This window comes from Psychrilyobacter piezotolerans, from assembly GCF_003391055.1.
Taxonomy (GTDB): domain Bacteria; phylum Fusobacteriota; class Fusobacteriia; order Fusobacteriales; family Fusobacteriaceae; genus Psychrilyobacter; species Psychrilyobacter piezotolerans.
On the sequence record NZ_QUAJ01000021.1, the window covers coordinates 1 to 57,671 of the forward strand.

The following is a 57,671-nucleotide window of genomic DNA, read 5'->3' on the forward strand; positions in this document are numbered from 1 at the left end:
GTGCTCGCCTGCGGCGAGCACCCTCTCTAAAATTGATAAAAAAACTTTTATATCACTTACTTTTCAAAAGTTCCCTTAACTATGGGAGCCTTATTCTCTACCACCACCCTTCCTAAAGCCAGTACACCATCTATATCTAAATTTTCATCCAGGATAACCAGATCTGCATCAAAGCCTTCCTCTATAAACCCTTTTCCCTTTAATTTAAATATCGTTGCAGGGTTAGAAGTAATAACCTTTATTATATTTTCTAATTTTAAGTTCTCCTCTTCCATCCCTTCTTTTACAGCCTCATAGAGGGTTTCACATTTTCCTAATTTAACTCCCTTAAAATTCCCCTCTGTATCATATTCAGGCAGACTTCCCTGTCCGTCAGATGTATAGGTAATTTGAGAAATATCGATCCCTGCTTCTAAACACAATTTAGTGGCTTTTCCGCATTTCACCTCTCCATCGGCTAAAAATTCAGGCGTTGTAGAAGTCGTAAAATCTAAATACCCTCCTCTTTTACCGTATTTCAATGCTGCCTCAAATAAATAAGGGTTTCTATTCATATGGGTAGGCACAAATTGTTTAATGGGAAGTGCACCTTTATCTACAGCCTCTAAAAGCAGGTCTGTAACCTTTCGGCTGTCTCCCATATGTACTCCTATGATTCCGGCCTTTCCAGACAGAATCCCGCCTAATCTTGTATCGGAGGCCACTCTCAATAGTTCATCTGCCGTAGGATGGGAAGACCTGTGGTCTGCCACTGCCAACTCTCCGCAGCCAATTACTTCCTCTATCAGAATAATATCATCTGTAACCTTCCCTGTAAGAGTTCTCACAGGTATTTCATAGGATCCTGTAAGTACAAAGGCAGATACTCCCTCTTCCTTGAGCCCCTTTGCCTTGGCTATTAAATTTGTCATGGTTCTTGTGGTACCATCTGTTCCCAGCACACCTATTACCGTAGTAACCCCGGCAGTTGTCATATCTGTTAACTGGATCTCAGGAGTTCTGGATCTAAAACTACCCTCTCCTCCCCCTCCGCAGATATGGACATGGGAATCAATAAACCCAGGGACTATTTTTTTCCCCTTCAGATCTATGATGGTCGCCAGACTTTCATCTATATCTATAGAATCTCCTATCTTTGCTATCCTGCTGTCTGCAATTAAGATATCCTTTTTACCAATATACTCCGGAGTATACACCTCTGCATTTTTTAATAATTTTATCATTTTCTCCCCCCTTGTCGCCTATGGCGATACGTACGGGCAATTCATGAATTGCCCCTCCGTAATTTTAAAATATTTTATTAAAAAAGCGAATAAGTCCCAAGACTTAATCGCTTTTTTTTTATTTACATCATTGAACCTAAAGCTAATAGTGCCATAGTCATTACTATAAATGCAATAAATAGAGGCATTACAAATTTTAACCACTTTGTATATGATACTCTTCCTATTGCTAATCCACCCATTACTACTGCTGATGTAGGAGTAAGTAAGTTTAATACCCCTGATGCAGACTGGTATCCGGTAACTACTACATTCTTTGCTAAGCCTGAAAATTCTCCTAAGGGAGCCATGATAGGCATAGATAATGTCGCCAGTCCCGAAGTTGAAGGAATTAAGAATGACATAGGCAGGTAGAATAAGTATGAGATGATAGCAAAGGCTGTAGATCCTACCCCAGTCAATGCCTGCTCTCCCCAGAATAACACAGTATTAGTCATTCCACCGGCATTCATTACTATAGTGATTCCTCTAGAAATTCCTACAATAAGTGCTACTCCCAACAGGTCTCTGGCACCATTTACGAATACAGATACGATCTCCTTTTCTTCCATTCCATATATTTTTCCAACCAATACAGCTGAAACCATAAATAACACAGTCATCTCTCCAAACCACCAGTCACCAAGGGGAACCATTCCACCTAAGATACCTCCAATTACCGGAAGATTGATAAAGAAGTTGTTCATATCTTCAAATATTGTGATATTAAACTTATATGCCCATGGAATTACTCCTAAGATCATTATGATGAAAGTTCCACCAAATATCCAAAGGATTAATGCTCTTTTAGAAGTTAATTCTGGAGTTTCCTGCTCATCTCCTCCTAAAAAATGATGTTCATTTTCTTTTTTCAGATCGTAGACCAATGATTTTGTCGGATCATTCTTTACTTTTTCAGCATATCTCATAACATAAAATATAGCAAATCCAAGTAAAACTACCATCATCAGAAGTCTTAATCCCAGTCCGTCTCCAATAGAGATCTCAGCGAATCCAGAGGCGATTCCCGTAGCAAATGGATTTACTGTAGAACATAGTACACCTGTACCTGCTCCTAACATTATTACCCCTACTGCTGTCAAGGCATCATATCCCGCTCCGATAAATACAGGGATCAACAGGGGATAAAAAGCTATTGTTTCCTCTGCCATTCCAAATGATGTTCCACCTGCTGCAAATATTGTCATAAGGATAGGTATCATTATCTTTTCTCTGCCCTTGAGTTTTTTTATAACCTGTCCGATTCCTGCATCGATAGCACCTGTTTTCATTACTATACCTAAAAATCCACCGATTACCAATACAAACAATGCAATATCCTTAGCTTCATAAAAACCATTGATAGGAGCATTTATTACTTCCCATAGTGCCTGGGGAGTTGACTCCACCACCTTATATGTTCCAGGAATTGGTTGTTTTGTCCCCGCTACATAATCGTATTGTCCTGCTGGAACTATCCATGTAAATACTGCCACTACAACTATTATACTAAATAATATAGTATAGGCTGTTGGCATTTGAAATTTCTTTTTTGCCATCTCTTCTCCTCCTAAATATTAATTTTTTCACAAACGTTAAATAATCCTACACTTAGTATAAAATATGTGCATTCTAAAGTCAATATTTTTCTTTGTTTTTCCTTAGAATTTAAGTTTTTTCTAATTAAAGGCAAAAAAAATAGTAAATTAAGATCAAATACTGTACAATAAATAATTGATGTTTGGCGCTTATAAAGCCAGCAATAATATTAAGGTTTTTAATGCGTGCACCATCGCGAAAGTTTAATATATAATCAAAATAAAAAAAGAGATTGAAGGAGAAAATATGAAAGTAAATATGACAGAGGGAAGTATATCACGTTCCCTCCTAAAGATGGCTCTCCCGGTTATGGGAACATCTTTTTTACAGATGGCCTACAACTTAATAGATATGATTTGGATAGGGAAGATGGGAAGTAGCGCTGTCGCTGCTGTAGGAAGTGCAGGATTTTTCCTCTGGCTTAGTTTTGCATTTGTCAGCATCTCCCAGGTAGGAGCCCAGGTTAAGATAGCCCAATCTATCGGCGGTAAAAAACTAAAAGCAGCCCAGAGTTATACTGTGAACGCTATCCAATTAAATGTAGTTTTAGCTATTCTTTACGGACTCCTTCTGATCTTATTCAAAGATTCCCTCATTGGATTTTTCAGACTGGGTGACCTGACAGTTATCCATATGGCTGAAAAATACTTAGCTATTATAGGTCTTGGAATGGTATTTAATTTTACCAATCCTGTCTTTACAGCAATTTTTACAGGTTATGGAGATACTAAAACACCTTTTTATATGAATGCCATAGGTTTGTTGATCAATATGATCCTGGATCCCATCCTTATATTTGGGATGATGGGCTTCCCTGCTATGGGAGTAAGTGGAGCTGCAATCGCTACCATTATAGCCCAGGGGTCGGTGACATTATCATTTTTTATCTATATTAAAAGATCCCAAACCCGGGTTTCATTAAAAGGAATATTAGAAGTGCCAAAAATAAAAATTATCAAAGAAATTGCCGCTTTAGGAATCCCTGTAGGATTACAGAGTGGTTTATTTACCGGACTTTCCATGATAATAGCCAGAATCATAGCCTTTTGGGGTCCCATGGCAATAGCAGTTCAAAAAGTAGGCTCCCAGGTAGAGTCCCTCTCTTGGATGACTGCCATAGGTTTTCAGGTAGCTCTATCTGCCTTTATCGGGCAGAACTATGGTGCAGGTCAGCCAAAGAGAATATTAAAGGGATATAAGATCTCTATGATTATTATGGGTGTGGTAGGAATTTTAACAAGTTTTCTTTTCTATCTGGGGGCTGAAAGGATATTTAAGATCTTTATAGAGGAGGAGGAAAGTGTCAAAAATGGAGTTGAATATTTAAAAATTCTGTCCTATTCCCAGCTATTTATGTGTATTGAGATCCTGACTGCTGGAGCTTTTAATGGTTTAGGAAAAACCAAACCGCCATTTTATATCACAACTTTTTTTAATATTGTTAGAATACCCCTGGCATTATTTCTTTCCCAGGATGGTTTATTGGGATTAAATGGTGTTTGGTGGGCTATAACTATCACTACCTTATTTAAAGGAATTTTTATGGTAGGATGGTTTATCAGAACAACTAAAAATTGGAATTTTTTTACCGATAAAACCGATAAAGAAGAACTAACAGATAAACAAAAAACAGATCCTATGAACATTTAGTTCATAGGATCTGTTTTTTTATCTACCTTCAAACACTGGTCTGAATCTTTCAAATACCTCTTTAACAGAGATTATATCTTTTATCTTCCATACATCTTTACCGGCGAAATAAACCCCATTTTCTAAATCTCCCTCATGTCCTGCAACTAATTTTTCATTTACACAGAATGAATAGTCACACTTTTTTAAACATTGGACACATTTTGTAGGTTTTTCCTGGGTTCCAGCCTTTAATCTGTCTACAAAGGGACTCACTATAGCATTGGCAGGCAGTCCGGCACACGAAGCAATCTCTATTACTTCACCTTTTTTTGCATTTACATACATCTCTTTAAATTCATCACTAACTTCACACTCTGTAGTAGCTACAAATCTTGTCCCCATCTGTACTCCTACAGCTCCCAGGTCCAGCATTCTTTTGGCATCTTCAGGCTCTATTACTCCACCGGCTCCAAAGACAGGTATTTTTACTGCTTCTACTATATCTTTTACTATATCCCAAGAATCCAGATCAGTTCCCAGATGTCCGCCTGCATTCCCGCCTTCTACAACAATAGCAGTAGCTCCCAATCTTTCCGATAGTTTAGCACCCTTGACAGATGATACAATTGGAAATATCGGTATATTCCTCTCTTTTCCAATTTTAAATATACCTTTAGAGAATCCAGCACCACAGACAATCAATTCTGCTCCTGCATCGATAGATGCATTTACTGCTTCTTCAAAATTACTTACAGCAACCATTACATTTACTCCAATAGCTCCTGCTCTTTCCCCCATATATTCTTTTGCCTTTATAATTTCACTTTTTAATTCCTCAATTCCAATAGCCGAACCAGCAATCAGACCTATTCCGCCCTCTCTTGCCACAGCTCCTGCCAATCTAGACATCGATGCTCTGATTGCCATCCCACCTTGTATAATTGGTACTTCTATTTCTAAATTTCCTATTTTCATAATAAATCCTCCTAAAAATTGCTTACTATATAATAACACTTGTTATTGTATATTGCAATGTTTTCTAAAAATACATTTCAAAACAATTAAATTCAAGATATATCAAGGGGTTTAAGTGTATTTTTTTTCTATACATTTACATTTTTTTCTATTCATAGTGTTATTTTAATCTTTAATCAATTTTTAAACAGTGTTATTTTAATCTTTATTGGTTTTTAATAGTTTTCCAATATGCAGTTTCACTTGCGTCTTTTGAACCATCTTCTATTTCACTCTCTTTTATCTCACTTTTAGGTACATACTCCTTAACATGTAAAAACTTTACATGTGCATCGGTTGTTAAAAGCCTTATTGCATATTTTGCTATCTCCTCTCCTTGAATTCCTGACTGAGAATTACCCTTAAAAACATATAGCGTTATAATACCACTCATGTTTCCAGTAGATGTCATATTACTCGTAAAATCTTGATCAACGGATCCACTGGATATTTTTGCATATTCAAATGTATTTGGGAGTTTTAAAATATCGGTAACTTCTCCATTTCTGGAAATTTCTATAAATTTTTCATCTAATTTAAATTTAACAGCATATCTTTTCCCTGTCTCCTGTGACCTCTTGGCTGCTACCCTGAAAAAATCTCCCACTTCATTCTGCACCCTCAACATAGCCCTGGATTCAGCTTGTTTTTTTATGGAAATGCCTCCAATTCCTACTAAGATCCCAATGAGACCCACCACTATCAATAATTCGATTAACGTAAATCCTCTTCTTCTCATCTTTTCCTCCTCATTCCTTAAGAGTGTGACTTCTACTTTGTATTTACCATTTTACCATTCTTTTCCTTTAATCCAAAAAAAAATGGAGAAAATCTCCATTTTCACTGATTATACTAATTCTTTGGCTGCATCTATTGCTTTATCATAATCAGGATGACTTGTAATTTCCTGTACATATTCTACATGTCTTACAATTCCATCTTTATCTATGACTACGATCCCCCTGGATAAAAGTCTTAATTCCTCCAAAACAAATCCATATTTCATTCCAAAATCTAAATCTTTATGATCTGAAAGAGTTATTGCTGAATCTACACCTTTGTTTGCACAAAATTTCCCCAAAGCAAATGGCAGATCTACCGAGATAGTAATCACATGAATATTCCCATATTCATAAGCTTCTGTATTAAATCTGATTGTCTGCAGTTCACATACCGGTGTATCTACCGAGGGCATAACTGAGATTACAACTACCTTTCCCTTTAATTCTTCTAAGCTAAATGGTGATAAGTCTGTTTTTAAAGCTGTAAAATTTGGTGCTTTTTCCCCTACTTTGATCTCTTTACCTATTAATGTTAATGGTTTTCCTCCAAATGTAATATTATTACTCAAATCCAAACACCTCCCTATTGATATACTAAACTTTACGACAGTTTTAGGCAAAAGTCAATATTTTAAAATGTTTATATTTTTATAACTGTTACAATCAACTGTATATCTCAATTTCTTCCAGGTCAGGATTGAATTTATGCCCTGCTGCGATGACTCTGTTTACCTCTAATTTAGGTAAAAGGTTTCTGTATTCACTGTCGTGCATTATAAAAAATATTTCTTTTTCCAGGTATTTTTTTATAGCATCTTTAAAGATTTCTTTTATTTTTTCATCCTCATATTCCACCTGAATACTATCTAAATTTAAATTGATCTTTTTTACTATCTCAAATTCATTCATAAGAGGTTCGAATATCTCCATAAATTCCTGAATAATTGGATTATTTTCCAAATCATCAGCCAGGTAGCCCCTTGCCCATTTGGGAAATAAGGAAAGTTCCACAGCTTTCAACTTTATATCTGAAACCACATTTAATTTTGAAACCTCATGAAAAATAAGAAGTTCATAGATATAGGAGTGATTTGAACTGAGTAAGAGTTCCATATCCTCATCTATATCTATCTTTTCCCCATCTAAAAATCCATCCAGATCCAAACTGGTTATATATTTTTTTTCAGTATCTATCTTATATTCAAAATCTCCATCTTCACTCTCTATGATAAATTCACCAGACCAATTGATTTTATTTTTTTTCTCATCCAAACGAGTCCATTCGTGAAATGAGCCCTCTACCAATCTTGCAAACTCTATCTCATTGAATTTTATTAAATCATCTTTTTTTATATCTATCTTTATCTTTTTTAATTTTATTTCCATCCCTGCCTCCTAAATTTAAATCTTTTTTACTCAAAAAATATTTCTAAATGTTCCTCCGGACTGGATTTGTCTGAATACGATCCTATGACAAAGACTAACCCTCCCACTGCTATTGTAGGTACTATCTGGTGCATTCCAAAAAACTTTATTTTTAAAATAGTCATACTGACGTACACTAAAAGACTTATTCCCATGCTGAGGAGAGCCCCAGTAGAGTTGGCTTTTTTCCAGTACAATCCCAGCAATATAGGCCACATAAAGACCGCTTCCAGCCCTCCTAAGGCAAATAAATTTAGCCAGACTATAAATTCTGGGGGGTGAAAAGCTAGTGCAAATACCATAACACCCATAATTAAAGTTGTCCAAAGGGATATCCTGCTCAATTTTTTTTCATCTATTTCCACAGCTATATAATTTATATAGATGTCTTTTACTATGGTAGAACTGGTCTGGATCAAAAGGGAGTCCACAGTAGACATAATTGCAGCTAATGGTCCTCCTATGAAGACCCCCAATAATACTGGAGATAAATTTCTAATAGCTAAGATTGGAATTACCTTATCCCCTAACTGTTCTTTGGGTATGATAGCTATCCCCATAACTCCAATCAGATGCATCATTATCATTAAAAATCCAACTACAAAGGTACCTATAACCATGGCTCTATGGAGTGACCTGCTGTCTCTAAACCCCATACACCTTATGGTAGTCTGAGGTAATCCCAGAAGACCTACTCCCACCAAGACCCAAAATGACATGATAAATGGTTTCGTTATGGCTCCTCCACTGCTGGGAGTCAGCAGGTTTGGGTCTATCTCATAGATAGTCTTCATTATATTTCTCATCCCGCCGCCGGCTTCTTTTAAAACCCAAAATAGAATTATACTGGTCACCAGCATTATAACACCCTGAATAGCATCTGTTATAGCCACAGTTTTAAACCCGCCGAATACAGTATAAAATATTATTGCAAATCCAAAAATAACTAAACCTACAGTGTAGTCCAGACCTGTCAAAACTTCAAATAATCTGGCACCTCCAATTACTTGGACAACCATATAGGCCATAAAAAATAATAAAATAGCTGTAGAAGACATTATTACTACCCATTTATTCTGGTACCTGGCTCTCAGAAAATCATTTATTGTTATTCCATCAATTTTTCTGGAGATAATAGCCAATTTTTTCCCCAAGATCCCCAGAGTTAAAAATGCAGTGGGTATTTGGATAGAGGCTAAAAGTACCCATCCTAAACCTAGTTTATATGCTACCCCTGGTCCTCCTAAAAATGAACTGGCCCCAGTATAGGTTGCAATAACAGTCATGGCTAAAACGAATCCCCCCATACTTCTGTTGCCGATAAAATATTCATTGGTAAAATTTTTACTTTTTTTCCTTCTTGGACTGTTATAGTACGCAATATATAAAGTCACCCCCAGGTATATCAGTAGGGGTAATATTAATTTTATTTTTTCCATCCTTCTCTCCCTGCATTTTTTTCATATGTTTTTAAATCTACTTCTTTAAAGAATAACCTGATAGAAATCCATAATAAGGTAGTTATCACCAAAAACCCTAAGATACAAGAATAAAAAAACCATTCCGGTAAACCTAAGATATATTTATAATCTTTTGGATCCACATCTCCTAACCCGTATGCAAAACTATACCACCATACGAAGTATATGAGGTATAAGATGGTCGTTATTATCGCTTCTTTTTTAAGTTGTTTATTAATCTTCTTCATCCTCTTTACCCTTTCCTAATTTTTTTAATAATTCAGTTAAAATCAATTTTTCTGTGTCTGTCAATACATCAAAGGTATTTTTTAGATTTTCAACATGAGTTCCTAAGATATAGTTCAATAGATTCAGACCTTTAGAAGTAATACTAATTAGTACCTGTCTTTTGTCTATTTCAGACCTTTCTTTTTTTATGTAGCCCTCCTTTAATAGATTATTTACAACCACTGTCATGGTTCCGCCACTGGAAAACGTCTTTTCAATGATCTCTTTAATATTAAATTTTCCCTTATGATAGAGTAAATTTAATACTGAAAATTGTGTTTCTGTTAAACCTTCCTCCTTAATTTTTGGATATATCCTGCTATTTACAGAGGAGTTACACCTAGATAAAGTCACCAATAACTTCAAATTTCTCATCTCTTTCTCATTATAATTTTTCATAAAAAAATTATACTACTAATTAGTATAAAACGCAATATTTTTAGACAAAAAAGGCACCCATAAGGATGCCTTTTTTCTGCTTTTATTTTCTTAATTTTTTCCCAGTTTTTTTACTTTTTTCACTAATTCTGGTAATTTTTTTAAGCTGGCCTTTATTCTTAAATGCTCTTTGACACTCACCGGTGGATTTCCAGAAAGAACCTGATTAGGAGCTATGTTTCCTGTTACTCCTGACTTAGCTCCTAAAACAACATTATCACCTATCTTAAGGTGTCCTGCTACTCCAACCTGCCCTGCCAGGGTACAGTTATCTCCAACCTCGGTACTTCCTGCAATCCCTACCTGGGAGATGATAAAGCAATTTTTCCCGATTATTCCATTGTGTCCTAACTGTACCAGGTTATCAATTTTAGTATACTCTTTTATAATTGTATCCCCGATAGCTCCCCTGTCTATAGTAGTATTGGCTCCAATCTCTACGTCATTTTCCAAGATTACCCTTCCTATTTGTTCTATCTTTATATTATTTCCATCTACCTTGGTATACCCAAATCCATCGGATCCAATCACAGCACCAGGCTGCAAGATACAATTTTTTCCTAAGATACAGAATTCTCTAATCACTGCATTGGGATAGATGACAGATCCGTCTCCTATCTCTACATCCTGACCTATATAAACATTTGGATGTATTGTTACATCACTACCTATCTTTGCTCCGTGACCTATATAGACATTGGGAGCTATTTTTACTCCCTCACCTATTACTGCACTATCCTCTATTGCTTTTATAGGGAACATCACTTCTTTTTTAAAGAATTTTAACAATATAGGCATCAATTCTCTGGGGTTTTTTTCAACGACTATATATGTTTTATCAGGCAGATATTCCTCTAATTCAGGAACTACCAGTACCGTTGCATCTGTCTCACCTAATTTCATTAAAAATTTATCCTCTGCTGCAAACGTCACCTCTCCCTTCCTGGCTTGAAAAAAGGGAGCAAGTCCAGTAATTTCCTGAACTTTATCCCCCTTAATTTCTCCACCAAGAAGAGCTGATAATTTTTCTAAATTATACATAAACTCCTCCTAATATCATTATAATTTTATTTTTTTTGAACTTTCTAAGACTTTTAATACATCTGCTGTTATATCTTGCCCGCCATATAATACAGCTCCCTCTTCAATAACCATTTCATATTTATTTTTCTTAGCTACCTGCTTAACTGCTGATTTTATCTCATTTTGTATAGTTCCCATCTCTTCATATTCTAATCTTCCTAATTTTTGCTGCAGTGCTTGACGCTCTTTTCCAAATTCCATCTGTTGTTTTTGGAATTTATCTTTTTCTGCCACTGTTACCTTATCACCTTTTGCATTTAATTCTTTCGCTATTTTTTCTAAATTTTTAGCTTTAACTGCTAATTGTCCCTCTAATTTTGTTTTTTCAGTTTCTAATTTTGTTTTAGCGGTTTGTGTTTTTGAGTACCCTTGAAATACTTTTTGTGTATTCACCGTAGCTATCTTAGCTGCAAAAATCGATACCGACATACTTATTGCCATTACTAATGTTAATACTTTTTTCATTACACTCACTCCCATTTAGTTATATTATATTTAAAACATCTGTCCCATGTTGAAGAAGAACTGCATTCCACTTTCCTCAGAATCTCCTACTGGGAATCCAAAATCAAGTCTGATTGGTCCGATTGGTGTTTTTATTCTAAGTCCTACACCTGCCGATTGCTTCATATCATCCGGAAAATTCCCCTCAGATCGATCTACAAATTTATCTTTACTGTCCCCATGATACCAAGATCTACCAAGGTCATAGAAGAAAACCAGTCCTAACATTTCATTTATTTCCGTTCTATTTTCGATGTTAAAAATTAATTGATCCTGCCCTCTAAACGAGCCGTATTGATACCCTCTCATAGAGTTGGCTCCACCAGAAGCATACAATTGCTGGTATTTCAATGAGTCTGTACCTATTCCTGCAACCATTCTATAGGCCATGGTATTCCCCTTGAATAACCCTTGATGATATTTTCTAAGTTCCAAGGTAGCCTTGGAAAAAAGTTCATCTTTGGTATTTATTCCTGGATCATCCTCATATGCACTCCCTGCATTAATTCCAAAATAATGACCTAGTTCTACACTAAATTTAGCATAGTTACCAGATGTAGGATCTAAATAATTATTTCTGGTATCATATATAACTGATGGTGTCACACTTGCATAGTTATAATCCTGTGTACGCTTAGCATCTTCATTTTTTTCTTGGACTCTCTCTAATTTAAGCCCCAGTTCAAATCTTAAATATCTGCTGAGACCTTTACCAATGGAGATTGTACCCCCGTGAATAGTACTGGCATAGTGATCGTAGGTTTCATTGTCTTCATCCTCTTGTCTGTATAAATTCCATCCCCACGATACAAAATCTGTACCTTTTATCCATGAATCTCTAAATGACAGGCTTACACTTGTATAATCTTTGGAAGATTTTTCAAAGGTAAATCCAAGATCTTGTCCCCGTCCCTTATAGTTACTGTCCTTTATACTGACACTTCCTACAAGTCCTACTGCTGAACCATAAGATATTGCCCCTTGAAGCATGGCTGTTCTGTCCTCATCTATAAGGAGCACCACTTTTACACCATCCGGGTCTCCAGGAATATTTTTATATTCCGGCTGGATATTTTTAAAAGCACCACTTCTCATTAAGTTTCTTACCGTTTGATCATAGTCTTTTTGGTTAAATACCTGTCCCTCTTTTATCTCTAATTCTCTTTCGATTATAAAATTTTCTGTTTTTAAAAGAGTATCATTGGATTGTCTACGAGCACCTTTTTGCTTAGTTACCATCTTCTTATACTCAACGTTACGAATAATTCCCTCAGCAAGAGTTATTACCAGTTCCATATTGTTATTAATATCTATATTTATAACTTTTGCAAGAGTATAACCATCTTCATGATATTTTTTTATGATCCTGTCTTTATCATCCCTCAATGTATTTATATTATATATTTTTCCAGGTTCAGTTTGAATTAATGCAATTAATTCATCGGTTGAATACTTGGTATTCCCTTCAATTTTCACTCCTGTTATTACCTGGTTTTCTTCTAGATTGTATTGGACCGATACTCCTTCACCATACTTATATACCTCTGGATTTACATCCCTGAAATAACCGGTATTAATAAGTTTTCTCTGTCCCTCTAAAATTTTTGCCTTAGAAAAAAATGAACCCACTTTTACTGGTATTTGCTCTAAAATTTCCTCTCTGGAAATATGTAAATTTCCAAATATATCTATTGTACTTATAATTAAAGATTTATCCACCTTTACCCTCTCAGACATAGGTAAAATATTTTCTTTTTTTAATAGATTGGCCGCATCTTTATCCTCTTTAATCTCAATGATAAGTTTTATCTTATTATTTTCTAATTTAGGATATATAGTTACGTCATCTATATAGGATAATTTTTTTATACTTTGATAATCCCTTACCATGTCGTTCGTAGAGTATTTGTCTCCCACTTTGGAATTTAAATTTCCTTTTATAACTTCCATTGGTACTTCCCGGTTTCCTCTAATATCTATATCAGATATTTCGTAATCCAGGGAAAAACTCACCAATGAGATCAAAAGTGTCAATAAAATTATTAATTGTTTTCTCATTCTTCTCCTCCAAGTAAAAATATGTTAAGTATTATCTGCTCTAAATTTTTATATTTTTTTCTCCAACTTAAATCAATATGATAGTTAATAAGGGTATCACCTGTTCTTGCTCTACCCTCTGGAATTTTACCAACTCCACCACCCCACGATAAGTTTTTTGTTATTCTATGATCTAAAGCGAAATCGTACTCAGTGACATTGTCATAATATTTAGATGCTCCCCATCTAGCTTCAGCCTTCCAATACAATTTATCTTTGTATATTGGATTCTCAGCTTCTACCGATGCTCCTAATCCCAAAGATCCTGTATCCTTATAAGTTCCACCTTCATATTCATATGCTACTAAATCAGATGAAATTTGAAATTTTTCTATCTTCAATACATTGGCAATTTCTGCAGATATAGGTGAAAAAAGTTTAGCACTTATTTCCCTGTCCAATACATCTTTTACCACTACACCTGTATTTTTTTCATCACTTACATTATGAAAAGTCAGTAAGGATCCAATCTCATCTGGACTTAATCCTGAACCTGTACTCATTTGGATCTGTAAATCCGGATATTCACCGTTTATATTTATATATACATCTTCATTTGCTATGGTAGAGTTTGCATTTAGTACTACTATCGGGTGAAAACTTACAGACTCCGCTTCGGTTTTTACAAATTTTGCTGTGGCAGTACTCAGATAAAATAAATTATTGTTTAATACAACGGACCCGTCATCGATACTGACTATCCCATTATAACTTATCTCTTTATTTTTTAATTTTAAATTTCCATCTATATTCAAATCTCCATATATATTTTCAACAATAGAAGTATAAGTCAATTTTGAAATTTTTAATTTAATTGGATTTTTAGTTTTTAAATTTATATCTATGTCGATACTGGGCCCCTCATCTTCAACAGTTTTAATCTCAAAGTCACTACCTAACTCTTTGGATTTTTTGATAACTTTCTTCTCTTTAATCTGGGAAGCTATACTGGAAACTTCTGTGTCCTCTACATCCGGGATCCCCAAAATTTCACCACTGTTAATTATAAAATCACCAGTGACTTTGTTTTTAGCAAAAACTGCATCTGAGCTCAGTACCAGGTTGATTTTATCCTGATAGGAATAATCCATATTGTCTAAAATCAAATTAAGTCTGTAATCTAAATTAGACAGCTGACTTTCTTCCCTTTCTATCCCCTTAAATTCAGGTATTTTTAAATAACCTTCCATTTTAATGTCACCATTATTTATCTTACCCTGAAAATAATCGATCTTCACAAGTTTTTTATCTAAAACTACCTGGGTATTAACTTTATCTATAAAAATTCCATATTTCGGCATTTCAGCTGACAAATCTTTGATTTTAAATTCACCATAATTATTTTTGGAATTTATCTCTACATCTATAGTAGCTATTCCCTTAATTTGGTTTATATATTCAGAAAAAGAAAAAATATTCAGAAAAGAAAGATCTATTTCGTTGGATTTGATATTTAAACTATAGTCAAAATCTGTAAAATCAACCTTCCCCTGGGAGGTAAGTTTATTGTCATGATAACTTAAACTCAACTCTTTTAATGTCAGCTCTTTTAAATCACCACGGATGTCGACCTTTAAGTTTTCAAACTTATTTCCATCAATAAGGATGGTCTCACTGTCTATCTTAAAATCGTATTTTAGATCATTAAATGCACCATCTATATTGATCTCAGTGTTTAACTTTCCATTTATATCTTGGATATTTGAATATTCTCTTAATTTTTCAATATCTAAAATATCTTTAAGTTTAAAGGAAAGTTTGTTTTGGCTAAGGTCTATCCATCCTCTTCCGCCTAAAAGTTTATCTCCACTATCAGAATAAATTATAACATCATTAATATCCATATGACCGCTTTTACCTACCTTATCTAAGTCCCCCCCTTTATAAGTAGATATCATCTTTATATTTGGCAGTTTCCTTCCCCGCAGATAGACATTATCTGCAAAAGTTTTAAAAACCCCGTTAATATTATCCGGTGTTCCCCACAGGACAACTTCTCCTGTAAGGCGATATTTTAAATTTACATCCCCATAATATTCCGCCAAATTATTTTCAAGTAAATTTACCTTTAGTCTGAATTCTTTAGAAGGAACATCATAATATCCGCTGATATTATTTTCACCGACTTTGAATCCGTCAAAATAAATATTTTGATCATAAAAACGGATTCCTCCCTTTAAATATATCTTTGGTAAATCTTCATATTGAATCCAGGCATTTGTCGAATAAAAATTAATTTTATAATTTCCCAAGTCACCCTGTAGGCTTCCATCGACCTCCTCTAGATCCATCCTGATCCCATACTTTTCCAGTAATTTCACCTTATTTTCTTTTATTCCCCTTATCTTATAGTCAAAGTCTAAGGTTTGATTAATTATATTATAGTCCCCTGCAATTGTCAAAAGATTATTTCTCACTTCTAAGACCTTAAAAACTCCATCTTTATAATTTAATCCCACCTTAAAGTCTTTAAATTCCACGTCATTATAGGACAGTTCTCCTAAATAACCATCGAAGTCTACACCGAGTTCATCATTGTTAACCACCCTTAGTCTTCCTCGAATATCCTTATAGGAAACCCCATACCTGCCGTTTTTACTGTCTAAATTAGAAATCAGGGTAAAAAATTTCTTTTTCCCTATAAAAGTACCGTCAAAATCTACCCCTGTTTCTAAGTCATCAATAGAGATAAAGTTTTCAACCTTCAAATTTTTTCCTATATAATCAAAATTATAGGAGAGATTATCTATATCTAAATAACCATTAGCGGACAGCTGTAACTCATTATAAAATAAATTTATCTTGTTAAAATAGATCCTGTTGCCATTATTGGTAAAGTTCAAAACTAAAGATCTCAGAGATTTTTTTTCCTTTATCTCTACTTCTCCCTGCCCTAAAATCAAATTTTTATTGGCATAGTCATAGATTACTTTAACATTATTTTTAGTAGAATAATATTCATCCCTATATTTTATCTCTACATCTTTAGTTCCTATACTAGAGATCCCAAATGTTTTTTTACCGAGATCGACATTCCCGCCTATTTTTAATATATCTGAAGAGAGGGTATAGTCAATTTTTTCAGCATTTAAATCATATTTGAAATCACCGCTTAATTCTTTTAATTTTAAAGGACTTTTCCTGTTTAAAATATTAAAATTCAGATCTAAAATATCATTTTCATAAGAACCATTTAGCAGGGTATACCCCTCCAGTCCGTCATAATCCAGAAAGAATCTAAGATCTTTTAATTTCACCTGATCTTTGAATAAAACTATACTCCCTTTTAGATCTTTTACCTCAGTTCCTTTAATATCCAGGGTATCTAATCTCAGATAGTTATCCAAAGTCAGGTTAAATTCCTCATCAAAACTAAATTTTAATCTCAGATATGAAATGTTGAAATCTCCTAAGTCATCTAATTTTTTCTTCAGGGTATCACCCAGTAAGGTAACTTTTTTTATATCTTCTTTATTCAGGTCCCTGGCTGTTACGTCCATCTCTAAACCATCTGGACGATATTCCAGAGAGAAGTTAACATCTTTTTCTCCCATCTTTCCATCTAACTTTAATTTTATCCTACTCCCTAAAAACTCCACTCCCCCATGGATATCTGTAGCCACTCCCTCATATGCACTGGTATGAAAGGTGGCCGCAGACAGATAAGCATCTCCCCATAATCCGTCACTATCTATAGTCAGGTCCAGGTCTGCTTTTCCTCCTAAGTAAGTTGTGTATTCATCTACATAGGCGTATTGCATAAGGTCCTGGTCGATACTCCCGTTTTTTAATTTAATGGTCATAGAATAGTCTTTTTCATAGTTGGTAAAGGAATAATCTACCATTTCATCCCCTGCAGTGTTATAAAACCTCAGATCGATCCCATGGGTATCATCAAAGCTGACATATCCCTCTACATTTTCCACGAACATATTTATAGGGTTTTCATAATAATTATCCTGAAACAGCAGCCTGGCATTGGTCACTGTGATAATATCTATAGGTACTCCTGTTCCTGCTTTCCCACCTGTCCCAGAGCTTCCACCAGCGAAAATATCCACTATATTTATACCTCTATTTTTATCTACTGCGATATATAAGTAGGGATCCTCAGCACTGATCTCTGTAATTTTACCCCTTAGGAGGTCTTTTATAGAATACCGCAGGATGAGCTTAGGAGCGTAAAGTATGGTGATCCCCTTATCATCTTTTAAGACTGCATCATCTACTACAATCAGACCAAATGTGGAAAGATCAGAGGTTGTATGGGAGATATCAGCTAAAAAATATTTTAAAGACATATCTACTATTCGGTCAAAGTTGTCCTTAACGGTAATATATAATGGAACAGTCATTAACATTAAAACCAGTACCGAGGAAGCAATGAAACTTTTTCGGTATTTTATGATAAGTCTTTTCACAGCTTCCCCCCTTGTCTCCTTCGGTGAAATTAATAATTAAATCCAAAATTTTATTTAATTTTCAATTATAATTTCTCAATTTTCAATTGTGCTTATAGTGGTCTTTTTAGTGGTATACCTGCTCTTCTTGGATATTTCTTGTCGGTCTCTGCCATCTTTTTTATCTCAAATATATATCTGGCATCTTCACAAAATGGTAATTTTAATTCGTCCACCTTCACAATTTTACTGTTTAATATTTCAAATGCATTTTTAGAGTATTCCAGCTCCTCCTGATAGTCCATTTTTTGGGCTAAAAATGTAGCTCCTACCTTTAGAAAAGGAACCATATATTCCAGGATCACATTAAACTTGGATACTCCCCTGCATAATCCCAAATCATAGGTTTCCCTCTTGTCTTCTAATTTTATGTAATCTTCAGCTCTCATATTTACTACTTCTACATTGGATAAATTCAATTTTTCTGCTACCATTTCCAAAAACTTTGTTTTTTTACTCACAGAATCCATCAGAGTAAAATTTATATGGGGGTTGGCAATAGCTAATACCATCCCGGGAAATCCTGCTCCTGTACCTATATCCATGGCTTTTTTCACACCACAAGGGATTTTATTCTGTAACAGTAAGGAATCTAAAAAATGTTTTTCATACATGGTCTTTTCATCCCTGATGGCTGTCAGATTTGTATGTTTATTGGTATCCAATAATAAATTCCCATACTCCAGTAACATATCTACTGTGGCTTCGTCTAATTCCAAACCTATTTTTTTCAACCCTTCATTAAAAAATTCTTTCATCTTATTTGTCACCCCTTATCTTTAAAACCATCAGTAATACCGAGATGTCTGCCGGAGATACCCCAGATATTCTGGAAGCCTGACCTATATTTAAAGGTTTTTTTTCATTTAATTTTTCCTTAGCTTCTCCGGTTATCCCGCTCACTATATCATAATCAAAATCTTTAGGAATCAACCTTTCTTCCAAAGCCTTATGTTTTTCTATCATCTTTAATGATTTTTTTATATACCCGTCATACTTAACCTGAACCTCTACCTGATATTCAGTATCCTCAGGATATTGCCCCAGTTCAAATCCATCTATAATCTCAGCGATATATTTAATGTCTTTATAGTCCAGCCTGGGTCTTTTTAATAGTTCCAGTAAGGTAGTTCCTGATTTCAGGTCTCCACTATTTTTTTTGATTAATACCTCTTCAATCCTTTTGTTACTAGATCCTACACTTAGAGATAATTTTTCTATGATCTCCAAAACATCTCTTTTTTTCTTTTCTACTAAGTTATAAGTAACTTCATCCAATAATCCTGCTTCATAACCTATCTGAGACAATCTAAGATCGGCATTATCTTCCCTGAGGAGGAGTCTGTATTCACTTCTGGCTGTAAACATTCTGTAAGGCTCATTGGTCCCTTTAGTCACCAGATCGTCTACCAGAGTTCCCAAATATGAATCAGCTCTATCCAATATGATAGGCTCCTTCCCCTGTAATTTTCTAGCTGCGTTCATCCCGGCTAAAAGACCCTGTCCGGCAGCCTCTTCATACCCGGAAGTTCCATTAATTTGTCCTGCTAAAAATAAATTTTCTATTTTTTTAGTCTCTAAACTATATTGTAATTCTTCGGGTAATACATAGTCATATTCTATAGCATAGGCATATCTCATGATCTTTGCATCTTCTAATCCATAGATATTTTTCACCATCTTTTCCTGAACTTCTGCAGGTAGTGAAGTTGAAAAACCACTTATATATACTTCATTGGTTCCATATCCCTCTTTTTCCAAAAACAGATGATGTTTTTCCTTCTCTTGATATCTAAATACCTTGTCTTCTATAGACGGACAATATCTCGGCCCTGTTCCCTCAATAGTTCCATTAAATAACGGCGACTTAGATTTATTCTGGGTTATCACATTATGTACATCCGGGTTTGTATATGTTATATAACATGGGATTTGATCCCTTCCCTCTACATCCTTATCCAGAGTTCTACTGGAAAATTTCAGAAGCTGATCTAAATTCCCCGGTTGTTCTTCTAACCTGTCAAAGTTCATACTTCTAAAATCAATTCTTGGAGGAGTCCCTGTCTTAAATCTTCCTAACTCTAATCCTATTTTTTTTAGTGATAGAGGCAGATCATTTGACGGCAGTTCACCCATCCTTCCACCTTGAAACTTTTTATCCCCAATATGGATAAGACCTCTCATAAATGTTCCTGCAGCTATGATCACCGTCTTAGATGAATAAGTTACCCCCTCCTGGGTCTTTATCCCTATAACTTTATTTCCCTCTACTAAAAGCTCAGTTACCATCCCCTGGATAGAATCTAAATTCTCGGTATTCTCTATAGTTTTTTTCATCTCCATATGATAACTTTGTTTATCAGCCTGAGCCCGGAGAGACCTTACAGCCGGTCCTTTTTTAGTATTTAATACTCTTATTTGTACAAAAGTTTTGTCTATATTTCTTCCCATCTCTCCGCCGAGAGCATCTATCTCTTTTACTAAATGAGATTTAGCAGGCCCCCCGATAGATGGATTACATGACATTACTCCTATATTATCCAGAGTTATACTAAATATTGCGGTTTTCATTCCCATTCTTGCAGATGCTAAGGCTGCTTCACAACCTGCATGTCCTGCTCCTACTACTATCACATCAAATTTATGCATTTTTTTCTCCTTCTTTACTTTAAATTTTCTAATTCTCTGGCTGTTTTTGCATCAGTGATAACTAAGAGTGTATCGCCTTTTTCAATTACACTTGTTGCTCTAGGGCTTGGATTCAACTCACCATCACTTTTTTTTATGCCTATTATATTGATATTATATGAATCTCTTACAGCCAATTCCATGAGATTTTTACTCAAAAACGACGGAGGGGCTTTAAACTCTACCAGCAGGAAATCTTTTGAAAATCTCAGATGTTCCATCATATTAGGTTCCATAGCCAGCATAGCTATCTTATTACCCATATATTCTTCCGGATACACCACCTCATCAGCACCTATTTTTTTTAATACTTTTCCATGACTCTTGGTGACTGCCTTTGCTATAATTTTTTTAACACCTAACTCTTTTAAGTTTAAGGTTGTCATGATACTTGCCTGGATATTACTTCCTATACCTATAAACGCTATATCAAAATTACTGGCACCTACTTCCTTCAATGCATTTTCATCGGTTGCATCCAGTATCAGTGCATTATCTATTATATTGTTATTTATAGCTTCCTGGACCAGCTCCTCATCTGTGTCTATTGCCAGAACCTCACAGTCAGCTTCATAAAGCGTCTTTGCAATACTGGTTCCGAACCTGCCTAATCCTACAACTAAATAGTTCTTCATCTCTATCTCAGCTCCTTCCTTTTTATCTAAAATTAATTTATCCTATCAGTACATTTTCCTGTGGATATTTATAAGTTCTCACTTTAATTTTCTCACTGAATGCCAGCATAAAGGTAAGGGGACCAACCCTTCCTATGAGCATGGTCAGAGTTAATAATATCCTTCCGAATACATTCAGATCCGCCGTTATCCCCTGGGATACTCCTACTGTGCCAAAGGCTGACATAACTTCAAAGATAACCTTATCCAAAGTCAGGCTGCTCGTATGTACCACTGCAGTCCCTTGTATAGATCCTTGTAAAATAGCATCTGCCATATCCTTTATAGAAGTCATCTCATTGGTCATCAATATCAGAAATACTACCACAGCAATATATATAAGGGATATTATCAACATAGCCATGGCTCTGTGTAATACCTGCCATGGAACACGTCTGTTAGATATAACAAGATCTTTTTCATTTCTCAGTACTACCATTACATAAAACATTATTATTCCAAAAGTTGTAGTTTTTAACCCGCCACCTGTAGAACCAGGGGAAGCACCTATAAACATCAAAATCAGGAACAAAAACAGTGTTGAAGGTCTCAAATTCTCCATGGGGACAGTGTTAAATCCGGCTGTTCTGGTGGTTACACTTTGAAAAAAAGAATTATTCAATGCATCTATTATTCCCATATGCCCAATGGTTCCCGGGTTACTCCTCTCAAATATAAAAAATATTACAGTCCCCCCAAAAGTCAGGAAAAAACTGATGTAAAGTGCTAATTTAGAAGTTAAATTATACGTTTTTTTACCTGTTTTACAGTAGTTTATAGTTGAGTTAATAACTGCAAATCCAATTCCTCCTAAAGATATCAGGATTGCAATAGTAAGGGTCACCGTTAGACTGCTGGAATATCCGATTATACTGTCGGAAAAAAGCGAAAACCCGGCATTACAAAATGCAGATACCGAATGAAATATTCCGTATATCATTGCTTTTTTTATCGGCATGGTGCCAGAAAATCCAGCAGTTAACAAAACAGCTCCTATGATCTCTATCCCTGCCACTATCAAAACTATCCGTTTTAAAAACTTTATTATTCCTCCAATGGTATAAGAATTGAGGTCTTCCTTTAATATTTTTCTCTCCTGGTAGGTTATCTGTTTCCCTATGAGGGTAAACACCAAGGTTGAAAAAGTCATTATTCCGAGTCCGCCCAACTGGATCAATATTAATATTACCGCTTTCCCGAAGGGGCTGAATATCTTACTTACATCAACCAATGTAAGACCTGTCACTGAAACTGCAGACGTAGCTGTAAATAATGCAGTCAAAACACTTATATCATGCCCTTTATTTACAGCAATAGGCAGCGATAGAAAAAATGTGCCTATCAGTATTATAACTATAAATGACATTACTAAAATTCTGGATGGAAGTATCCTTCTAAAAGATATTTTTTTCATCTGTCCCTCCTAACTTATTATTCTAACCTATTGTTCTTTGTTTATATAATTATTTTTGACTCTAACTTAACTATTATACCTAATTTTCACCCTCCTTTCAAGAAATACTATTATTAAGACCATATCAAAAAAAAAGAACCCCTTAAAAGGAATTCTTTAGATGGTTATTTGATATAATTATTCTTTCTATCTTTTACCAATATTTTCACTTATCTTCACTATTACTTCTACAGCTCTTTCCATAGATGATACCGGTATATATTCATACTGACCATGGAAATTATGCCCTCCTGTAAATATATTCGGACATGGCAGTCCCATATAAGATAATCTGGCTCCGTCTGTCCCGCCTCTGACAGGTTTTATAACAGGTTCTATTCCAAGTTCGATCATAGAATCACGAGCTATATCAAAGACTTCCATCTTTTCCTCGATCTTTTCCTTCATATTGTAATAGCTGTCCTTAAGCTCTAATTCAATAGCATTATTATATTTTTTATTCAATAGTTCTACTGCCTGCCCTATAAATTCTTTCTTCTCTATGAATTTTTCCATATGGTGATCTCTGATAATATAATCTAACTTTGCATTAGATATATCCCCGCTCATCTCGGACAGCATATAAAATCCTTCATACCCCACAGTAAATTCAGGACGCTGGTTTACCGGTAGTAAATTATGAAGCTCTATTCCTATTTGAAGGGCATTGACTAACTGGTCTTTAGCTGTCCCCGGATGTACACTTCTACCTCTTATCTTTATCTTAGCACTTGCAGCATTGAAGTTTTCATATTCTACCTCTCCTAACCTTCCCCCATCAATGGTATAGGCAAATTCAGCTCCAAATTTTTCTACATCAAAGAGATCCGCTCCTGCTCCTATCTCCTCATCAGGTGTGAATCCTATTCTGATCTTTCCATGTTTTATCTCAGGATGATCCATCAAATATTCCATGGCTGTTAATATTTCAGCAATACCAGCCTTGTCATCTGCTCCCAAAAGGGTAGTTCCGTCGGTTGTAATAAGAGTTTCCCCTATATATGAATCTAACTCCTTAAAATCTTTAGGAGACAGAACTATGTTTTTTTCTTCATTTAATACTATATCCCCGCCCTTGTAATCTACAAATTTAGGCTTTATGTCCTTTCCTGAAAATGCAGGTGCAGTGTCCATATGTGCTACAAATCCAAAAGTCGGAACATCCCTGTCTGTGTTACTGGGCAGAGTTGCCATGAGGTATCCATTCTCATCCAGTGTTACATCTTCTAATCCCATCCCGATCATCTCATCTTTTAAGAAAACAGCCAGCTTCAATTGTTTTTCTGTACTCGGGCATGTAGTTGAGTTTTCGTCTGATTGCGTGTCAAACTTCACATAATTTATAAATCTTTCTACTAATTTTGACATTTTTTAACCCCCAATTTCTATTTTTTCTATAATCTAATATAGCCTGTATAAAATATACCACATTTAGATGAAATTTATACTTAAGCAGACAAAAAAAATGTTATTTCCAGTTTATAAGGATGAATTTTCCTTTAAATTTAATATCTTTATACTCACTATCCGGTATTTCTATAAAATCATATTTATCCAAGGTATAATCTTTATTGTTGAAATTAAGATTTGATCCCTTATCCACAGAGAATATGAAGATTTTTTGACTGGTCAGCAGATTACTTTCTCCATAGATTTTATTTAAATTTACATCTACATTGAGGGGATCCCATATCAAATTAAAGTCCAGAACCTTTTTTTCATTTTCAGATCTTATCTCATCCTTACCATGAAAGGAAAAAGCATCACCTTCCCGGAGATCTATCAGTTCATCCTCCCTGGTCAGTGTCACTTCGTTTTCAAGTATTATTAAGATCCTCCTATACCTTGAAAAATCTGAAAATTTACTGGACCCGGGTTCTATAGATGCACTGGATATCCTGATATTAAAATCTTCCATGTCTCTATAAAGTTCTTTTGTTATCCCCCCGCTCCATCTATTACCTATTATCTCCCCTAAATTCTTTTTTTTCATAAACATCTCCTAAAAATTAAATATCTGTCCAATTTTAATCCCATCATAAGTTTTGTTGATTTTAGTAAAAAATACTGTCTATTTAAACTTTGAAATACATATCCCCCCTAAGACTAAAAACATCCCAAGAGCCCCGCTTACAGTTATTACCTCATTTAAAAATAATGTACCTATTATAGCTGTTGTTGGTATCTCAACTAAACTGATGATACTTGCTTTTACTACGGGAATATAATTTATCGCTTTTAAAAACAGGAAAAATGCAGTCCCTGTAGGCAGGAGCCCCAGCAGAAGTGAAGCAGCTATTATATGATTGTTGCTGTATTCCGATATTAAGTTTCCAAAATCACAGAACACAAACACCACCATGGCACCTATCCCAAAAGCATATGAAGTTATTACTTCGCTGTCATATTTTCCTTCTAATTTCCTGCTGAATATGGGGAACAGGCCGTAGGTTATCCCCGATAAAATCCCAAAACCAATCCCCACTGCATCAAAATTTATTTTTTTTATATCTCCGTTAACTATTACAAATATACATCCGATAAGGGTTACTCCTAGTGAGATCAGATTAAATTTTGTCAGTTTTTCCCTGAAAACCAAGCTTGAAAATATCATTGTAAATAACGGACCTGTACAGACCAATAGTGTAGCCACTATGGAGCCCGATATATTCACAGCATTATAATAAAATATGTTTGTACAGGCCTGGGTTATTACCCCTATAACCAATATATATATAAATCCTTTTTTATCTATTTTTAATTTTTCTTTTCCTTTTTTGCATAAAAAAACAGCTGTCAATAAAAATCCAAAAAACAGCCTGTTAAACGCTATCTCATAGGGGGTTAATCCCAGACTTCCCAATACTACTCCTAACCCTCCCATTGTAGCCCAGACTATACCTGCCAGTAAGGCAAAAAAGCAGCCTCTTCTTTCCATGATTACCCCTCCTCTTTATAACGGAATAGTACTCCTAAGATACAAAATAATCAACCTATTTTTTACTTATTTTTTTATCTTTTTTCCGACCTATTTATAGGGTGAATAATACACCCCGGTTTCCCTGATAGGAGGAGGAGTTTTTTTCACAAAATAAATTAGTAAATGCAGGCTGTTTACAGTATAATTATCTTAAAAACTACATATTAAACAGGGAGTGAGTCATGCTAAAACAGATCAATTTTACCTTTAACAACTATATGAAGGCATTTAAGTTCATAGGCCAGAACAACCTAAAGAAGTACTACCTTATTCCGGGGATCATCAACATAATTCTTATAACCTTATTTTATTTTTTGAGTAAATTTATTGGGGGAGCCTTGGTAGAGTTTGCAAACAATCTTTTAGGAGGAGATCTAAATTCATTTATCCAGTTTATTTTAAAATTCATCATCTATCTGACAATTTTCGCTGTATATTATCTGCTCTATAAGACATTGATTTTAATTGTCCTTTCCCCATTTTTAAGTTATATATCTGAAAGGACAGAATCAATTATTACAGGGAAGGAATTCAATTTCAGTTTCAAGGAAAACTTATATTTCGTCAAAAGAGGAATAATTGTTACAACAAAGTCATTTTTAAGGGAATTGGTCATGACCTGCATCATCCTCCTTTTGTTTTTTATCCCCCTTGTAAACACAATTATTCCGATATTATTATTTATGGTGCAGTCATATTATATCGGGTTTTCATTTATCGACTATACTCTGGAACGGCATGATTTTCAGACAGGTACTGATGTTATACGTCAAAACCCCATATTTTTCCTGATCAACGGGGGGTTATTCACAATACTGCTCTTTGTTCCCCTCATAGGAATATTCGTAGCACCGCTGGTGACAGTGGTAGCCACTACAACCGGGACATTGGAGCTAATTGAAGAGAGTAAAGAGGTCTAACTCTTCCTAAAAGAAACCGAAGCTAAAATAATTAGTGATAGGCATTTGACTGAGAAAGGTGAAGTCTGTTTATTTAAAAGAACTAAAATGGTATTAGGAATATAGAAAAAGGCACATAGGATTAATTTCCTATGTGCTACCACTATCATTTTATTCTAAATATTTTCTTTATTCCATTTCACAGATTGATGCGTGATAGTATGTTGGTAAAAAACATTCACGCCAACACTCTTCATATATTCCAGAAATTGAATCTAAGCTTTCCCAAAGCGATCTTATAAAACCAAAAACAATCGTTTCTTCTTTGGTAAAAAGTTTAGCTGAATATGATGTTTCCCATTCTTTATCCACATTATCATATTTTTTTTTAGTTAACATTTTTTTTATTTCTGGTAAAGACTGTTCAGAGTCAAACATTTTTAATTTTTTGTGAAATTCTTTAATATAAGGTGTTTCTACACTCCACACATCAAAACGCAATAATTTTTTTACAAAATATGAACATTGTTCTATTAAGTCTTCATCAGACACATACTTTAGAGCGTCATTTTGGTACTTAATTTTATTGAAAAAAGAATAAAATTTAGGTCTCTTAGAATAAAAAAGAATATTCTTTATTCCGCTGTCATCAAGTTTATTACATAAAGGTAAATCAATTGTTATAGAATCTTGTGTGTCGTAGCATGAATTTTTAGGAATAATTACTTTTTCAATATAATCATTTAAACAAACAAAATATATATCTTCGCTATTAATATCTACTAGAAATAACATTACAGGAACACTAGAGCTCATTTTTTCAACTGTAATTAACAAAGAAGTGTCTATGACAAATTTCACAGTTTCGATAGTCGTTTCTAAATTTGGTTGAGATTGGTCATTACTAAACATTTCTTCATTTTTTCTTTCATAAATTTTTTTAGTTCCTTTTTTAAATTTTCAGTTCCTTTCACCTGTACAAAAATATGTTCACCTAAAGTCTCAGAAGATTTAGTTCCTTTTTTAAATTCATCAAAAATTTCAATACTTAGATCGATACCGTAGTCTGGTGTCTAATTTCTAATAACTCACTCCTTAGGAAGAGTGTTTTGTATTATTCTTAATGACTCCCCTTCTATAACATGATTATTTGTTCTTTGTTTACCTTTGTTCATTTTAATTCCTCCATTTCTTAAAAAGACTATACCTAATCTTTATATTTTCTATCCATTATAATTAAGAAATAGCTCTGCTCATTTTTTCTACTCATAAAAACCTCCAAGTCAATGTAATTTTAGTTTACACCAATTTGGAGGTTTACATAAAATATGGAGCAGACCCAGTTCAATTAATTAAAGTTATATTTTTTTCTTCTAGATTCGAAAGCTATTTCTCCTCCTTCTAGAATTTCACAAATATGTTCTTTTACTGTATTTTTTTCAAGAGTTTTTCCATCCTTATTTTTTATTTGATTTTCTAATGAACCATTTTTATAATCAAACCTTATTTCATTTTCATTTTCTGTTTTAATTCCATGCTGGTTAGCTACTATGACATTTTCAGCATCTGCTCCAACAACTACGTTTGCATTATGAGTTGCTAGAATAATTTGTCTTTGTGATTTTTTATTCCTAATAAATCTTACTAAATCATTATAGATAGATCTATTATCTAGATCATCCTCTGGTTGGTCTATAATAATAGGGTACTTTCCTTCATTTAGTTCTAAAATCATCTCTAATAATACAAATGACCTATTCCCCTCAGACATTTGATTAATGTCATTTTCTCCTTCTTTTACTTCGAATTTTATAATGTAATTATTTCTGGCTATTCTCTTTAAAAGATCCTTTTTTTCTATCCCGCTTTTTATCTTGATTTTTTCATTCAATATTAACTCAAACAGTTTTTTTATATTTTTAGTATTAGGAATTTCTTCCATAGAATACTCTGAATAACGTCTCAAAGAAGTCCCATTAAGATTCGAATAGATATTTCCCCATTTTTCTTTCGAAAAAATTACCTTTGGCGTAATTTTTATTTCTCCAAATTTTGCTTTCCAAAGTTCACTATCTAAACTTTCACTAAAAATTGCTTGATAATCTGAAAGCTCTTTAAGGATTTGTCTCAAATTTTCTTCTTTTTTTTCTTTAAAGTAATATAAATCCAAATTTAACTGTTTTATTTTATCCAGTTTTTTATTTTCTTCTAAAAATTGCTCTTCTGTCTTCTTCAATTCTTCTTGATTTTCTATTTTCTTTCTAAAAGGTTCTATTTTTATTTTAGCTTCTTTCAATTCCAAATTAAACTTACTAGCTTCTTTTTCAATTTCTTCAATTCTTTCAGAAATAATTTTATTTATATCTTCTCTAATCCTATTTAAAACAACTTCTATCTTTACTGAAACATTTTTTGAATTACTAGCTTTTTCTAAAAATAAATCATTATAACATTCTAACTTCATTATTTCTTTGAGCTCACTCACTTCCTTTTCAATCGCCTCATTCTTTTGTTTCGAATCAATTAATTTAGCTCTTAAACTCTCCATTTCTCTAATTTCTTCTTTACTCATTCCAGAATCTGTTTTTAATTGGTTAATCTTATTTGATAATTCATCTCTATTTCTTTCAATACCTTCTTTGAGTCCAATATCTTTAAGCTCTTTTCTAACTTCTACTATTTCATCCTCTAAATCAAAATAATCATCAACCAAACTTTCTGTTTCTTTTTCTGTTTCTTCACATTCTATTTTTAGCTTTTTTAAGCTATCTTTTCTTTCCTTATTTTGTAACAAAACCTCTTTTGCTATTTCATCTATTGTTGTTTCGCTGTCGACATCATCCATAAGTCTATTTAAAAAAGACTGTGGTATATACTCTATTTTCCTTGCCATTTCACTGTCGATGCCATCTCTCCATTTTACAGAAAATTTATTTAACTCTAAGAATTCTTTTTGTATCTTTAATTTATCATCTAATTGCTCTTTATCAATATTATTAACAATGTTTTTTAATAATAAAGATTTCCCTGTAGATTTTCCACCAATAATTGTGTTTAAATTCTGATTAAAATTAACAACTACTTCTTTTCCATTTTCATCATTAAAAGTAATTTTATCGATTATTTCATAATCATTCTTAGGTTCTGGCATATACTTTTGAATTCTAACTCTATCCTCAGGTTCATGTATTACTTGTTTTAGCCCTTCAAAAGTTGAATCAGCTTTAATCCAGAGATATTCTTTTAAAACATAATTTCTAGGATCGTGATTATCAGAACAGATTATAAGTGGTTTTATGCCTATATGTGGAAAAATATTTTTTTTATGATCGTGAATATCTTTAACTTGTCCAATCTCATAAATATGTACTTTAGATGCTATTTCTTTTTTTATTGCTATATTAATAGGAAGTGAATTAGTAATAACTTTATCCATTCCACTTGTTTTTCTACCTGTATGTAAAGAGACTAATCCATCCCTACTATTAGCAAATTCTAAAATATCTTCAAAATCCCAGTATATTTTTTCATTGTCTTCTTTAGATTTTGCCTTCCCATCTAACATAATTACATCAAAAGCAGAAGATAGTTTTTTTAAATTAATATTTTCTGAAAATATAAGAATTACATGTAAATTAGTAGCTCCTTTATCCGTTCTTAACTCAACTCCTGGAAAAATTGTAATATTAGGAGCTAATTTTCTTAAATTTTCAATTCTTTCTTTATCAATTTTAAAATGATCGGTTATTGCAACTGCGGTTATACCTTTTTCTTTCCACGCTTTAATAAGTAGTTCATCAGCATCTTCCCCTTTATAAGCATCATATGAAGACGCAGTATGTACATGTAAATCCCATTTATTCCATTCTGATCCTTTATTCAAATTTCTCCCCCTTAAATTTTTTTTACTTTAAATACATAATACCATTTTTAAAAATTAAATTAAAGTTTAACTAGAATAAAGCTAATTAAAATAAAAACAGTAGAAATTTAACCAAAAGGAGTTATACGATAATATTTATTCTCTAAAGAACCACAACCAATAAAACATAAAATTCCCTCACAGCTTCAAAATCAATTTATGGTATAATAAATCAATAAAAAAGGAATCAAGGAGGAAATTGATGAATATATTGATGGCATTATCTCAGCTGGAAGTTACAGGAGCTGAAGTATATGCAGTTGAAATAGGAGAAAAATTAATAGACAGGGGACATAATTTATATTTTGTTTCCGATACACTGACAAAAAAAAACAGGGGTAAATACATCCCCCTTGCATTCAACAAAAGAAATCTATTCCAGAGGCTGGATCAGATAATAAAATTAATAAAAATTATAAAGCAGAATAAGATAGATGTAGTTCACGCCCACTCCCGTGCCTCTGCCTGGAGTGCAGAGATAGCCTGCAGACTCACAAAAACGCCATTTATAACCACCGTTCACGGGATGCAGCATATATCCAAGCACAGAAAAAGAAAGCAGCCTATCGGATGCGGGTATGCTGTCTGTGAAAACATACAAAGGGACCTGATAGAAACCTTTGATGTGGATCCCGCTAAAATTAAAGTTCTGAGAAATGGGATAAATTTAACTAAATTTGAAATTTCAAAACCTCCTAAAAATCAAAAAAAAGTGATCTCTATCATAGGTCGGCTGTCAGGCCCTAAAGCTGATATAACCTATAATCTGCTGACTAACTCCATTGATTTGAAAAAATATAAGATAAATATAATCGGTGGGAAAGATATTCCTGAAAGATTTAATAAATTTAAAGACAGGGTGAATTTTACAGGATATATAGACAATGTCTATGAGTTCATGGCCAATTCCGACTTAATCATAGGGGCTGGAAGGGTAGCTATGGAAAGTCTGCTCATGGGCAGACCGACTTTAGCCATTGGAGAAGCCAAAGAGATCGGGATAATAGATATGGATACGGTATCCAAGGCTTTAGCTTCTAATTTTGGAGATGTAGGAGACAGGACTCCCCATGATTTTGACTGGAATTTTATCAGGTCTGAGATAGACCGGGGTGTGGAATTAAAACAAACTCCTCCAGAGGTAACAGACCTTATCGGGGAAAATTTTAATATCGATAAGATCGTAGATGCTTTAGAAAAAACATACCAGAGGGAATGGGTCCGGGTAAATAAATACGAGATCCCTGTGATCATGTATCACAGGGTGATAAAAAATATAGATACGGAATCTGGAAAACACGGCACCTATGTTACTACAGACCAGTTCAGGGATCATATGACCATCTTAAAGGAGGGAGGTTATATTCCCATTACCTTTGAGGATCTCTCTCAGATCCCCATCTACCAAAGGTTTGAAAAAAAATATATCATCCTGACTTTTGACGACGGCTATATCGATAACTATACCTATGCATTTCCTATCCTGAAGGAATTCGGATTCAAAGCTGTCATCTACCTGGTTTCTGACAGGACCTACAATAAATGGGATGTAGACCTGACAGACGAAAAAACCTTCATGATGATGGTGCTGCCCATGTTGGAAGAGATGAGGGACAGTGACCTCATTGAATTTGGCGGACATACCCTGAGTCATCCCAGACTGTCTGAACTAAGCGATGATGAGATGAAGGAAGAGATATTCAAAGATAAGGAAAATACTGAAAAAAAACTAAATATCAGACTCAACTCCTTTGCATATCCCTACGGGAACCTGGATGACAGGGCCAAAAAATTAGTCAGTGATGCAGGATATCCATACGGGGTAGCTACCGATTCAGGTTCATACTGTCTCAGTGATGATCTGTTTGAGATCAGGAGGATAGGGATCTTCCCTACCATTACAAATTTTGGATATAAAAGGAAGATTCATGGAAACTATAATTTTATCAAGATAAAGAGGGAAAAGAAAATGCAACGTGACGTTGTATCCGGTTAATTATAATCAAAATTTTTATAAATTTTATCTCCTTTCTCTATTGACATATGAGCAATTTTGAAAGATACTTTTAACAGATATATTTATAAAGGGGGTAAGATTTTTGATTGATAAATTGATAAGAGAGACGAGATCTTTTAGGAGTTTTGAAAGGGTAAAAATCAGTAAAAAAGAGTTGGAAGAAGTTATTGAGACAGCTAGGTACTCTAGTTCTGCCAGAAATGCACAATGTATAAGATATGTCTTAATCTCAGATGATGAAATTTGCAGTCAGGTTTTCCCGCATACCAAATGGGCTGGATTTATAAATTGGAATCCTACAAAAGAAGAGTCCCCAACAGGATATATCTTGATGTTAAATGAAAAAAAAGTAGGTGTCAGTGAAACTCTGTTTAATTTTGATATGGGAATTGCAAGCCAGAATATCATGCTGAAATTGAGGGATATGAAATATGGCGGCTGCATCATAGGTGCTTATAATAAACCTGTGATAAAAGACCTTCTAGAGATTTCAGACGACTATGATTTAGGAGTTTTAATTGCCATTGGAAAACCCAAAGAAACCGTAGAGATTATAGATACCACTTCCGATACCAGGTATTTTAGATCCAATGGTATCCACTACGTCCCTAAGCTCCGAAGGGCAGATCTGATTATAAAAAATATATAATATGAAAAGCCGTCAGATAAAATTATCTGCCGGCTTTTTTACAGATTAAATTTTTACATTTGTCTATTTTTTAATAATCTTTCCATGATCTTAATTTCCTCTTTCTGGGTGATCACTATATGTTTATTCATCTCCAATAATGTTTCATTTTTTCCAGCCTTTAAGTATTCTTCTGCCATTTTTACTGCACCTCTATGATGCACTATCATATTTGACAAAAACAAATATTCCGCTTCCTCTTTATTTAAATCATCTTCAGGTATAACCATCCCTGCCATCATTTCATCCATGGATTTAGACATCAGCTGCTCAAAATCTTTTACTTCATTGTCGATCAACCTTTTAGAGGACAATAACTCTTGCATTTCCTTTACTTCCCTTACCTGGGCTGCAACTATCCCTTCACATAAGTTTTTTAACTCTTCATCTTCAGTAATAGCAATTATACCTTGGGCTGTTATTATTGCCCCCTCATGATGGGGTATCATATAATTCATAAAAATATTTCCGGTATTTTTAGTAATATACTTGGAATTATCTGTCATCATAACTCTATGCCCATAAACTTCATAATCTTTATAATTATCTAATTTTAAGTTTAGAAATTCTTCCACAGGTGTAAATACGTCTACCGAGCTTACCTCCCCATGCATATGAGTCATATGGGTTTCCGTTTCCATAGTCTCCATATGAGTTTCAGTCTTCATATGGCTGTCGCCGGGTTTATTAAAGCTGCTGCACCCAACAAGTAAAATCGCCGTTATCAGCAGTGAAATTTTTCCGATCTTTATATTTTTCATATTTCCCCTCCCTTAATATTTTTTTATTTAACCTAAGTTATTACTTATAAAAAAGATCTAAGGATCCCACCCTTAACTGGGTTTATAAAAGAATATGTTTCACTCCTAAAGGAGCGAGATACTTTAGATATCGCGATTATTTTATTTTATTTAATAACATTAGAAAAAATAAAAATGCGAACAAAAATAAGTATCGAAAGTTTTAACTCCTCCTTTTTATGGTTTCTCTCAAATCAGAGAAACCGAAGCTATAACCATCTTGTCTTAATAAGTAACTCACAATCGTCATTGTAGAAACATTACAGCCGAAGCTTAACGACTATAAACTTCAGATTAGGGTCTAAAACTTCTGTGTTGTAGCAGTAAAACATATCCTTCGTGCAATTCGTGACAGAATCTTTGCGTGTCTCTTTATCTCTTTTCTTTGTGCTGAATAATCTGTGTAATCTGCGACAAAAAAGAAGGTTCTAAAGGTTTCGCTCTTAACTGAATCATTTTCTAAAAGTTCTATGTTTATGAAATAAACTAATAGTTCTTTGGTGATGACCCTTGCGGTTACTTTGTAATGAAGAATTACATATCTTAATAAGGTCGCAACTTAGGTTATTTATACCATTAAATATAAATTCTCCTCTTTTTTTCCTTTATTTATTTCTTTTTAAGAAAGGAATCCTTTATTTTAATCTGTATAATATTTATAGCACAGACTGTCAGTCTACCTTTAAAAATCCGGAGGACATCTTATGAAAAAATTTATTTTGTTTTTTTTTATCACCCAAGCATGCTTTTCCACGGAGTATTTTTCAGAATTAAGGGTCGATTACAGTCTGCAGAATTATGAAGAAAATTATTGGTATTATAAAGGGATCATAGGTCTTCGTCATGTGGATGAAGATTTTTATACAGAGTTTTCCCTCATCGGGGAGGAGGGAGCAGATCCTGCTGTAGACCTGTACAGGGGATATTTAGAGTATTATACCGGTGACCTTACCCTTTCAGCAGGCCGGCAGACTATAAGCTGGGGGCATGGTTATATCTTTAATCTATCCGATGTATTCAATAAAATTGATATAGAGGATCCTAAATCCGATAAAAGGGGGCTTGACTCCATAAGGTTTAAATACAGTCTCTCAGATATGTCCAGGCTTGAACTCATTGGATTTAAAACCGATGAAAAAGATGAAAATTTTGCCGGAAGATATACTTTCCTGATAGATAATTTTGAAATTATGATGAACTATTTTCATATTGCAGAACTCTCCCCCCTGACTGAAAAAATTGAGAAAAATGAAAAATTTGTTTTAGAAGCTAAGGGAGACCTGATTGTTGGTGTCTGGGGGCAGTTATCTTATGATAAATATGAAACTGATGACTTCCATACCCTGGTTGCAGGAGTTGATTATAATTTTGATCTCTATCAAAAAAATATCTATACTGCCCTGGAAGGATTTTATAATAAAGAAGGGGGCGGGGTCTACCTGACCTATAATTTGAGAATAAATGAATCTTTCGAATTTTATCAAGGATGTCTGGTTATAGATGATGGGGGATATTTAAATACAACTTTAAATTATATCTATAATGACTATGTAAATTTTGAATTTGCCTATAACTATTATCACAACTTTGAAAAATACGGATACTTAACTGAAGATAATAAAAAGTTAACCGGTGAGATAGTTTTTAGAACCAGGATGTTTTTTTAGGAGGATCTATGACGATTGTAGAAGCAAAAAAAATAACAAAAATATATAAACATGGGAAGGTAGAAGTCAGGGCCATAGATGATATAAATTTTAAGATAGATCGTGGTGATTTTGCCGTAATAGCCGGCCCCTCGGGCTCCGGGAAGACTACAATTTTAAATATTATAGGTGCAATGGACTCCGTTACCCAGGGGAAAATCATTATCAACCAGCAGGATATCAGCGTCTTAAACAAAGATGAGAGGGCTGATTTTAGGAGGGATAAGATAGGATTTATTTTCCAGAGCTATAACCTTATCCCTGTATTAACAGTCTATGAAAATATTGAGTTTGCCCTGGATCTATGCAAAAAACATAGCCCCCTAGAAAAAAAAGATAAGATTCACCGCCTCCTTCGGGAATTAGGAATTTTTCAATTGAAAGACCGGAGACCTCCGGAACTATCTGGAGGTCAGCAGCAAAGGGTCGCCATAGCCCGTGCCCTTATCAAAGATCCTATCCTGGTTTTGGCAGATGAGCCCACGGCAAATTTAGATACCCAGACCGGAAAGGAGGTTTTGGATCTCATGGTGAAAATAAATTTAGAAAAAAAGACTACATTTATCTTTTCATCCCACGACATCATGATCATTGAGAAAGCCAGGAGGGTTATAAAGTTAAGGGATGGAAAAATAGAAGGTGAGGAATATGATTCTAAAGATGGCTTTTAGAAATATCTTCCGGCATCGTATCAGGTCGGTCCTAACTCTGGCTAGTTTAGCCTTTGGAATTTTTTTTATAATCGTAGGTATAGGGTTAAATATAGGGATGGAGAGAAGGATCATTAAGATAATGAAGGAAACGGAAACCGGGGATTATAAACTCTATGGAAAGGGTTATTTTGAAGAAAAATATGAAAATATAGATGATCGTCTGGATTTCCTTATCCCCAAAGAAACTCTTCCTATTTTAAAAAAATACGATCATAGCAGCCGATTGGTTTTTTCAGGGACTATAACCGATGGAAGGTATGATTATCCTGTGAGGGTCATCGGGGGAGATAGAGAGATCGAGGATAGTTTTTTTAAAAGGAGCTCCTACCTTACCCACGGCAGTCTGGGTGTGGTCATCTCTTCTACCCTGGCCAAGGATTTAAATCTACAGGTTGGAGATCCATTTGTTTTAATGGGAACCACAGCTAAGGAGAGTCTGAATGCCATAGATCTGGTCGTCACAGGAATAATCAAAACAGGGGGATTGGAATTTGACCTCAACACTGTACTGATTGATTTAAAGGCAGCTCAGGAGTTTGCTGAAACCGATGATGTTAACGACATTGTTTTAAGGGGGGAGATCTCCCCTGCAGATTTAAGTAAGCTGGAAGAATCAGGGGTAGAGACCATCTCCTATTTGGACGAACTCTTTGACCTCATAGTCATCACTAAACTTAAGGTAAAAGTGGTTGTAATCCTAAGCTGCATTATTTTATTCATGTCTGGAGTAGGAATAGTCAACACCATGCTCATGGCAATGCTGGAAAGACAAAAAGAAATAGGTATCTTAATGGCCAATGGTTTAAAACCCAAAGAAATTATGAAATTATTTCTCTTGGAAGGAAGTATCCTGGGAGGAGTAGGTAGCAGTATCGGCTTTATTTTAGGGGGAAGTCTGGTTTATTACTACGAAGTAGTCGGTATCCCCATCCCCTCTCTTGCCCGTGAACTGAGCACCACCATTCCCCTTTCCGATAAAATATATGGATATTTTGATCTTAAATTAAATCTGTTATTCTTGATATTCGGGGTAGTCATAGCAGCTATAGCAACTTTTTATCCGGCTTATAGGGCAACCCAGTTAAATCCTATCGATGTTATAAGGGAGTAGATGACTATGTTACTTAGTATAGTTTTTAAAAATTTAAAGAGGAATAGAAAAAGATCTTTTTTAACTATTCTGATTATTTTAATAGCCACCTCTGGAATGACATTCGGCCTCAGCTGGATAGAGGGGGAAAAAAATCTTTTTTTAGAAAGCGGGAAAAGAATGACAGGAGATGTGAGAATCACTGCACCGGATTATGAACTCCGGTCCCGCAGCTTGGATGTTTCGTCCAACTTCTCATACTCCAAAATTAAAAAAGTGGTTGAAACAATCCCTCAAAAAAACATCGGTGTAGGCCGGATAAAATTTGGCGGCTTGATCTATTTTAATGAAAATCATGAAAATGCCATGGGAAGCGGGATTGAAAATGTGGATGAAAAAATAATTGGATTTGATAAATTCATCTATTCTGGAAGATTTTTAGAAAATAACAATGAAATTATTATGGGTGAAACTCTCAAAAGAAGGCTGAATTTAAAATTAGGAGATGTTGTTACCCTCCTCACCCAGACCCAGGATAAATCCCTCTATTCTCTCAACTATGATATAGTCGGATTTTATAAAATGGATAATACCAGGCTGAATAAAAGTTTCTATATCACCCTAGCAAGCAGCCAATATCTTCTGGATATGGAAGACAGGATAACCGAATATCTCATCTATTCCAATAACAATGAAATCCCCATAAAAAGTTTTTTAACTGAACATACAGATGAAAATATCCTTGTAAAGAGATGGGATGAAATAGGGATGAACGAAGGTTTCAATCGGATTTTACCTTTTATCCAGGGGATATTTATCCTTATCTTTGCCACCCTGGCCGGTTTCAGCATCTCCAATACCATGCTCATGACGGTCTTTGAGAGACGTCATGAAATTGGACTATTAAAAGCTTTAGGCATGAAGGAGGGAGAGATCAAAAAAATGTTTATTTTAGAAGGAGGGCTCATGGGATCCATAGGCGGGGTTGCAGGGATTATCTTAGGAGGAAGTATTGCACTCTATTTAGGCAGGGTAGGAGTAAATTTTGGTGATATGATAGAATCTTTCACCAGCGAGTTAAATATAAAGGGGGTTATCTACCCTCATTTGACTATTTTTATTGCGGGATTAAGCATCTCTGTTGCACTTTTCACCTCTACCTTAGCTACTTTTTTAGCTATCTTTTCAGAGGTCAAAAAAGAAGCTGTAGAGAATATGAGGAATGAGTAATATCAGGAGGGAGTCATGAAAAAATTATTTATTTTTTTTCTTTTATCAAATTTAATCTTTAGTATGAGTTCGGAGGAGATTCTGACCAGATTAGACTACAATATGACCCCTGAAAGTGTCAGTTATGAAGGAGAGATGATTATTCACAGGGAAGATAAAAAATATATCAAAAAATTTGTTATGGATGCTGTTGGGAATGAAAAATCTTTTATTGTATTTAAATATCCTGCCAGGGACAGAGGAACCAAATATTTAAGGAATGGGAAGAATCTATGGATCTATATGCCCAGCACATCCAGGACAGTAAAGATCTCAAAACATATGCTAAAGGAAAGTATGATGGGAAGCGATATTTCCTACGATGATCAAACCGATAGAAATAAATACAGTACCCTCTATAACTCCGAAATAACCCAGGAAACCCCTACCCAGTATGTCTTAAACTTAATCAGAAAGGAAGGGGAAGAGGCTAAATATTACAGGCAGATCCTTTGGATAAATAAAAACACCCTTACCATAGATAAGGGTGAGATGTATGCTAATTCCGGAAAATTGTTAAAAGAATTTATAGTCGATGAAATCAAAAAAATCGGGGACAGATACTATATCACAATATTTCGTATAGATGATAAACTTAAAAAAAATTCTTATACCGAATTAATTTTAACGGAAATAAAATTAAATCCTGATCTGTCTGAATCGATCTTCACTCTGAAAAATCTTGAAAGAAAATAATAGTTTCTAGAATTTTCTTTAAAATACATACCCCATATTTACAGATATTATTGCACTTTTATAAGAATCTGCATCATTTGTCAGTGAGAGTTCCAATGGCCCGAAAATAGATTTATATCCCAAGGTTACACCGTATCCCTGTTTGAAATCTTCAAACATTAAATTACCGGCACCTTCTATAGAATCGTTATACTCTGCACCTGTATAAGTCAACACATTAGCTTTAGCCAGAATATATACATTGGGATAGATCATATATTGGGCTCCTATCTGACCTATCATAAATTCAGAAACTAATTTTCTCATCATATTGTAACCATAAAATGAGATATAATTATTATCCAAATCACTATTTATCCCGCCAATTTTAAAATGATTTCCCAGGGGTATATTCTCACCACTGACTACTCCCCCGCTTAAAGATGCATTGAATGAAAGTTTAGGAGTTACCGGCATATAACCTTGTATTACTCCCAATTCACTATAATATTCAACCTCATCACTACCTACTCCACCTACCTCATGTCTGGCCTCTAAATAATTTCCTTTGGTAGGATAGATTGAATTATTTTTCCTATCCAGCACCAATTTCAAATACACCTCCTGATATTCATATTTTTTATTTAAAATATCTTTATATTCGTCGGACCCTACATCAAATTCATTTTCAGTATCAATATATTTTAACCCGGCAGAAAAATCAAATTGCCTGAATAGTTTAGTTGTAAAACTAAGATCAATAAATTTACTTTCATCTTTGGATTCAGCCTTTAAACTTCTTTCGTCATAGATATACAGCGGTGTTTCCTCATATCCTAAGCTCAAATTTATTCCTATTTTATTTTTTTTACCGTAATACCAAAAATTGTTAAATTCAGCACTTTTATATTCACCCAGCTCAAATTCTAATGATGTCATCCTCCCTATCTTTCCTATCTTTGCAAGATCTGTTCCCACAGCTAATTTTCCTCCTGTATCGGAGTTGTAATTTGCTCCAACCCTTATAAAATTCAATTCATTTTCATCTACACCTATCTTCAGGGTAGATCCGTCAATTGTATAATAAGATTTTTCTATATATGGCATGGCATAGAGTTTCATCATTAAGCTCTCCAAATCCTGATAACTTACCATCCCTGGGATTTTTTTATTCAGATGATCTTTTACTATGTCTTCTTTGACTTCTTCTACTAAAAATTTAGAATCAGCAATTTGAATATTATCTATATAAACGTCATCTAAAACCAGTTGCCTATGTCTTTCTTTCTCCTTCTCCGAATCTTTATACTTTTCCAATTGCTGTAATTTTTCTTTAGCTGCTGACTCTCCTTTGGAGATTAAATCATCAAAATTATCAAAATTTATAGCATCATCTAATTTCACATCGGGATCTATGATTACAGTTGCCAACGCCCTTTGTTTTTCCGTAGACTCTGCCCCCCTATAGGTAGAGATCTTCCCTACTACAGTCAATAAATTATAAGTTAGTGTATCTATCTGGGGTGCTCCTACATCACTGGCAATGACAATGTCTGCCCCTGCCAGAAAAAGATCCTCTACAGGTAAATTTCTGGAAACCATACCATCTATATATACTTTATCTCCTATTTTTACAGGGTCATATATAGTGGGAATTGCCATACTGGCACTGACAATGAGTGCAAGATCTCCTGAATCAAAACTTTTAGCTTTTCCTGTATTAAAATCTGTAGCAACTATTCGTAAAACAGGGTTAAATTCATCAAAAGATTTAACCTCTTTGACATTCCAAAATAACTCTTTTAATTTTAGATACGATTTTTCTCCCGTTAAAACTCCCTTTGGAAGGCTGAAATTTAATTTTTCATCATAAGTTACCGAAGCAAAATATTTTTCAGATTTAAATTTTTCCTCCAATGGAATATCGCTCCTCATGGGGTCATTGGATAACCTATATCTCCAATCCATGGTTTTTACAACAACTTCTATCTCATCTGGGTTATATCCCACAGCATACAGACTGGCTACAATTCCTCCCATACTGGTTCCGCTGATATAATCTATAGGGATATTATTTTCCTGTAAAACTCGGAGTACTCCTATATGGGCAAATCCCTTGGACCCCCCACCGCTCAGGGCAACTCCCACTTTGATTCTTTCACCGGATTTTTTTTTCCTTAAAATTGATTCTTTTAATTTTTCCAATTTTATAATTTGAGATCTTTTCAATTCTATCTTTGAATCGATAGCAGAAATCTCCATGGGATGCTCTTTTGGAGATGCTGGTTCCGATTTGAGAGTAATAACAAAAATATTGTATATCACTAGTATGTATAAAAATTTTATTTTCATCTTCCCTCCTACATTTTTAATATTTTTTCCTTGGTTGGATTTTCTATATCCAGCTGTTTCATAAAATAAACCCTTAGTTTCTCCTTAAACTCGATCCCCGGTAACTCTCCATTTTTAAGGAGATCCTCCCCTCTGATCAGAGGTTTTATTTTAGACAGATTATAGATATAGTTTTCTATTTTTAATTTTATCTCTTTCTTCCTATTTTGGATATGGATCAGAATTATTATTTCCATGGATATGTTATTTAGTGCCTTGTATATATCCGAATTTTTATCAGCTGATTCCAGCTGATCCAGTATTTTTTCCCTCATCAATATACCATAATCATACTTTTCTATAAATTTATTTGAAAAATTAAATTTATTAAATACAAGATCCAGTTCTTTTTTCTTTAAGTTTTCCAGAATGATCAAAAATACCAATAACCATTTTTTGATTTTGACAAAGCTTAGAAGATCCTCTAAGGTTTCCAGCCTTTCTATATTTTTTTTCATCTCCAAATCATATTTAATATTAGGGTTAATTTCAACAAACACCTTATATTCATTTAAATATTCCATCCCCCTGGTTAAATTTTTATCAGAAAATAAAATTTCTAACTCCTGTTTAACCCGGGGCCAGGATATTTTTTTCAAAAATCCATCGGTTATTGCATTTTTTAAAAATATTTCTGTATCTTTTTCCAGTTCGAACCCATATCTGGCTGCAAACCTAAATGCCCTTATTATCCTTGTAGGATCCTCTACAAAACTCAGATTATGTAAGACCCTTATTTTTTTAGCGGCAAGATCCTCATACCCGCCATAAAAATCAATAAGTTTGCCAAAGTTATAACTGTCAATCTCCAAAGCCATGGCATTTATACTAAAATCCCTCCTATACATATCATCTCTGATATTGCCATATTCCACCACCGGAAGGGAGGTAGGATATTCATAGTATTCCAGCCTGGAGCTGGCTATATCCAATTTCAAATCATCCTGGACCACTACCACTGCTGTTTTAAATTTTTCATGGGTCTTTACTTTTTTTGCTCCCAGCATATCTTTTAATTCCAGAGCAAATTTTATCCCATCTCCCTCTACTACTATATCGATATCCTTGTTATTTATTCCCAGGATAAGGTCCCTGACTATCCCCCCTACCAAGAATACTCTTTCACCTCTTTTTTTTGATACCGCTTCTACGATTTTCAACAGATTCAGCAGTTCTGACGGGACTACCCCTTCTATATTGTTTTTTATCTCTGATTCAAATTTTAATTTTTCAGCCTTCCTTATTGGATTTTTACTGTAGATAGATTTTAATATGTCGGTTCTCGTTACTATCCCGAGGATTTTCCCCTCTCCATCGACTATTGGAACTCTCCCAATGCCTTTTTCTACAATAAGGGCTTTTAATTCTTCAATACTCTGGTTTTTATCTGCCGTAATTACTTCAGATGTCATATAGGCTCTTACAGGTGCATTTGAAAATCCATGATTGAGAGCTTTATCCACACTGTTCCTGGTAATTATCCCTGCAACTTTCCCCTCTTCCACAATGGGTAAGCCGCCATATCCCATCCTATACATTATCTTATAGGCCAGCTTAATTTTGGTGTCTTTTAGGATGGTTTTAACCGGACTGTTCATTATATCTATTGCTTTTTTGCTGGGTTTAACTGCCATCTCTATATTCTTTTTTATATCCCCGTATAATTTTTCTATATTTTGACCTCTGACTATCCCTGAAACAGCATATTCATGTCCCCCTACCTTATAATCTCTTAATATTTCAGCTACATTTATTTTATTCGAAGACCTCCCCACTACATTTATTCTTTCATCATTTCCGCACAAAATAATGCATAAACTTGATTTTTCCAGATACTGTATCTTGTTTATCAGCTCATCCAGACCAAAAATAAAATCATCGGTTCTATAATATGTTAGTTGTGCTATCTCCCCATCGATATCGATAAATTCAGAATTTTCAATAAGCTCTATAAATAACTCCAATTGCTCCTTTTCTAATCCCTTTTGAACATATTCATTGACCTTGGACAGATCCCCGTTATTTTTTAATAAATAAGATGCCATCTCCAAATCCTTTGGGGTAGTGCTGCTAAAGCTAAAGTTTCCTGTATCTTCATAGATTCCCATAAGGCCTAAGGTAGCTTCTATTTCGTCAAATTTAATATTGGGGTCAGCATCCAACAAAACTTCCAATATGTTGGTTGTATTAGAACCATAGTTTTTCCTGATAATTTTTCTGCCTTTTATATCATTTTCGCTGATCTTATGGTGATCATAGATTATAACCTCTACATCATCCCTGTCCAGTAGTTGTCCAAACAATCCTATCCTATTTTTTTTTGAAGTGTCTACAACTATAAGTTTATTTACCTTATCCATCTGAATATCTTTTATTCTTTTTATCTGCAAAAAATTTTGATACAGGTTTATAAAAGCTTTCACACTTTTCCCGATATGACCCGGAAAAACAAGGATTCCATTGGGATATAATTTCTTTATTAAAACCATAGAAGAAAGTGCATCTAAATCTGCAAATATATGACAAGTTATTATTTCCATCTCCACCACCCTGTAAATTTATATAATTATATTCAGTATAATTATACACTTTTATCTATTTTTTTTTAATATTTTTTAAAAAATTAAATATTCTGTTGACAATCGTATATTCTTCGTTATATGATTAATCAAATAAAAAAATTAAAGGAGGTGACTATTATGTCTAAGAGACTTACTTGGTGGTGCAAAAACGAATCTAATAAATTTAATACTGAATTATTAAGTAGATCTGTTTTTGACCGATAGTTGCTGTAGTTATATATAGTTTCAAAATATATTTAAAAATAATAATAATATCTATTATTGTTTTTTAGATATAATGAAAAAATTATTATACAGAAGGGGTTAATCTTATGGATTAACCTCTTTTTTTTATTACCTGGGAAACTATACCCGCAAGGGGCATCACCAAAATACTATTAGTTTACTCTAGAAACATAGAATTTTGAGATAAAATTTACAGAATAAATTAAAAGTTATAAAAACCTAAATTGCGCTTGTTTGGATGCAACGTCACGTTGCTTTTTATATAAAAATAAATTAAAAAGGAGTGAAAAAATGAAAAAATTAATTTTAGGAATTATCTTAATCATGGTCTTAGCGGGGTGTCAGGAAAAGAAAAAAGATGGTGTTACAGAAAAAATAAATATCGGTATCACTCAAATTGTAGAACATCCATCACTGGATTTAATCAGGAAGGGGGTAGAGGATGCTCTTAAAGACAGTGAGTATAAAGACAAGATCATATTCAGCTATCAAAATGCCCAGGGAGATTTTATCACAGCCCAGACTATCGCAGCTCAATTTAATGAAAATTCCGATATTATAGTAGCTATCACTACTCCCAGTGCCCAGGCTGCTTTAAATAAAATACCGGAAAAACCCCTCTTCTTTACAGCTGTAACCAATCCTGTAATAGCAGGATTAGAAGGTAAAAACATCACAGGAGTAAGTGACATGTCACCGGTAAAAGACCAGGTAAAGCTGATCCAGGAGTTTCTACCAAAGACAAAAACAATAGGCACTATCTATACTACCAGCGAAGCTAATTCCACATATCTTGTAGAAGAATTTACTAAAGCTGCAGAAAAGGCAGGATATAAAGTTATTGCCAGGGGAGTTACCAATGTCATAGAAATAGCATCTGCAATGGATAGTCTTATGGGAGCGGTCGATGTAATCTACACAGCCAAGGATAACAATATAGCCTCTGCTTACAGCCTTATCATAGATAGAGCCAACAAAGCTGATATCCCCGTTATAGGAGCCACTAAAGATTTTACTGAAGCAGGTGCACTGGCTTCCTCTGGAATATCGGAATATCAGGTAGGATACCAGACTGGAGAGATGATTCTAAGACACCTCAGCGGGGAAAAAATTAAAGACCTGCCCATAGAATATTTAAAAAAATCAGAACTGACTATCAACGAAAAACAGATGAAAAAATACGGGATTTCACTGGATAGTGATCAGTTGAAAAATATTGAAATTATAAAGGAGTAAATTATGTTAATAGGAACTATTGAACAGGGGCTTATTTTTGCAATAATGGCTTTAGGATTGTACATATCCTATAAAATACTAGATTTTCCAGATCTTACTGTAGACGGATCTTTTCCAATGGGAGGTTCTATAGCAGCTATCCTTATAATAAAGGGTTTCAATCCCATCCTGGCTTTAGGAGCAGCATTTATAGGGGGATCCATTGCAGGATTTATCACTGGATATATCCATATAAAATTCAAGATCACAAACCTCTTGGCTGGAATTATTGTTATGACAGGTTTATATAGTGTCAACCTCCGGATAATGGGAAGATCAAATATACCCTTATTTGGAGTTGATAATATATTTTCCAATAGGCCCAATCTTTTAATCATATTATTTATTGTGCTCCTGTCTAAGTTTTCTCTGGACTATCTCCTTAAAACAAAATTTGGATTTTCCCTGCGGGCTTTGGGAGACAATGAAACATTGGTTGTATCTTTAGGGATAGATGAAAAAAAATTAAAGGTTATGGGTCTTATGTTAGCCAATGGTTTAGTAGCTTTATCTGGTGGTATCTTAGCCCAATACCAGGGTTTTTCAGATATTGCCATGGGTACAGGAACTATTGTTACAGGCCTTGCTTCTATTATTATAGGGGAAAGTGTCTTAAAGAAGGGAAAGATGTTAAATGTCACAACTATCGTAATTATCGGTTCCATCTTATACCGGTTTATAATAATGGGTTCTCTAAAAATAGGATTTAGTCCCAGCGATATAAAGCTTATTACTGCAATCCTTACTGTTGGAGTTATGGGTTTTAAAGGTAAAAACTTAAAATTAACATTACCATTAAAAAATAAATTAGGAGGTGTATTTCAAAATGCTCAAAATTAATAATTTAAATAAATCATTTCATTCTGAATTGGGAAGCGAAAAAAAAATTTTTAAAGGATTGAATTTTCAATTAAACCACGGGGACTTTGTATCTATCATTGGAAGTAATGGTGCCGGGAAATCCACCCTTCTAAATATCATTATGGGGAATATTACCCCAGATGGTGGGAATTTATATATGGAAGGCAGAGATTTTACGGATCTGGCTACCTATAAAAGAAATACTTTTATTTCAAAGGTCTATCAAAACCCTGCCTTGGGAACTGCACCATCTATGACAATCTTTGAAAACCTTTCTATGGCAGACAATAAAGGAAAAAGATTTAACCTTACTCTGGGTTTAAATAAAAAAAAGAAAGAAATTTATAAAAATACCCTGACTGAATTAGGTTTGGGGCTGGAAAAACAACTGGATACAGAAGTTGGATTATTATCCGGCGGGCAGAGACAATGTCTGGCTCTTATTATGGCAACCTTAAATAAACCTAAAATATTATTGTTAGATGAACATACTGCCGCTCTTGATCCCAAGACATCGGAGTTAATCATGGAAAAAACAAAAAAAATAGTGGAATCCCATAAGATCCCTACCCTTATGATAACTCATAATTTAAATGATGCTATAAAATATGGGAACAGATTAATTATGCTCCATGAAGGAAAGATAATCTTAGACTTTGCAGGAGAGGAAAAACAGAACCTTACTCCTGAAAAACTCCTGAAAATATTTCATACTCAGAATACCGCTATAAAGGATGATGAACTCTTCAGCCTTTCCTAGTTGATTATACAAGGGCAAAACCCTTAGATTTTTCTCTTTGCCACTAATCTACACTAATTTTATAAAACTTTTATAGGCATTACACAGAAGTTTTTAGTGTGATTATAGCACACGGATCTCTTCGAGACACACTGAAAAACTCTAATCTACACAGATAAGAATCTTTTTTCTTTAGAATTTGGTTTTTTCATTTCGAAGTTTATAGTCGTTTAGCTCCAGCAGTAAATATCTCGCGAGTTTCGTCGCCCCCGCCATGCCCGTCAGGCATCCCACTAAACCCTCTCTTACCTAACTCTTTCCTTGTTATCGTTTTCTCTCAAATCAGAGAAAACTATAGCTCGATCTTTTAGCTTTGGTTTCTCTAAAACTAGAGAAACCATAAGAAGGAGGAGTTTAACCTTCTTTCCTCTATTTCATTATACAAGGATGGAATCCTTAGGTCTTTTTTTCAAGTAGCAATTTGGGTTAATTACAGATAAAATCATCTGACCTTTGGGAGATAAGAAATAAAATTGATGTCATTTCAAAATTATTTTTTATCTTTTTTTTTTTTATAAAAGGTTTTTTTTTATTTTCTCTAATAACTATAGTAGATGAAAGTTTAAAAAACTAATCTAAGTAGGTGAATTAAAATGTTTAATTTTAAAAAATATATTTTTTTTGTTGCTTTTTTTATTTTCATGGGAAATATACTCCTTGGAGAGGGAGAGGAAATAAGTTACAATCTGGAATTAGGAGATATTCCTCACAAAAAAAACTCCGATAAATTAAAAAAGGATACAGGATCACTTTTCATCCTTGCAGGTGCAACAGCTGCCTTCCTATATACACTACCAGAATCCACAACAAGATGGGGAAAAAATGAGGAAAGTAGTCTGTTTGAACAGTGGAAAAGGAACGTGACGAGCGGACCTGTATGGGATCACGATAACCCCGGATTTAACTATATAGGTCATGCATATACAGGAGGAGTATACTATATACTGGCCAGAAATGCCAATTACTCAAAATATGAGTCTTTTTGGTATTCATTTTTTATATCCACATTTTTTTGGGAATACGGGATAGAGGCATTTGCCGAGAGACCTTCCATGCAGGATATTGTCATAACTCCGGTTTTTGGTTCCATGGTAGGAGAGGGGTTTTATATCCTTCAGAACTATATCTTAGATAATAACGGTATGCTGTTCAATTCTAAGTTTTTGGGAAGTACTACTATGATGTTTATGGATCCAATGGGACATCTTTCCAGTTATCTCTATGATGACTATCAAAGAACAAGTCATGTAGGTGTAATGGTAAACGCCGTTGAGCATGAAGGTGAAACAAAATTACTTTTAGGAATAAATTTTATATTCTCATTTTAGGAGGTAATATGAAAAAATTAATATTAGTGGGATTATTTATTTTGGGATTAGACCTTTATCCAGTGGGAATAAATTTAGGAGTTGGTGGCAGCTATGGTAAGTTTTCAGGGAATAAAACCGGAAGTTTAAATTTAAATTTAGAGATTGTTCATGAAATTTTTCCAGATATAGAACTTGGATTTGGAGGGATCGGGGAATTTAATTTCAGTGATAGAGGGATGGAAACTTTCCCCGTATACCTGAGCGGCAAATTCTATTCTCAAAATATTCCAGGTTTATATACCGTTGGAAGATACGGCAGAACCCTTTATAAAGATAGTGATAAAATCGGAGCTTATGCTTATCTGGGAATCGGAAAAAAATTAGAATCCGGATTATCAGTGGAAGGAGGATTTTCCCTTGCAAATCAAGATACAGAAGAGTCCGTATTAAATAATGGAAATATAGCACTTTTGCTGATAATGCCGATATTTTAAAATATTAAGTGTTTAACTAAAGGGGGATTTTATGAAAGGTTTTAAAGAAAATGTTTTGATTCAATTTATTTTACTTATTGGGTTTGTGACAGTATTTTCATTGTTTTTTTCCGATATTTTAGGCGGAGAAGAAAAAATACCTTTACCTAAATCCTTAGTTTTTCAATCTCAGATGACAATATCGGAATTTGGAGAAAAGAATAATTTGCCCAATTCGGTTTTATTAAAGGAGTTTCAATTAGAAGGGGAGAATGATTTCCAGAAAAAATTAGGTGATTTTGATAATTTGGAGGAGAAGATCGATTCAGTAAGAAATAAACTGATCCTGCATAGGGAAGGGGAATCTAAATCTTGGATTAAGATTGCAATAAAATTTGGTTTGTGGATTTTTATTCAGATAATAGTGTTCAATTTAATCCGAAGAAATAAAATCACCGTTAAAAATAGAAAGATCATCTATTTTATCTCTCTGACGATATTCGGAGTTATACTTGGTTCAGATCCCGGTCCCATGGGGACTGTCAAAGATGCCGTTGCACTTTTCGCAGTTGACGGGGTCATCTTTCCTCAAAGGCTGGCAGCCATGGGTATATTTTTATTTATGGTTTTTATTGCAAATAAATTTATCTGCTCTTGGGGCTGTCAGGTTGGAACACTCCAGGATTTGATTTTCAGACTAAACAAAAATAATACAGCAAACAAGAACCTAATCAGACAATATAAAATTCCCTTTGTTCTGAGCAACACTGTCCGTATAATCTTTTTTATTGTCTTTACTGTCATAGTATTTATGTGGAGTACTGATATTATAGAATATATCGACCCATTCAAGATTTTTGCACCTATGAAACTTGAAATTATTGGTATGGGATTTATAGGGCTGATATTTATAGGAAGTATCTTTGTATATCGTCCATGGTGCCACCTGTTTTGCCCATTTGGATTAGTAGGATGGTTTATTGAAAAAATATCTGTTTTCAAAATTTGTGTAGACTATGATAAATGTATCTCTTGTGAAGCCTGTTCCAAAGCTTGTCCATCAACGGCAATGGAAAACATATTGAAACAAGAAAAAACCATTCCAGATTGTTTTTCTTGTGGTTCTTGTATAGAAACCTGCCCAACTGAGGCAATCAGCTTTAAAAAGGGTAAAAGACCTGTTCCACCAAAAGATAAATTTAAAAAATAGAAGTTTTGCCCATATTTTACGGGCAAAACTTCTTTTTTTTATTCTCTAGGAAATTATACCCGGGGGATAATACTATCAGCAGTGTCACGTCACTTTTTTTAATCCCAGAAAATTTTTTTTTCTTTATTGTGTATATGAATTTTAGAAGCTAAAAATGAAGTCAGGGGAACAGCTATTAATATTCCTATACTCCCGCAAAAAGCCCGGAGAAATTCAACTCCTACAAATTCAAAGTTCAATATCCTGATACCCGGAAAATCATTCTGCTGGATGGTGAGGATCATTATCGTAAAGAGTGATCCCCCTATGTAGGCTAAGATAAGGGTATTTATCATGGTTCCTATGATATCCCTTCCTATACTCATCCCGGAATTATATAATTCCAAAGGTGTAATATGGGGTTTATGGGATTTTATCTCTGAAAGGGCCGAGGAGATCGACATAGATACATCCATCACAGCTCCTGCACTTCCTATAATTACCCCTGTTGATATGAGTTCCTTCAGGTCTATGTTTTTTATAAGGGATGCATAATTGATGCTTTCCATGGTTGTATACCCTGTGAGCCCCATGGTCTTTGAAAAAAATATAGATAGGATCCCTGCAAAAACAACTCCTCCCAAGGTCCCCAGGATAGCTATAATCCCCTTGGAATTAAATCCAGTCATAAAAAATATAGTAACAACGGAAGATATGGATAAAATAATTATTGAAATCAGGATGGGAGAAAACCCTAAGATGATCCCGGGAATCATAAATTTAAATATTAAAAATCCTGTTATTCCCAGAGACAGGACTGCCTTTAAACCTTGTTTTTTCGCAATAAATAATGTCAGCCCTAAGAAAAGAGAGACCAAAAGGTAGAGACTATTCCTCCTATCCCTTTCGACGATATAGTATCCGTCTGTATCTCTGTATATAACCACATTCATATTTGGCTTAAAAGACAGATTATGTTCTTTTTCCCTATAGGCAGGATGAGGAATCACCAGGATTTTCCCCTTCTCCTCCCCCTCCATAATTTCCACTTGAAAATCAGTCATGGAAATAAGAAACTCATCATCTGCAAATTCTTCTTCCCTTAATATGGAAAGGATCTTTCCTTTTACATAGGTCTGCTCGGCAAAAATAGAGATACCTATGATGAAAAATATCCCTATAATTAATTTTTTTTTCATATTCTCCTCCAAATTTATTATTCCTCTTATTCTATCATAAAAAATCAACAATGGTCTCTATTCAACTTTAAAAATTTAAAATTCACTCCTCTAAACCAATATAAATTCTGTCTGAAAACCTGTTTTTTTACTTTTGATAGTGGTAAATTTCAGATTAAAAGTTCTTTTAATGCCTTTACTTAAAGGAGATAGGGTGATATAATTACTAGCAATAGGAGATAAATAAGTAGTAAGAGATGAAAATATAAACTTAAAAAATTATATTTTTACCCCTTATTATTTTATGTCTCCTATTGAAATAACTGAATTTAACTATCTGAATATATATCAGATAGTTAAATTTAGAAAATGAAATGTAAGGATAATGCCCTGTGCTTATCCAATATAATAGGAGGAATATATGTTTAATGAAAAAAACATGGAGTTAGAAATCGGTGGAAAAATAATAAAGATGTCCACTGGAAAATTAGCCAGACAAGCTGGAGGAGCTGTATTGGTAGAATGCGGTGGGACTGCATTATTAGTAACAGCAACTAGAAGTAAGGCACCTAGAAAGGGAGCGGACTTTTTCCCATTAACAGTTGATTTCGTAGAAAAATATTATGCAGCCGGAAAGATGCCAGGCGGGTTTATGAAAAGAGAAGCCAGACCTTCTACAAACGCTACATTAACAGCTAGATTAATAGACAGACCAATCAGACCAATGTTCCCAGAAGGATTCAACTATGATGTACACATTGTAAATACAGTGATGTCATATGACGAAACTTGTACTACTGATTACCTTGGAATCATCGGATCATCAGCAGCATTAATGGTTTCTGATATCCCATTCTTAGGACCTGTAGCAGCAGTTACAGTTGGAATGATAGACGGAGAATTCGTTTTAAATCCAAGCCCTGCCCAGTTAGTGAACAGTGATTTAGAATTAACAGTAGCAGGAACAAAAGAAGCTGTAAACATGGTAGAATCCGGAGCAGCTGAATTATCTGAAAAAGTTATGTTAGATGCAATTTTATTTGCCCATGACAACATCAAAAAAATATGTGCATTCCAGGAGGAATTTGCTGCATTAGTTGCAAAAGAAAACATTGAATTCACTGCACCTGCAATCGACGAAACTGTTAAGTCATTTATCGACGAAAAGGCAACTGCAAGATTAAAGGAAGCTGTATTAGTTGTTGGAAAACATGCCAGGGAAGATGCAGTAGACGGATTAGAAGCTGAATTATTAGAGATATTTACAGCTGACTATATAGAAAAAACCGGTGAGGAAGAATTAGATGGAGCTTTAGCATTTGACTTTGCTAAATACTACCACGACCTTATGAAACAATTAGTAAGAGAAGCTATTGTTTACAATAAGCATAGAGTAGACGGAAGAAAAACTGATGAATTAAGAGACCTTTTCGCAGAAATAGATATCTTATCCCAGCCTCATGGATCGGCAATGTTTACTAGAGGAGAAACTCAGGCAATGGTATTTGCTACTCTGGGAACAAAACAGGATGAGCAGTTAATCGACGGGTTGGACGAAAGTTTCTACAAGAAATTCTACCTTCACTATAACTTCCCTTCATACTCAGTAGGAGAACCTGGATTCATGAGAGGACCAGGAAGAAGAGAATTAGGACATGGAGCATTAGCTGAAAGAGCACTATCTTATGTATTACCAACTGAAGAAGTATTTCCATACACAGTGAGAATAGTATCTGAGATCACTGAATCAAATGGTTCATCTTCTCAGGCAAGTATCTGTGGTGGATCATTATCACTTATGGCTGCCGGAGTACCTATCAAGGAACATGTAGCTGGAATAGCTATGGGACTTGTTAAAGAGGGAGACGACTATGTAGTTTTAACCGACATCATGGGATTAGAAGATCATTTAGGAGATATGGACTTTAAAGTAGCTGGAACTTCTAAAGGAATCACAGCACTTCAAATGGATATCAAGATCACTGGAATAGATGAAGAAGTTATGAGAATAGCTTTAGAACAGGCATTAGTAGCAAGAACTGAAATATTAGGTGTTATGAACGCAGCTATCCCTGCTCCTAAAGCAGAATTAGCAGCTACAGCTCCTAGAGTATATCAAATGCAAATTGATACAGATAAAATATCTGCATTAATCGGACCTGCTGGAAAGAATATCAAAGGTATCGTAGAAGAGACTGGAGCTAAAGTTGATATCGATGATTCTGGAAAGGTATTAATCTTTGCTGTAGATAAAGATGCACTGGATAAAACTGTTTCATTAGTAAACGGATATGTAAAAGACGTTGAAGTAGGAGAAATCTATACTGCTAAAGTTGTAAAAGTAGCTTCATTCGGGGCATTTATGCAGGTAGCACCAGGAAAAGACGGATTATTACATGTTTCTCAAATCTCTCATGAGAGAATCGCCAATGTAGAAGATGTATTGCAAGTTGGAGATGAATTTGAAGTTAAAGTTATCTCAACTGAAAAAGGAAAGATCAGCTTAAGTAGAAAAGAATTATTACCTAAGCCGGTTAAAGCAGCAGAAGTAAAGGAAGAAACTAAGTAGGTTATAGTAAAAGGGTTTGGCACAATTTTGTGCTAAACCCTTTTTTTTTATTTGACCCTCTCTCGCCCTCGTAGGGAAAAAGAAAGAAAAAGCATAGAACACGGATGTATAAATACATACACGGAAGAAACTCTGATCATCGCAGATTTTTGTTTTGGATCAAAATTAAGAATAAAAGATTTGGTTTGAATCTGTGAAAATTAGATACAAATAAAAAGAGGATGACTCAAGTAGAAAACCTACTTATGAGTCACCCTCCGCTAGTTTCAAATGTAATTTTAGTTTTAAAATATTAATTATTCTAAAATTACTTTATGATTAACTGTGTTCTTTTCCTTTAAGAAAAAATGTAGAATAGTTGCTATCACTCCTAATAACCCACAAAATAAGAAAGAAGTTTCCAAAGATCTATCTGCTGAAATTCCAATGAGTGGATTAATACCTGAAGAAACAATACTTCCAACCATAGAATAAAGAGATAACATAACAGCTCTATTATTAGTTTTTATTGAGTTATTTTGAATAGTCATCACCATTGGTTCTAATAAACCTCGAGAAAGACTAATAATTGCCATTAAAAATATAGTAAAAAAAGGATTACTAGTTAAGGCTAGAAGTATACATGTCAGACTAAGCGATATATAAATTAAACGGATACTTTTTGTATGTCCAATTTTTTCACTTATTTTATAACCTTTTGCAGAAATTAACCCCATAATTTGAAGACTTCCTGCTATTATTCCAAAGTATACAATTTCTATATTAGATTTTGTATATTGTAATTGACTAAGAAAAACCATGACTGACTGAATGATCTCCCTCATAAAAGTAACTGAGAGAAGAAATAGAATCATCTTTTTATCTCTCAATAATAATTTAAGACTATCCTTAATTTTAGGTTTTTCTCCTACAGAGCAATTGTCATCAATGATAAAAAAAGTTAGAACAACTGCAATTCCATAAGGAATAATGGTCGCAAAGGCCGCCATTTCCATGGATTTTTTTAAAAAATAACCAGACATAAAGGTAGCCATAATATAACCAAATGTTGCAAAGGCAGAATAACGTCCAAATACTTTCTCAGACTCTCCTTTATCTGTAGAATTATGTAATATAGCTATATCACATCCTGATATCCCAGATAATGCCAATGCAAGTAGAACTCTTTCTAGTAAAAACAAATTAAAAGAATCTGCCTCATAAAAGACAATCTTTGAAATAAAAAAGAGAACATTGGATAATACAAAAATCCGTTTATAACCTACTCTATCTGCTAACCAGCCCCACGGAACTTCAAAAATAATAATACACAGCCCAAAAAATGATTCGATAATAAAAATCTCGCTCATTGAAAGTCCATTTGCCTGTCTGTAAAGTGTAGCAATTGGACCATAAAATACAAAACCTTGAAAAAATACAATCAAGTACATCAAATAGATGTTTCTTTTACTCTTATTCAATTTAACCCCTCCTAAAATTGTACTAAAAAAAATTATCTTAATATCTAAGATCTTTTAGTCTATTATATCTAGAACAGATTAAATCTAAGCTCTCATTTGCATGCCTCCATAAGTTTTTTTATAAAATTATTTCTAATAAAATTAATTCCATTAAAATGGTACCATATTTCAAGTGTTTTTGTCCAATAAAATAATCAGAAGAGAGGGTAGAGACAGCCAAGAAAGGTTGTAAAATAAGGCTACTTATACTACCTTTAAGGCTATTTTTAAACCTCTTTAGGGTACTGAGTAGCCTTTCCTGTTTTCTGCCTCTCAATCCCAATAGTACCGAGGGATATATGAGATTATGGTCAAACCGCCTATGTAATCACAAGGGAAAGTCTTTAGGAGAGCTTAAGAGGGAATAATGAAGTATCTGATGTTTATTTTGAAATATCTGTTTACAAATTTTACATGCCAGTAGTACAATATATCTATATAAAACAAGTCATTTAGACTTAAAATACAGGTTTTAGATATGAAAGTATCCCAGGTAAAAAATTATAGAGAGATCCAAATAATCGGATAGCAGCTCTATTTGAAAATTAAGGAGGAAAAAGATCATTGAAAAAGACAAATTATCACACACATCACTATAGGTGTAAGCATGCAGAAGGAGAAATAATAGACTATGTGAACTTTGCTATAAAAACAGGGATAAATGAACTGGGAATGAGCTGTCATGTTCCCTATAAAGACGGCAGGTTGTCACATGACAGGATGGAGTATTCAGATCTTTTAAAATACTTTCAGGAGATAGATCAGGCAAAGGAAGTCTTTAAAGATTTTACCCTCCTGAAAGCCCTGGAGTGTGAATACTTTGAAGACTCCCATGATTATTATCTGGAATTAAAAGAAAAAACAGATTACCTCATATTAGGTCAGCATTACCTTTTTAAAGAGGGAGGAGAAATAGTCGGTTCTCTTGCTATACTTAACAAAGAAAACCTATACCAATACAGGGACGATTTAATAAAAGGCATAAAAAGCGGAATCTTTGACTTTTTAGCTCATCCGGATTTATTTATGGCGAGGTATCCTGAGTGGGATAGTCACTGTAAAATAGTGACAGAGGATATCCTGGCCTCATGCAGAAAACATGATATGCCAATAGAGTATAATGCCAACGGTCTCAGATACGATACCAGAGACTATCCTAATAATAATTTTTGGGAGTATGTAGCGGATAATTACAGGGATATAAAAGTAATAGTTAACTCAGATACACATTCTCCAGAAGCTTTAGATGATGAATTCGTAAGTTTGGCTAAAAAGAGAGTAAAAGAAATGGGTCTTAACCATATAGAGCTGCTTCAGACTAGAAAAAAAAAGCAACGTGACGTTGCATCCAGATAGGCATAATCTAGAGTTTTATAATTTTCTAGATAATAAAAAAGCTATTTATTATACTTTTAAAGTATCATAAATAGCTTTTTTTAATGTTGGTTCTTTATTTTTTTCACCACCGTAGATTCGCCTTCCCCCTCTCTTTACCCACATTTCAGATCTGCTCAGTTGAGCAGATTCTGAATACTCGTGGATCGAGGGAGGACTAAAGGGGGCGTTCTTGGGGTGAGTTTATCTGGAATTGATTTACTCAGTAAATATACTATTTATTTATGTATTTTAGAAGTTTATCCTCTATTAGATTAGTTTCTTTAAGATTCTTTCGAAAACTTTCATCTTCTACTAAATCAACTAA

Annotated in this window: 46 protein-coding genes (1 of these 46 running past the window's edge); 17 read left to right on the forward strand and 29 right to left on the reverse strand. The window is 34.2% G+C overall.

The features are described 5' to 3' along the window. Positions 1-56: 56 nt before the first annotated feature. A complete protein-coding gene (gene iadA / locus DYH56_RS11300) occupies positions 57-1,223 on the reverse strand; it encodes a beta-aspartyl-peptidase (protein ID WP_114642981.1) in 1,167 nt (388 codons plus the stop codon). Between the two features lie 122 nt (positions 1,224-1,345). Continuing rightward, the gene (locus DYH56_RS11305; RefSeq protein WP_114642982.1) at positions 1,346-2,821 is read right to left on the reverse strand and encodes a YfcC family protein; all 1,476 of its coding nucleotides are present in this window, start codon (positions 2,819-2,821) and stop codon (positions 1,346-1,348) included. Between the two features lie 286 nt (positions 2,822-3,107). Between DYH56_RS11305 and DYH56_RS11310 the strand changes: the two genes are divergently transcribed. Then, the gene (locus DYH56_RS11310; RefSeq protein ID WP_114642983.1) at positions 3,108-4,511 is read left to right on the forward strand and encodes an MATE family efflux transporter; all 1,404 of its coding nucleotides are present in this window, start codon (positions 3,108-3,110) and stop codon (positions 4,509-4,511) included. A gap of 18 nt (positions 4,512-4,529) precedes the next feature. On the opposite strand, the gene DYH56_RS11315 is transcribed toward DYH56_RS11310, so the two are convergent. The 18 genes from DYH56_RS11315 to DYH56_RS11400 all read right to left on the reverse strand — a co-directional run bounded on the left by DYH56_RS11315 (position 4,530) and on the right by DYH56_RS11400 (position 25,797). Then, positions 4,530-5,468 (reverse strand): NAD(P)H-dependent flavin oxidoreductase, encoded by a 939-nt coding sequence (locus DYH56_RS11315; RefSeq protein ID WP_202922771.1) that lies wholly within the window; start codon positions 5,466-5,468, stop codon positions 4,530-4,532. Positions 5,469-5,673: 205 nt separating this feature from the next. After that, the gene (locus DYH56_RS11320; RefSeq protein WP_114642984.1) at positions 5,674-6,246 is read right to left on the reverse strand and encodes a prepilin-type N-terminal cleavage/methylation domain-containing protein; all 573 of its coding nucleotides are present in this window, start codon (positions 6,244-6,246) and stop codon (positions 5,674-5,676) included. Positions 6,247-6,354: 108 nt separating this feature from the next. Further along, positions 6,355-6,858, reverse strand: coding sequence for a thiol peroxidase (gene tpx, locus DYH56_RS11325; RefSeq protein WP_310739956.1), 504 nt, complete (start codon positions 6,856-6,858; stop codon positions 6,355-6,357). A 94-nt stretch (positions 6,859-6,952) separates the two neighbouring features. Beyond that, a complete protein-coding gene (locus DYH56_RS11330; RefSeq protein ID WP_114642986.1) occupies positions 6,953-7,675 on the reverse strand; it encodes a hypothetical protein in 723 nt (240 codons plus the stop codon). 26 nt (positions 7,676-7,701) lie between these two features. Continuing rightward, positions 7,702-9,153 (reverse strand): sodium/pantothenate symporter, encoded by a 1,452-nt coding sequence (gene panF, locus DYH56_RS11335; protein ID WP_114642987.1) that lies wholly within the window; start codon positions 9,151-9,153, stop codon positions 7,702-7,704. Continuing rightward, positions 9,141-9,422, reverse strand: coding sequence for a YhdT family protein (locus tag DYH56_RS11340; RefSeq protein WP_114642988.1), 282 nt, complete (start codon positions 9,420-9,422; stop codon positions 9,141-9,143). Before DYH56_RS11340 ends, panF begins: the two co-directional genes overlap by 13 nt. Further along, positions 9,409-9,861 (reverse strand): MarR family winged helix-turn-helix transcriptional regulator, encoded by a 453-nt coding sequence (locus DYH56_RS11345; RefSeq protein WP_114642989.1) that lies wholly within the window; start codon positions 9,859-9,861, stop codon positions 9,409-9,411. The genes DYH56_RS11340 and DYH56_RS11345 overlap by 14 nt, the downstream gene beginning before the upstream one ends. Positions 9,862-9,951: 90 nt before the next feature. Next, positions 9,952-10,941: a UDP-3-O-(3-hydroxymyristoyl)glucosamine N-acyltransferase gene (gene lpxD / locus DYH56_RS11350; RefSeq protein ID WP_114642990.1), complete on the reverse strand. Its 990-nt coding sequence runs from the start codon at positions 10,939-10,941 to the stop codon at positions 9,952-9,954. A gap of 18 nt (positions 10,942-10,959) precedes the next feature. Then, on the reverse strand, positions 10,960-11,448 hold the full coding sequence (locus tag DYH56_RS11355; protein ID WP_158539137.1) for an OmpH/Skp family outer membrane protein: 489 nt from the start codon (positions 11,446-11,448) through the stop codon (positions 10,960-10,962). A gap of 30 nt (positions 11,449-11,478) precedes the next feature. After that, positions 11,479-13,545, reverse strand: coding sequence for a BamA/OMP85 family outer membrane protein (locus DYH56_RS11360; protein ID WP_114642992.1), 2,067 nt, complete (start codon positions 13,543-13,545; stop codon positions 11,479-11,481). Continuing rightward, entirely contained in the window at positions 13,542-18,005 is a 4,464-nt protein-coding gene (locus DYH56_RS11365) for a hypothetical protein (protein WP_114642993.1), read from the reverse strand. The genes DYH56_RS11360 and DYH56_RS11365 overlap by 4 nt, the downstream gene beginning before the upstream one ends. A gap of 92 nt (positions 18,006-18,097) precedes the next feature. Continuing rightward, positions 18,098-18,802, reverse strand: coding sequence for a 16S rRNA (guanine(527)-N(7))-methyltransferase RsmG (gene rsmG, locus DYH56_RS11370; protein ID WP_114642994.1), 705 nt, complete (start codon positions 18,800-18,802; stop codon positions 18,098-18,100). 1 nt (position 18,803) lies between these two features. Next, complete coding sequence (gene mnmG, locus DYH56_RS11375) at positions 18,804-20,693, reverse strand: tRNA uridine-5-carboxymethylaminomethyl(34) synthesis enzyme MnmG (protein ID WP_114642995.1); 1,890 nt, start codon at positions 20,691-20,693, stop codon at positions 18,804-18,806. Positions 20,694-20,707: 14 nt separating this feature from the next. Next, entirely contained in the window at positions 20,708-21,367 is a 660-nt protein-coding gene (locus DYH56_RS11380; RefSeq protein ID WP_114642996.1) for a potassium channel family protein, read from the reverse strand. Between the two features lie 37 nt (positions 21,368-21,404). Then, a complete protein-coding gene (locus DYH56_RS11385) occupies positions 21,405-22,820 on the reverse strand; it encodes a TrkH family potassium uptake protein (protein WP_114642997.1) in 1,416 nt (471 codons plus the stop codon). A gap of 186 nt (positions 22,821-23,006) precedes the next feature. After that, positions 23,007-24,227, reverse strand: a complete 1,221-nt coding sequence (pepT, locus tag DYH56_RS11390) for a peptidase T (RefSeq protein ID WP_114642998.1) — start codon at positions 24,225-24,227, stop codon at positions 23,007-23,009. Between the two features lie 100 nt (positions 24,228-24,327). After that, positions 24,328-24,852 carry a HutD family protein gene (locus DYH56_RS11395; RefSeq protein WP_158539138.1) on the reverse strand — a complete coding sequence of 175 codons (525 nt, stop codon included), beginning with the start codon at positions 24,850-24,852 and terminating at the stop codon, positions 24,328-24,330. A 78-nt stretch (positions 24,853-24,930) separates the two neighbouring features. Next, the gene (locus DYH56_RS11400; RefSeq protein WP_114643000.1) at positions 24,931-25,797 is read right to left on the reverse strand and encodes a DMT family transporter; all 867 of its coding nucleotides are present in this window, start codon (positions 25,795-25,797) and stop codon (positions 24,931-24,933) included. A gap of 224 nt (positions 25,798-26,021) precedes the next feature. Between DYH56_RS11400 and DYH56_RS11405 the strand changes: the two genes are divergently transcribed. After that, entirely contained in the window at positions 26,022-26,759 is a 738-nt protein-coding gene (locus tag DYH56_RS11405) for an EI24 domain-containing protein (protein ID WP_114643001.1), read from the forward strand. Between the two features lie 168 nt (positions 26,760-26,927). Here DYH56_RS11405 and DYH56_RS11410 read toward each other — a convergent pair whose 3' ends face one another. The 3 genes from DYH56_RS11410 to DYH56_RS11420 all read right to left on the reverse strand — a co-directional run bounded on the left by DYH56_RS11410 (position 26,928) and on the right by DYH56_RS11420 (position 30,621). After that, a complete protein-coding gene (locus DYH56_RS11410; protein WP_114643002.1) occupies positions 26,928-27,650 on the reverse strand; it encodes a DUF4365 domain-containing protein in 723 nt (240 codons plus the stop codon). After that, a complete protein-coding gene (locus DYH56_RS16470) occupies positions 27,617-27,796 on the reverse strand; it encodes a hypothetical protein (protein ID WP_114643003.1) in 180 nt (59 codons plus the stop codon). The genes DYH56_RS11410 and DYH56_RS16470 overlap by 34 nt, the downstream gene beginning before the upstream one ends. Positions 27,797-28,086: 290 nt before the next feature. Next, positions 28,087-30,621, reverse strand: coding sequence for a TrlF family AAA-like ATPase (locus DYH56_RS11420; RefSeq protein ID WP_114643004.1), 2,535 nt, complete (start codon positions 30,619-30,621; stop codon positions 28,087-28,089). A gap of 241 nt (positions 30,622-30,862) precedes the next feature. Between DYH56_RS11420 and DYH56_RS11425 the strand changes: the two genes are divergently transcribed. After that, positions 30,863-32,656 (forward strand): polysaccharide deacetylase family protein, encoded by a 1,794-nt coding sequence (locus DYH56_RS11425; protein ID WP_114643005.1) that lies wholly within the window; start codon positions 30,863-30,865, stop codon positions 32,654-32,656. Between the two features lie 103 nt (positions 32,657-32,759). Then, positions 32,760-33,326, forward strand: a complete 567-nt coding sequence (locus DYH56_RS11430; protein ID WP_114643006.1) for a nitroreductase family protein — start codon at positions 32,760-32,762, stop codon at positions 33,324-33,326. A 53-nt stretch (positions 33,327-33,379) separates the two neighbouring features. Here DYH56_RS11430 and DYH56_RS11435 read toward each other — a convergent pair whose 3' ends face one another. Continuing rightward, entirely contained in the window at positions 33,380-34,126 is a 747-nt protein-coding gene (locus tag DYH56_RS11435) for a DUF305 domain-containing protein (RefSeq protein WP_114643007.1), read from the reverse strand. A 743-nt stretch (positions 34,127-34,869) separates the two neighbouring features. Here DYH56_RS11435 and DYH56_RS11440 point away from each other — a divergent pair. From DYH56_RS11440 to DYH56_RS11460, 5 genes are read left to right on the forward strand one after another with little or no spacing between them, the layout of a single operon-like run. Further along, complete coding sequence (locus DYH56_RS11440) at positions 34,870-35,832, forward strand: hypothetical protein (RefSeq protein ID WP_114643008.1); 963 nt, start codon at positions 34,870-34,872, stop codon at positions 35,830-35,832. An 8-nt stretch (positions 35,833-35,840) separates the two neighbouring features. After that, on the forward strand, positions 35,841-36,542 hold the full coding sequence (locus DYH56_RS11445) for an ABC transporter ATP-binding protein (RefSeq protein WP_114643009.1): 702 nt from the start codon (positions 35,841-35,843) through the stop codon (positions 36,540-36,542). Continuing rightward, positions 36,532-37,695 (forward strand): ABC transporter permease, encoded by a 1,164-nt coding sequence (locus DYH56_RS11450; RefSeq protein ID WP_158539139.1) that lies wholly within the window; start codon positions 36,532-36,534, stop codon positions 37,693-37,695. The genes DYH56_RS11445 and DYH56_RS11450 overlap by 11 nt, the downstream gene beginning before the upstream one ends. Positions 37,696-37,701: 6 nt before the next feature. Beyond that, positions 37,702-38,904: an ABC transporter permease gene (locus tag DYH56_RS11455; RefSeq protein ID WP_158539140.1), complete on the forward strand. Its 1,203-nt coding sequence runs from the start codon at positions 37,702-37,704 to the stop codon at positions 38,902-38,904. A gap of 15 nt (positions 38,905-38,919) precedes the next feature. Then, positions 38,920-39,639 (forward strand): outer membrane lipoprotein-sorting protein, encoded by a 720-nt coding sequence (locus DYH56_RS11460; protein ID WP_114643012.1) that lies wholly within the window; start codon positions 38,920-38,922, stop codon positions 39,637-39,639. A gap of 18 nt (positions 39,640-39,657) precedes the next feature. On the opposite strand, the gene DYH56_RS11465 is transcribed toward DYH56_RS11460, so the two are convergent. Beyond that, positions 39,658-41,970 (reverse strand): patatin-like phospholipase family protein, encoded by a 2,313-nt coding sequence (locus DYH56_RS11465; protein WP_114643013.1) that lies wholly within the window; start codon positions 41,968-41,970, stop codon positions 39,658-39,660. A gap of 8 nt (positions 41,971-41,978) precedes the next feature. Next, positions 41,979-44,549 carry a CBS domain-containing protein gene (locus tag DYH56_RS11470; protein WP_114643014.1) on the reverse strand — a complete coding sequence of 857 codons (2,571 nt, stop codon included), beginning with the start codon at positions 44,547-44,549 and terminating at the stop codon, positions 41,979-41,981. A 558-nt stretch (positions 44,550-45,107) separates the two neighbouring features. Here DYH56_RS11470 and DYH56_RS11475 point away from each other — a divergent pair. The 6 genes from DYH56_RS11475 (at position 45,108) to DYH56_RS11500 (ending at position 50,744) form a co-directional block, all read left to right on the forward strand. Next, on the forward strand, positions 45,108-46,052 hold the full coding sequence (locus DYH56_RS11475) for an ABC transporter substrate-binding protein (protein WP_114643015.1): 945 nt from the start codon (positions 45,108-45,110) through the stop codon (positions 46,050-46,052). A 3-nt stretch (positions 46,053-46,055) separates the two neighbouring features. After that, the gene (locus DYH56_RS11480) at positions 46,056-46,931 is read left to right on the forward strand and encodes an ABC transporter permease (RefSeq protein ID WP_114643016.1); all 876 of its coding nucleotides are present in this window, start codon (positions 46,056-46,058) and stop codon (positions 46,929-46,931) included. Then, complete coding sequence (locus DYH56_RS11485; protein WP_114643017.1) at positions 46,918-47,712, forward strand: ABC transporter ATP-binding protein; 795 nt, start codon at positions 46,918-46,920, stop codon at positions 47,710-47,712. The genes DYH56_RS11480 and DYH56_RS11485 overlap by 14 nt, the downstream gene beginning before the upstream one ends. 632 nt (positions 47,713-48,344) lie before the next feature. After that, positions 48,345-49,079, forward strand: coding sequence for a DUF3943 domain-containing protein (locus DYH56_RS11490; protein ID WP_114643018.1), 735 nt, complete (start codon positions 48,345-48,347; stop codon positions 49,077-49,079). A gap of 8 nt (positions 49,080-49,087) precedes the next feature. Next, the gene (locus tag DYH56_RS11495; RefSeq protein ID WP_114643019.1) at positions 49,088-49,555 is read left to right on the forward strand and encodes a hypothetical protein; all 468 of its coding nucleotides are present in this window, start codon (positions 49,088-49,090) and stop codon (positions 49,553-49,555) included. Between the two features lie 31 nt (positions 49,556-49,586). Further along, complete coding sequence (locus DYH56_RS11500) at positions 49,587-50,744, forward strand: 4Fe-4S binding protein (RefSeq protein ID WP_114643020.1); 1,158 nt, start codon at positions 49,587-49,589, stop codon at positions 50,742-50,744. Between the two features lie 98 nt (positions 50,745-50,842). On the opposite strand, the gene DYH56_RS11505 is transcribed toward DYH56_RS11500, so the two are convergent. After that, positions 50,843-51,922 (reverse strand): YibE/F family protein, encoded by a 1,080-nt coding sequence (locus tag DYH56_RS11505; protein ID WP_114643021.1) that lies wholly within the window; start codon positions 51,920-51,922, stop codon positions 50,843-50,845. A 400-nt stretch (positions 51,923-52,322) separates the two neighbouring features. Between DYH56_RS11505 and pnp the strand changes: the two genes are divergently transcribed. After that, complete coding sequence (pnp, locus tag DYH56_RS11510) at positions 52,323-54,470, forward strand: polyribonucleotide nucleotidyltransferase (protein ID WP_114643022.1); 2,148 nt, start codon at positions 52,323-52,325, stop codon at positions 54,468-54,470. A gap of 296 nt (positions 54,471-54,766) precedes the next feature. On the opposite strand, the gene DYH56_RS11515 is transcribed toward pnp, so the two are convergent. After that, positions 54,767-55,930, reverse strand: coding sequence for an MFS transporter (locus DYH56_RS11515; RefSeq protein WP_114643023.1), 1,164 nt, complete (start codon positions 55,928-55,930; stop codon positions 54,767-54,769). Positions 55,931-56,533: 603 nt separating this feature from the next. Between DYH56_RS11515 and DYH56_RS11520 the strand changes: the two genes are divergently transcribed. Continuing rightward, positions 56,534-57,325, forward strand: a complete 792-nt coding sequence (locus tag DYH56_RS11520; protein ID WP_114643024.1) for a histidinol-phosphatase — start codon at positions 56,534-56,536, stop codon at positions 57,323-57,325. 253 nt (positions 57,326-57,578) lie between these two features. Here DYH56_RS11520 and DYH56_RS11525 read toward each other — a convergent pair whose 3' ends face one another. Continuing rightward, on the reverse strand, positions 57,579-57,671 hold the end of the coding sequence (locus tag DYH56_RS11525) for a hypothetical protein (protein WP_114643025.1). The gene runs 453 nt beyond the window's last position; the window shows 93 of its 546 coding nt (coding positions 454-546); the start codon falls outside the window, past its right edge — the gene reads right to left on this strand; it ends in the stop codon at positions 57,579-57,581.

What these genes read in the sequence shown, in the direction of transcription:
- iadA (WP_114642981.1), bottom strand. Translation starts at nt 1,223, where the DNA reads ATGATAAAATTATTAAAAAATGCAGAGGTGTATACTCCGGAGTATATT.
- DYH56_RS11305 (WP_114642982.1), bottom strand. Translation starts at nt 2,821, where the DNA reads ATGGCAAAAAAGAAATTTCAAATGCCAACAGCCTATACTATATTATTT.
- DYH56_RS11310 (WP_114642983.1), top strand. Translation starts at nt 3,108, where the DNA reads ATGAAAGTAAATATGACAGAGGGAAGTATATCACGTTCCCTCCTAAAG.
- DYH56_RS11315 (WP_202922771.1), bottom strand. Translation starts at nt 5,468, where the DNA reads ATGAAAATAGGAAATTTAGAAATAGAAGTACCAATTATACAAGGTGGG.
- DYH56_RS11320 (WP_114642984.1), bottom strand. Translation starts at nt 6,246, where the DNA reads ATGAGAAGAAGAGGATTTACGTTAATCGAATTATTGATAGTGGTGGGT.
- DYH56_RS11330 (WP_114642986.1), bottom strand. Translation starts at nt 7,675, where the DNA reads ATGGAAATAAAATTAAAAAAGATAAAGATAGATATAAAAAAAGATGAT.
- panF (WP_114642987.1), bottom strand. Translation starts at nt 9,153, where the DNA reads ATGGAAAAAATAAAATTAATATTACCCCTACTGATATACCTGGGGGTG.
- DYH56_RS11340 (WP_114642988.1), bottom strand. Translation starts at nt 9,422, where the DNA reads ATGAAGAAGATTAATAAACAACTTAAAAAAGAAGCGATAATAACGACC.
- DYH56_RS11345 (WP_114642989.1), bottom strand. Translation starts at nt 9,861, where the DNA reads ATGAAAAATTATAATGAGAAAGAGATGAGAAATTTGAAGTTATTGGTG.
- lpxD (WP_114642990.1), bottom strand. Translation starts at nt 10,941, where the DNA reads ATGTATAATTTAGAAAAATTATCAGCTCTTCTTGGTGGAGAAATTAAG.
- DYH56_RS11355 (WP_158539137.1), bottom strand. Translation starts at nt 11,448, where the DNA reads ATGAAAAAAGTATTAACATTAGTAATGGCAATAAGTATGTCGGTATCG.
- DYH56_RS11360 (WP_114642992.1), bottom strand. Translation starts at nt 13,545, where the DNA reads ATGAGAAAACAATTAATAATTTTATTGACACTTTTGATCTCATTGGTG.
- rsmG (WP_114642994.1), bottom strand. Translation starts at nt 18,802, where the DNA reads ATGAAAGAATTTTTTAATGAAGGGTTGAAAAAAATAGGTTTGGAATTA.
- mnmG (WP_114642995.1), bottom strand. Translation starts at nt 20,693, where the DNA reads ATGCATAAATTTGATGTGATAGTAGTAGGAGCAGGACATGCAGGTTGT.
- DYH56_RS11380 (WP_114642996.1), bottom strand. Translation starts at nt 21,367, where the DNA reads ATGAAGAACTATTTAGTTGTAGGATTAGGCAGGTTCGGAACCAGTATT.
- DYH56_RS11385 (WP_114642997.1), bottom strand. Translation starts at nt 22,820, where the DNA reads ATGAAAAAAATATCTTTTAGAAGGATACTTCCATCCAGAATTTTAGTA.
- pepT (WP_114642998.1), bottom strand. Translation starts at nt 24,227, where the DNA reads ATGTCAAAATTAGTAGAAAGATTTATAAATTATGTGAAGTTTGACACG.
- DYH56_RS11395 (WP_158539138.1), bottom strand. Translation starts at nt 24,852, where the DNA reads ATGAAAAAAAAGAATTTAGGGGAGATAATAGGTAATAGATGGAGCGGG.
- DYH56_RS11400 (WP_114643000.1), bottom strand. Translation starts at nt 25,797, where the DNA reads ATGGAAAGAAGAGGCTGCTTTTTTGCCTTACTGGCAGGTATAGTCTGG.
- DYH56_RS11405 (WP_114643001.1), top strand. Translation starts at nt 26,022, where the DNA reads ATGCTAAAACAGATCAATTTTACCTTTAACAACTATATGAAGGCATTT.
- DYH56_RS11410 (WP_114643002.1), bottom strand. Translation starts at nt 27,650, where the DNA reads ATGTTTAGTAATGACCAATCTCAACCAAATTTAGAAACGACTATCGAA.
- DYH56_RS11425 (WP_114643005.1), top strand. Translation starts at nt 30,863, where the DNA reads ATGAATATATTGATGGCATTATCTCAGCTGGAAGTTACAGGAGCTGAA.
- DYH56_RS11435 (WP_114643007.1), bottom strand. Translation starts at nt 34,126, where the DNA reads ATGAAAAATATAAAGATCGGAAAAATTTCACTGCTGATAACGGCGATT.
- DYH56_RS11440 (WP_114643008.1), top strand. Translation starts at nt 34,870, where the DNA reads ATGAAAAAATTTATTTTGTTTTTTTTTATCACCCAAGCATGCTTTTCC.
- DYH56_RS11445 (WP_114643009.1), top strand. Translation starts at nt 35,841, where the DNA reads ATGACGATTGTAGAAGCAAAAAAAATAACAAAAATATATAAACATGGG.
- DYH56_RS11450 (WP_158539139.1), top strand. Translation starts at nt 36,532, where the DNA reads ATGGCTTTTAGAAATATCTTCCGGCATCGTATCAGGTCGGTCCTAACT.
- DYH56_RS11455 (WP_158539140.1), top strand. Translation starts at nt 37,702, where the DNA reads ATGTTACTTAGTATAGTTTTTAAAAATTTAAAGAGGAATAGAAAAAGA.
- DYH56_RS11460 (WP_114643012.1), top strand. Translation starts at nt 38,920, where the DNA reads ATGAAAAAATTATTTATTTTTTTTCTTTTATCAAATTTAATCTTTAGT.
- DYH56_RS11465 (WP_114643013.1), bottom strand. Translation starts at nt 41,970, where the DNA reads ATGAAAATAAAATTTTTATACATACTAGTGATATACAATATTTTTGTT.
- DYH56_RS11470 (WP_114643014.1), bottom strand. Translation starts at nt 44,549, where the DNA reads ATGGAAATAATAACTTGTCATATATTTGCAGATTTAGATGCACTTTCT.
- DYH56_RS11475 (WP_114643015.1), top strand. Translation starts at nt 45,108, where the DNA reads ATGAAAAAATTAATTTTAGGAATTATCTTAATCATGGTCTTAGCGGGG.
- DYH56_RS11480 (WP_114643016.1), top strand. Translation starts at nt 46,056, where the DNA reads ATGTTAATAGGAACTATTGAACAGGGGCTTATTTTTGCAATAATGGCT.
- DYH56_RS11485 (WP_114643017.1), top strand. Translation starts at nt 46,918, where the DNA reads ATGCTCAAAATTAATAATTTAAATAAATCATTTCATTCTGAATTGGGA.
- DYH56_RS11490 (WP_114643018.1), top strand. Translation starts at nt 48,345, where the DNA reads ATGTTTAATTTTAAAAAATATATTTTTTTTGTTGCTTTTTTTATTTTC.
- DYH56_RS11495 (WP_114643019.1), top strand. Translation starts at nt 49,088, where the DNA reads ATGAAAAAATTAATATTAGTGGGATTATTTATTTTGGGATTAGACCTT.
- DYH56_RS11500 (WP_114643020.1), top strand. Translation starts at nt 49,587, where the DNA reads ATGAAAGGTTTTAAAGAAAATGTTTTGATTCAATTTATTTTACTTATT.
- DYH56_RS11505 (WP_114643021.1), bottom strand. Translation starts at nt 51,922, where the DNA reads ATGAAAAAAAAATTAATTATAGGGATATTTTTCATCATAGGTATCTCT.
- pnp (WP_114643022.1), top strand. Translation starts at nt 52,323, where the DNA reads ATGTTTAATGAAAAAAACATGGAGTTAGAAATCGGTGGAAAAATAATA.